The sequence below is a fragment of the Streptomyces sp. NPDC087422 genome (assembly GCF_044744145.1).
GTDB lineage: Bacteria > Actinomycetota > Actinomycetes > Streptomycetales > Streptomycetaceae > Actinacidiphila.
Genome location: NZ_JBIUXT010000007.1, coordinates 392924 through 442076, shown reverse-complemented (window position 1 = coordinate 442076; position 49153 = coordinate 392924). Strand labels below are relative to the sequence as shown.

The window sequence follows — 49153 nt, the reverse complement described above, 5'->3', positions numbered from 1 at the left end:
GCCCCCCCCCCCGGCCGGGGCCCCGCCCCCCCCAAACCCCGGGCCGGGTTGGGCCGGGGGGGGACCGGGGGGGGGGCCGGGCGGGGGGGCGGCGCCCGCACCCCACTCGGTTGTTCTCTCACGGGCGGTGGTGCGGGAACGGGTGTGCCCGTCAGTGCTCGCGCGCTGTCAGCGAACGCGCCGTCAGCGTCGGGCGAGCAGGCGCACGCCGTCGCCGGTCGGCTTGTACGGCAGACCGTAGTGCTGGAAGATCGCCTCCTCGTCCTCGACGGGCAGGACGTCGTCCGTGCCGATCGAGGGGGCCGACTTCACCAATGCCTTGTCGTACGGGACCTTCACCCATCCGGGGCCCACGATCACGTCCGTGACGGGCGTGAAGGTGAGCCGGTGCCTGGTGGGCAGGCCGATCTGGACCGTGACCATCAGCGGCTCGTCCGTGCCGGTGTCCACATACACCGCTTCGAGGGAGCCGATCTTGTGTCCCTCTGCGTCGACCACGTCGTGGTCGCGCCATTCGCGGAGATCAGCGGGCTTGATCATGACGAGTCCTCCTGGTGACGTGCTGTACCCGTTCACTTTCCTTGTGCCCCGGTCCACGCGCCACACGCACGTGGCAGTCGGGTCAATCCGTGCTCACCTCCGAGCGGTCGCCGCCCCACAACGTGTGGAAAGAGCCCTCGCGGTCGGTGCGCCGGTAGGTGTGCGCGCCGAAGAAGTCGCGCTGACCCTGCGTGAGCGCAGCGGGCAGCCGCTCGGCGCGCAGCGCGTCGTAGTACGCCAGCGCCGCGGAGAAACCGGGCGTGGGCACGCCGTGGCCCACCGCGGTCGCCACGACCGACCGCCAGTCGTCCTGCGCCGCGCCGATCTCCTCGGCGAACTGCTTGTCGGACAGCAGGCTCGGCAGGTCGGGACGGCTGTCGTACGCCTCCTTGATCCGGTCGAGGAAGGCGGCCCTGATGATGCAGCCGCCGCGCCAGATCGACGCGACCGCGCCCAAGTCGATGTCCCAGTCGTAGGTCTGGCTGCCCGCCTGGATCTGGTGGAATCCCTGGGTGTACGACACGATCTTGGACGCGTACAGCGCCTGCTCCACGCGGTCGGCGAAGGCGGCGGCCTCGGCCTCGCCGAGTACCACACCCGAGGGGCCCGGCAGGTCGCGGGAGGCGGCCCGCAGCTCGCCGTGGCCCGACAGGGAGCGGGCGAAGACCGCCTCGGCGATGCCGGAGACGGGAACGCCCAGGTCGAGGGCGATCTGTACGGTCCAGCGGCCGGTGCCCTTCTGCTCCGCCTGGTCGGCGACGACGTCCACGAAGGGCTTGCCGGTGGCCGCGTCGGTGTGCGCGAGCACCTGCGCGGTGATCTCGATCAGGTACGAGTCCAGGCGCCCGGTGTTCCAGGTCTTGAAGGTCTCGGCGATCTGCTCGGGCGAGTAACCGGCGACCTCGCGCAGCAGGTGGTACGCCTCGGCGATGAGCTGCATGTCGGCGTACTCGATGCCGTTGTGCACCATCTTCACGAAGTGGCCGGCGCCGTCGGGGCCGATGTGCGTCGTGCAGGGCGTGCCGTCCTCGGCCTTGGCGGCGATCCGCTCCAGCAGCGGGCCGAGCGACTCGTAGGACTCGGCGGACCCGCCGGGCATGATCGACGGGCCGTTGAGCGCGCCCTCCTCGCCGCCGGAGATACCGGTGCCGACGAAGTGGATGCCCTGCTCGCGCAGTTCCTTCTCGCGGCGGCGGGTGTCGGCGAAGTGCGCGTTGCCGCCGTCGATGATCACGTCGCCCGACTCCAGCAGCGGCGCGAATTCCTGGATCACCGCGTCGGTGGCCTCACCGGCCTTGACCATGATGACCAGCCGCCGCGGCCGTTCCAGGGCCGCGACGAACTCCTGCGCGGACTGCGCGGCGATGAAGGTGCCCTCGTCGCCGAACTGCTCCACCAGGGCGTTCGTCTTGGCGGTGGTGCGGTTGTGCAAGGCCACGGTGAAGCCGTGGCGGGCGAAGTTCCGGGCGAGATTGCTGCCCATCACTGCCAGCCCGGTGACGCCGATGTCCGCCGATCCGCTCATGCGATGTCTCCACACTTGTTGGTGTGCGTCTGCGTACGTCTTCCTGCCGTGCAACGGTGGCCGGGGCCGTGCGCTTCCCGTGGCCCCACTGTCGAGCCTGCCTCTTCCGGCGGCCGGCAGCCACCCGTGCGGAGCGCTCCGGCCGGGCCGGGTCGCTCCGGCTGCCCGATGATGGCAGAAGCGGGCCGTACGGAGAGGAGCCGTCGTGGCGGACGCCGACACCGACGCGAACAGCAACGCGAGGACGGGCACGGGCTCGGGCGACGACAAGGAAGCGGGCCAGGGCGCCGACCGGGGTACGGGCCAGGAGCGGGACCGGCTGGCGAAGTACCGCGGCATGCGGCGCTTCGACCGCACCGACGAGCCCGAGGGCGGTACGGCGGCCCCCGGCGACGACCCGTCCTTCGTCGTGCAGATCCATGACGCGACCCGGATGCACTTCGACTTCCGGCTGGAGGTCGACGGGGTGCTGAAGTCCTGGGCGGTCCCGAGGGGGCCGTCCACCGACCCGCGCGACAAACGGCTCGCGGTGCCCACCGAGGACCACCCGCTGGAGTACCGGGAGTACGAGGGCGTGATCCCCGGCGGCCAGTACGGCGCGGGGCCCGTCATCGTCTGGGACCACGGCACCTACCACCCGCTGACGGACGGCGGTCCCGAGGCGTTCGCGCGGGCCCTGGAGCGCGGCCACGCCTCCTTCGAGCTGCGCGGTACGAAACTGCTCGGCGCGTACGCGCTGACCCGGATCCACCAGGCCGCCGACGGCGGTCAGGGGGACGCGGCGGACCCGGCGTGGCTGCTGGTCAAGAAGAAGGACGCGCACAGCACGCCGGGCCGCGGGACCACTCCGGATCCGCGCAGGGCCCGCTCGGTCCTGACCGGCCGCACCCTCGCGGCGGTCGAGCGCGAGGAGCCGCCGGAAGGGCCCGCCGGATCGGGGCCCGACGGAACAGGGCCCGCGTGAGGACGGCCGCCGCGCGGACTACGGCTGGGTGAGGCGTTCCATCAGGGCCAGCGCTTCGATGACCGTCTCGCGCTCCTGCGGCGTGTAGCGGTCCTGGAAGGCGCGGGCCAGCCACTCCTCGCGGGCCACGCGGTTGCCCTGGACCCGCTCGCGGCCCGCGGCGGTGAGCACGATCAACTGCCTGCGGCCGTCGCGGGGATCGGGGTGGCGCTCGATGAACCCGTGCTGTTCGAGCGCCCCGAGCGCGACGGCCATCGACTGCGGGCGGACCCCCTCCGCGGCGGCCAGCGCGCTGGCGGTGGACTCCTCGCCCTTGCCCAGCCTGCTGAGCACCGAGGTCTGGGAGGGGGTCAGGTCCTGTGTGTCGGCGATCTCCCGCAGCCTGCGCAGCAGACGGCTGACCGTCACCCGCAGGTCGTGGGCCGCTTGGACCGCGGTCCGCGAGATGTCCTCGGTGCTCTCTTCCATACCCCTACCGTAAAGAGACCGGTGGCCGGGCGCGGCACGGGAGTCCGTACCGCGGGCACGTCCCCGCTCTCAGGTCCGGACCGGGGGCGACCAGATGTACGGCGTCGTGGTCGTCACCGCGTGGAAGCCGAGGCGCCGCAGGATCGGCGCGCTGTCGTCCGAGGCGTCGACCTGGAGGTAGCGGATGCCCCGGGCGGCGGCGACATTGGCGCGGGCGGCGACCAGCGCGCGGTAGATGCCCCGGCCGCGCCACGCCTCCAGTGTCGAGCCGCCCCACAGCCCGGCGAAGTCGGTGCCGGTCCTGACCACCAGCCAGGCCGCCGAGACGACCTGGCCGTCGGCCTCCGCGACCAGGACGACGACCTCGGTAGGCGCGGCGGCGATCCGGCCGGCCAGGTCGTCGGCCAGCCACCCCCAGTCCTGGCCCCACACGGCCGACTCCATGGCGGCGATCCGCCGCAGGTCGGCGTCGGCGGTGACCTGACGCAGGACGACGCCGTCCGGCAGTACGGGGTCGGCCGTCATCTCCTCGGCCCGCCCGATCACGACGGTCTCCCGCTCCTCGGGCACGAAGCCGGCCGCGAGCAGCCGCTCGGGCAGGTCGGCGGGCCGGTCGTGCGCGCGCGTCTTCCACTCCACGGCCTCCCCGCGCACCGCGAAGAAGTCGCGCTGGCGGGCGATCAGCCGGTCGAGCTCCGCGCCCTCCACCCCGAGGTCGGGCGGTGTGCTCACGAAGCCGCGGTACTGCCCGCTGAGCCGCAGGACCGGTCCGTCCCACTCGCACCTGACCCCGGCGGGGAGGTTCGGCGGAGCGCCGCGCATCTGCTCGTCATAGGCCGCGAGCAGGCCGTCACTGTTCGTCATACGAGCCAACGCTACGAAGGCCCGCAAGTGGTTTTCGCGGACCCCGTACGGCGCCCGCGATGAGTTCGCGGTCCGCGGCCGGTCTACCGGGGCATGACCACTACCGGATACATACCGCCCCGGATCGTCGACCGCGCCGCTCGCCCGTACGCGGCCGTCCGGGCCCTTGTCACCATGGAATCGGTCGACACCATCGCCCACCGCATCCCCGAAGTCATCGGGCGGCTGTCCGCGCTCGGCGTGGAGCCCGCCGGGCCGCCCTTCCTCAAGTACAACGTCATCGACATGGCGAGGCAGCTCGAGGTCGAGGCGGGGGTGCCCGTCGCGGGGGCGGTGGTGCGCGACGGCGACCTGTTCTCCGGCGTGCTGCCCGCGGGCCGCTTCGTGACGTACACGCACCTCGGCAGCCCCGCCGGGCTCGTCGGCGCCACGGCGCTGCTGCTCGACTGGGCGTTGGCGGCGGGGCTGCGCTGGGACATGAGGCCGACGGCCGAGGGCGACCGGTGGGGCTGCCGGATGGAGAGCTACCGCACCGATCCGCGCTCGCAGCCCGACACCGCGAAGTGGGAGACGGACCTGGAGTTCCGGCTGGCCGACTGAGGCCGCGCGGGCCTATCGCGGCTCGCCCGGATAGGTGCCGAAGTACCAGTGGTTGCCCTCGATGTCGCGGGCCGCGAAGTCGCGGGAGCCGTAGTCCGTCTCGAACAGCTCGGCGGTGATCTCGGCGCCCGCGGCCTTGGCGCGCGCGTGCAGCGCGTCGGGGTCCGCGGTGACGACGTAGGCGCCGAAGGAGCCGGGGGGCCGCTTGGCCCAGGTGCCGTCCGGGTCCTCGCGGACCGAGCCGAGCATGATGCCGCCGCCCTCGGGCCAGGCCAGTTCGGCGTGCGCGACGGTGTCGCCCTCGCCGTAGACCGCGGTTTCCTCGAAGCCGAACGCGTCCACGAGGAAGCGGATCAGCCCGCGGGCGTCGCGGGCGCGCAGGGTGGGCCAGACCTGGGGCGGCGGTGCGGTCTTCGCTCGCGCGGAACCGCCGTCGCTCGCGCCCTGCGCCGGGGTGTCGCCAGTGCTCTCGGTCATGGGGATCGGACCTCCTCAGTGCTGCCGGTGTGCTGTCGCGTCCAGCCTCACTCGGACGGGTGCTGCCCGGATTGGATGTTTCGGCGCTCCTCGGCGAGCCACAGTGTCGGCGGGCAGCCCGCCAGGGCCCGGAATTCGCGGTCCATGTGCGCCTGGTCGAAGTAGCCGCGGTCGACGGCGATCCTGGCCAGCCGCCCCTCGGCGGCGCCGTAGGAGGCCAGGCCGCGGCGGGTGCGGTCGAAGCGGATCACCCGTGCGGCGGCCTTCGGGCTCAGTCCCACCTCGGCCGCGAAGCGGTCTCGCAGCCGCCGGTCGCTCCAGCCGACCTCGGCCGCCAGCCGCGCCACGCCGATCGTGCCGCCGGTGGCCGCGAGCAGCCGCCACGCGTGCCGTACCTCCGGATGGAGCCGTACGCCCGCGCGCGGGTCGGCGCGTGCCCGGTCCAGCAGCCAGGCGTCGACGACGGCGAAGCGGCCCGCCCAGTCCGGGGCGGCCCGCAGCCGGTCCAGGACGTCGGCGACCGACGGTCCGAGCACGTCCTGCGCGGCGAGATCCGCTCCGGCCAGCGCGCCCGCGGGCAGCCCGAGCAGGACGCGGGCGCCCAGCGGGTCGAGGGCGATCTGCACGCCGGACTGGCGGCCGGGCACGCTGATCAGCGCGGGGGTGGTGTGCAGGCCGCCGACGAGCGCCGAGAAGTCGCCGGGCGGTTCCGCCGGGTCGGGGTGGGCGGCGACGGTGAGCGGTTCGTCGAGCGTGAGGATCAGCGTCAGGTACGGGGACGGCAGCCCCCGGTGCCTGGTCGGTGGCACGCCGCGCTGCCGGTAGCCGGAGTACCAGCCGACCAGGCCGCGCAGGGCGGGCGCGGGCCTGCCGCGTACCGCCTCGTCCACGACGCCCGTGCCGGTGACCGGCTCCGTACCCGTACCCGTGCTCACGCTCTCCGTCCTCCCGGCGGACGCGGCGGCCCGCCGTATGCGACGGCCCGATGTGTACGGCGACCGTAACGTCCGGCGACCGCCGCCGTCAGCCGCCCGCGACCATGCCCCTGGTGTGCTCCAGGATCTCCTCGCGCGTCAGATACGTGTCGGTGTACTCGAAGTCGCGCAGGGTGCCGGCGCTGCGGGACTGGAAGTTGGTGCGGACGAAGTCGTCGCCCGCCACCGCGTTGAGCAGCCAGTTGGTCATGACGCGGGTCTTGGCGACGTTGGTGCGCAGCGCCGACCAGTGGTAGCCGCGGGCGACCGCCTGGGCGGGCAGGCCGCGCAGTTCGATGCCGAGCGGCTTGGAGACCGCGTCCTTGCCGCCGAGGTCGACCACCAGGCCGAGGTCCTTGTGCGCGTACGGCGTGAGCGGCCGGTGGCGCAGGGTGGCCAGGATGTTGTCGGCCATCGTGCGGCCCTGCCGCATGGCGTGCTGCGCGGTGGGCGGGCAGATCGCGCCGTCCTCGCCCTTCGTGACGTCGGGCAGCGCGCCCGCGTCGCCCAGCGCGAAGACGCCGTCGAGCCCCGGCACGGTCATCTCGGGGGTGACCGCGAGCCTGCCGCGTACCGTCTCGGCGTCGAGCGTGGCGACCAGCGGGCTCGCGGCGACGCCCGCGGTCCAGATCAGGGTGCGGCAGGGCAGCACCCTGCCGTCGGTGAAGGTGACCTCCTCGGGGCCCGCCTTCGCGATCGACACCCCGAGCGAGACCTCGATGCCGCGCTTGCCGAGGATCTCCAGCGCGCTCCTGCCCAGCTTGTCGCCCAGTTCCGGCATCAGCTTCGGGGCGATGTCGATCAGGTGCCACTTGATCAGCTTCGGGTCGAGGCGCGGGTAGCGCTTGGCCGCGTTGCTGGTCAGCCGCTGGAGGCAGGCGGCGGTCTCGGTGCCCGCGTAGCCGCCGCCGACCACCACGAACTGGAGCCGGGAGGCCCGCTCGGCCTCGTCCTGGCTGGCGTCGGCGAGGTCGAGCTGCGCTATGACGTGGTCGCGGATGTACGCGGCCTCGGCGAGCGTCTTCATGCCGCGCGCGTTGTCCAGCAGTCCGGGGATGTCGAAGGTGCGGGTGACGCTGCCGGGCGCCAGCACGATGTAGTCGTACGGCTCGTTCAAAATCTCGCCCGTTATCTTGCGGATCACGCAGACCTTGGCCTTGGTGTCCACTCCCACGGCCCCGCCGGGGATGATCCGGGTGCGGTGCCTGCTGCTGCGGCGCAGCGACACCGCGATGGACTGCGGGGTCAGCACCCCGGAGGCCACTTGGGGGAGCAACGGCAGGTAGAGCTGGTACGAGAACGGTGTGACCAGTGAGACGTCCGCCTCGTCGGCGGCGAGCGACCGCTCCAGGCGGCGTACGCACGCCACTCCTGCGAAACCGGCGCCCACCACGAGAATCCTGGGTCGTGCCACGACATCCGTCCCTTCTCAGGTCTTCGCGTCCGTCTGCTCCCCTGCCCCGTGAACGCGGTCCGGCACACCTCCTGTCTTAGTACGGCGCGAGCGGGCCCGCCAGCCGGACGGCCGGTCACGGCGTACACCGCGCTGCACGGACGGCCGACTCGACGGAGCATGGTACGGACGACAAGCGGACAAAACGACGAAGCGACGGGACGGCGGATGAGTCGAAGGGGCCGTGGATGAACGATCGTGACGAGGGACCCCCGGCGGACGACCGGACGGCGGGGCGCGCCGCCGAGCAGGCCGCCGAACTGCGTCAGATCGATGCCCTGAACGAGACCGGCCCGCACGAGAGGACCCGCAGGCCCGCGCCGGGCGAGGACGGTGAGCGGGACGGCGCCGCCCGCGCGCCCACCGACGCGGGCAGGCACCGTGATGTGCGGATGCTGGAGGCGGGCCGCGCCCTGGCCGAGGCGACCTCCGTGGACGAGGTCTTCATGGCTCTGGCGTCGCTCACCTCGCCGGAGTTCCCGATGGACGGCACGGCCCTGTTCGGCGTCACCGAGCGGTCGCTGAACCTGATCGGGCGGTACGGGTACCGGACCAGCGGCAGCCGGACCGTCCGTATGACGATCACCACCGACTATCCGGCGGCGGAGGTGCTGCGCACCGGCCGCCCGGTGTATCTGCCCACGGTCGAGGAGTACCGCGACCGCTTTCCGACGACGTGGCGGCTCGCGGCCCGCAAGGGCAGCAGGTCGTGGGCGTTCCTGCCGCTGGTGAGCACGGGCCGGATCACCGGGGTGTGGCTGGTGGCGTTCCTGGACGACGTCGACTTCGACAGCGACACGCGCAGCACGCTGGTCACGCTCGCCCGGCTGATCTCCCGCGCCCTGGAGCGGACGCACACCGGCGAGGCGGAGCTGGCCCTGTCGCGCGGGCTGCGCAGCAGCATGGGGCGGGGCGCGTCGGTGTACCGCGGGATGACCGTGACCTCGCGGTACGTGCCGACCGGCGGCGGGCTGGTGGTGGGCGGTGACTGGTACGACATCATCGACCTGCCCTCGGGCCGTCTGGCGCTGGTCATCGGCGACGTGCAGGGCCACGACCTGCACGCGGCGAGCCTGATGGCCCAGCTGCGGACCGCCGTGCACGCGTACGCCGCCGAGGGGCACGGTCCGGACGCGGTGCTGTCGCGGACGTCGCGCTTCCTGACCTCGCTGGACGGGGACAGATTCGCGACCTGCATCTACATCGAGGCGGACCCGGCGGCGGGCACGCTGCACGTGGCGCGGGCCGGGCATCCGCACCCCGTGCTGCGCATGCCGGACGGCACCTGCATGATCAAGCACATCAGGGGCGGGCTGCCGCTCGGCCTGATGCCGGACGAGGACGACTACCCGGTCAACGTACTGGAGCTCCAGGCCGGGGAGATCATGATGCTCTGCACGGACGGGCTCATCGAGACCGGCGGGCACGACATGTACACCGGCTGGAACCGGGTGCGGGACGCGCTGTCGCCCGGCCCGACCTCCGACCTGGAGGGGATGGCCGACCGGCTGATCCAGAGCGTGGTCGGCCCGGTGACCGAGAACGGCGAGGAGCGGCTGAGCCCGCGCAACGAGGACGACATCGCGCTGCTCATGCTGCGCCGCGACACCGGCGTCCAGCGCCCTGTGCGACCCGTTCGGCGCATCCTGACCACGATCGAGCAGGACGAGGCCGAGGGCCTGGCCGAGGCGCGCTCCGAGCTGCGGGCGCTGCTGCACGACTGGGCGCAGCCCGACCAGGTGGACACCGCCGTGCTCCTCGCGTCGGAGCTGCTGGGCAACGTGCTGGTGCACACCGACCAGACGGCGGCCCTGATGGCCTCGATCTCGGGCGAGCCCGGCAACCGCACGCTGCGCGTCGAGGTCTCCGACAGCGGTGACGAACTGCCCCACCAGCGCACCCCGGGCGAGATGGCGTCCTCGGGCCGCGGCCTCGTCCTGCTCGACATCCTGTCCGAGCAGTGGAGCGTACGGCCGGAGTCGGAGGGCAAGACGGTGTGGTTCGAGCTGTCGGAGGACGCCGACGGGGTCGCGGGACAGGACGTCTGAGGGTCGGCTCAGCCGTTGCGGGCTTCGGGCGCGCGGACCCCTGCCGTATGGGCTGCGGCGGTCGTACGGGTGCGGTGGCGTACGGCGGCGACCGTGGGGGACGAGGTGAAGGCGGCCGTCACCTCCAGCAGCCAGGCCGCCTCGGCCTCCACCGTGCCGGGGACCGTGGGCGGGGTGTGGCCGGGGGGCGCGAACCGCTCAGCGGCGGTGCCTTCGCACAGGCGCCCGGCGCGTTTGTTCTCCAACGCCGCCGCGATCGTGGCCGCTTCGAGCACGGCCCGCCGGTCACGGCCGCGCTCGTCGGCCCAGTCGATCGCGTCGCCGCCGGTCACCTCGCTGCCGTCGTCTCCCCCGCGTCCGTCGGTCCAGGCCGTGACGCCGGACTCGAAGTACGGGCGCAGCGCGAGATGGCCGTCGCGGATCTCGATCACCCTGCGGTAGAGGGCGAATTCGGCCTGCCGCAGGCCCGGTCGGCGGTCGGCGGCCGACGGGTCGAGGGCGATCTCGGGCAGTTCGCTGTGCAGCGCCGACCACAGCGGCTCCAGCGCCCGGTGGCTGCGGTAGGCGCGCAGCCACCGCATGGGGGCGCCGAGAGCGCCGACCCACAGCGTGGTGGTGGCCCCTCCGGTGGCGAGCGCCGCGGTGACCGCGCCGAGCACGGAGGAGACCACGTCCTCGGCGACGCCTTGGCTGCCGGTGCGCAGGTCCGCGATGACGTCGTCCAGCGCCCACAGCGTCCACACCGCGCCGACCGCGGCGGCGAGCAGCATCAGCCGCAGTCCCGTACGCAGCAGCCCGGGGGCGGTCCGAGCGGCGTGGTCGGCGAGTTCCCTGGCCAGGACGGCCAGGCACCACGAACCGTAGAGGGCGAAGAGCGCGTTGTACGACGCCAGGGCCCACCGGTGGCCGGAGGAGACGGTCAGCGTGTCGCCCGCGATGGCGGGGTCGGCCACCAGGTAGAGCGCGGTGGAGACGGCCAGTACCGCACCGGCCGCCCACATCTGGAGGCGCACCGCACGCGGGGCCGCCGCCGCAGGGGACTTGAGCGCGTACGCCACCAGGACGAGGAAGGCGAAACCGACCATCTTCACGTCGTGGATGCCCAGGTTGACCAGGTTGTCGAAGGTCGTGTCGGAGGACAACGCCTTCGTGAGGGCGGGGGTGTTGAACAGCATGCCCGAGCCCAGGCACAGCGCGAAGCCGTAGACGTAGCGCTGCGCGGAATCGGACCACGGCCGGCGGGTGATGACCAGTCGGTGGACACCGAAGACCAGGAAGAACGCGGCGGAGACGAACGACAGGAGATCAGCCATCACGGCGGCCCGACGCGCGGTCCTCCGGTATGCCGAACAACCTGTCCAGACGCGTTCGTTGTGGATGCGGCGGCGGCACGGGGACGGTGTTCCCCAACGGACGGGCGGTACGGGTCAGGATCAGCGAAGCGACCAACTCGGCTTCCTGCTCCTGCGGTTCGGTGTACACACTGCGGCCGAGTACCCGCTGGACCAGGGACGACGATAAGTGCGGTAACAGGACCTGGGCGGCGGCCGACGCCGCGGGCGCGGTCTCGTGGTGGCCGCAGACCAGGTGGGCCGCCTCGTGCAGCAGGATGTGCTGCTGGTGCAGCGCGCTGGTGTCGGCGGCGTAGAGGATGCAGTCGCCGTGGTCGGTGGTCACCAGCAGGCCGCACGGTGTGTGGGGCCGGGAGGAGACGGGCACGAGTTCGATCGGACGGCCGCGGGCGACCGCGAGCATCCCGATGAAGACCGTCGCGTCGAACGGATTGGGCAGGTCGAGCCCGTCGACCGTCCGCTGACATCTGTGCCACAGAGCTCGGCTCCGGTCACGTCGCACACGTCTCACACGCTGTCCCCTTGTCCGCCGGGTGGAACCGCGAGATCTCACCGAAGAGTTCGCGCACTTCAAGCGCTGCGTGCACTTCAGGCGCTGTCAGGGTTCGCGGCTGGGAGAGCCACGCTCCCTGCGGGCGAGCACATCGATCATGTCGCTGATCGTGGCCGCGCCCTCAGGGGAGAGGTTGACCGCGCGCAGGGCCATGCTGCGGACGCCCGCGTCGCGCAGCGCGCCGAGCAGCTCAAGCTCCTTGGCGATGGCGGCGCCCTGCTCGTCGTCGAAGAAGTATCCGACCGGCACGTCGAAGAACTGTGCCAGGGCTTCGAGATGACGTTTGGTGGGATTGTCGCGACGGCCCGTGCGCAACTGCCACAGGTAGGTCGCGGAGAAGCTCTCGCCGGTGGCCTCGCGGCAGGCGCGGGCGACCTCTTCATGGCTGTACGGCTCACGGTTGGGCCGTCGCACGACCCGGAACAGCGCGTCGATCTTGTCGGCCAGCGTCGACGCGGAGGGGGCCCGCGACTCGTTCTCGCCCATCGCCCGCCTCCCCTTCGTCGGTGCAGCCAGTATGGGTTCGTCCCGTGTCCGGCTTCATCCTAGCTGGTACACACAGCCGCCGGAATGGTCCGCTTGCGTGCGCCCATACGGCGGCGGCGGTGTCCGTCGTGCCGGACACCGCCGCCGATTGGCCTACGAGGCAAGGGAGTTGTCGCCCGACCGGTGCGGTCGGGCGGGTCGGTCAGGCCGGGTTCAGCAGGCCGGGGCCCTGCGGCTCCTGCGCGATGCGCAGGGAACTGCCCCAGACGCAGTCCCATCCGCACACCACGCTGAGCGTGCTGCCGGCCACGCTGATCGGCTGGAGATTCGCCTTGCCCTGGTCCTTCTCGCTCCCCAGCGCCTGGAGCCTGAGCACCTCGTTCATGGGTGTTTCCTCGTCTCTCGTCCATGGGACTTCCGGTGGTCCGCCGCCGGACGGCGACGGGGGTCTTGGGTCAAACGGAGGCCGGTGACGGCTGCGCCGCGTCGTGGGACCGCCGTGCGGCGCGCAGCGCGGACGGCAGACTCAGGGCCACGCAGCCGAGGGCTGTCAGCCCCATGACCCACAGCGCGCCGCGTACCCCGACCAGGTCACCGAGCAGACCGCATCCCACCGCCCCGATCAGGCCCGCCCCCGCCAGGCACACCTGGAGCGCGGCCATCGCGCGGCCGAGGGTGTCCTCCGACATGTCGGCGACGAGCACGGAACTGACGGCCACATTGGCGACGGCGCCGAAGAAGACCGGCAGCCCGATGCCCATCGCGGCGCAGAAGGCGGCGAGGGGCAGCGGTCCCGCCGCCAGCGGCAGCAGCAGGCTGCACACCACCGCGCCGGTGAACGACATCAGCATCACCCGCCGGGGGTCGCGGCCCGGGGCGAGCAGCCGTGCGGCGACGGCGGAACCGCCCAGGCCCATCAGCCCCGAGAGCGCGAACAGGGAACCGTAGGCGGCGGTCGGCAGATGGATCACCCGCAGCAGGAACGGGCCGGTGAGGGCGGTCACGCCCGCCATCGTCGCGGCGGGCACCACGATGAACAGGCCCAGCGCGCGGTGGAAGGCGTCACCGGTGAAGACCCGCATGCCCGCCATGGCGCCGCGCATCATGGTGAGGACCGACGGTGCGGGCCCGCGCGGCACGATGTCGGGTGAGCGCATCGTCATCAGCGCGGTCGCGCTGAGCAGATAGCTCGCCACGTCGACCGACAGCGCGGCGGCGGCGCCCAGCACCGCGATGGCGGGACCGGCCAGCAGGCGTCCGACGAGCGCGGCGCCGTACTGTCCTGCCTGGAGTCTGGCGCGCGCACCGCCGATGCCTTCGGGGCCGACGAGTTGGCGCAGGTGCAGGAAGTAGACGGCCGCGGACAGGGTGGACGAGGCTCCCATGATCACGCAGAGCAGGCCGAGCCACAGCAGCGAGATGGCGCCGACGGCCAGGCCCAGCGCGACCACGCCGATGGCCGCGGCGCAGATCAGGTCCAGCAGGACGAGCGTGCGGCGAGGGTGGGCGATGCGGTCGGCGAGCGCGCCCGCGGGGAAGCCGAGCAGCAGGATCGGCGCGGTCGTGGCGGCGCTGATCAGGCCGATGGCGCCCGGCGAGGCGTGGAGGTGCACGACGGCCACGACGGGCAGCGCGATGGCGGTGAAGGTCGAGCCGAAGGCGGAGGCCGTCTGCCCGCACCAGTAGAGACTGACGTCACGTCCGACGGCGTTGCCCGGGTCCCCCGGGCCGGCGCTCTCGGGCGCCTGCGCCGGCTCGGCGATTTCCTGGTGGCTCATCAGTTCACCTCAACGGGCCGCGACGGAACGGGAGTACGCGCCGGCGAGTGCGTCCACGGTGAACAGCGGGTCGGGCGCGGGGGCGAGGAGTTGCGACAGGAACAGCAGCACCCCTGCCGAACCGCTCCACAGATCGGCGCTGAACCGCATGAGCTGGTCGCCGAGGAAACGGATACCGGTCTCGTGCGGCACCGCGAATTTGAACAGCCCGCACGCCGCACGGATCGCGTCGTCCCGGCCCCGGCCGTCACCGGTCAGCCGCCCGTACTCCGCGAGACCGAGGCCGAGGCCGGACAGTCCCTGCCACAGCCCTGACATCACGGTGTAGGTGGTGCGCGTCGAGGTCAGCAGCCGGGGCAGCGCGTCGGCGAGCCGCTCGTCGTCCACCGACCGCGTGTAGCGGGTGACGGTGTGCGCCATCGAGGCGGAACCGCAGTAGAGGTAGGGCAGGCTGCGGTTGTCGGTGGCCGAGATGGGAAAGGCGAGACCCGGCGAGTCCGGCTCGGTGGCACGGTCCAGCTCGGCGTGCAACAGCCGGACGCCGCGCGCGAGTTCGTCGTCCGCGCCGGTCACGGCGGCGAGCTGCTGGAGCAGCAGCGCGATCCCGGTGCGGCCGTGGACGAGGCCGGTGGCGTCGTTGGCGCCGAGGTACGGGGTGAGGTCGGCGTCGGCCGGCAGCGCCGCCGTCAGCTCCAGGGCCCGGTCGATGTGGTGCTCGTCGCGGGTGTGGCCGTACATCGCCAGGTGGGTGAGCGCGACCCCCGAGGTGCCGCCGTAGAGGGTCGCCGACGCTCCGGAGGCGATGATGGGGTGGCGGTCGGCGGCGGTGAGCAGATCCCTCGCCTCGTCCAGCATCCCCTGGTCGGCGAGCACCCATGCGATGCCCGCGGTGCCCGCGAACAGCCCCGGGGGCAGTTTCCCGACGCCGCCGAGCGCGTCGTGCCGCAGCCGCTCCAGCACGCCGTCCGGCAGCGCGCGGCCCGCCCGGGTCAGGGCGTGCACGACGCCCGCGGTGCCGAAGGCCAGGCACTGGGTGTTGCTCTGGTAGCCCTCGGCGATGGTGGGGAACACCCGGTCGGGGTGGGCCGGGTCGGCCATGGCCACCATGGCGTCGGCGGTACGGTCGCGCAGGTCGGCCAGGTGCCGCAGCGGGTCCGCGGCGACTTCCTCGGGCGTCGGGATGGGGGTGACGCCCTGCGCCGCGGGCCGCGGCCGGTGATACGCGACGGCCCGCTCCCACAGCGGCTCCGGCAGCGGCGCCCGCTCCAGCAGTTCGCGGCGCAGGTGCGCGAGGGTGTCGGGATTGCGCTGCGCCACCTGGTGGAAGGGCCCGATGAGCAGCAGGGCGAGGCCGGCCAGGCCGTACTTGTCGTGGATCAGCGGATCGTCGCCGACGAGTTCGGCGGGCGGGGTGTAGCCGGGCGTGCCCATCACCGGAGTGTCCTCGCTGTCCAGGCGCTGGGCGGCCTCGAAGTCGACCAGTCGGATGCCGTCGTCCTCGGTGACCATCACATTGCCGGGGCTGACGTCGACGAAGAGGTAGCCGGCCGTGTGCAGCCGGTGCAGCGTGCTCTCGATCGCCGCGAACAGCTTCTCGCACCGGCCGTAGTAGTCCCCGGCCGCTTCGGGTCCGCGGTCGACGCCGAGCATGACCTGGTTGGCGACCATCCAGCGCTGGAGCGTCGTGCCCTCGATGAACTCGGTGACGAGGAAGTCGTGCTCCCACTCGCGGAAGTAGGCGAGCGGCTCCGGGGCGAGGCCGGGCGCCGCGTCGTGCAGCGCGGTCAACGTCTGCCATTCGGAGCGGAGTTGGTCGGGTGCGGTGGTGTCGCCCATCGCCACGCCGGTGTGCGCGCGCGCCTCCTTGATGAAGACCTTGCGGCCGGTGGCCGTCTCCCGTCCCAGGTAGGCGCCGCCGGAGTTGGTGAACTGGAGCGCGTCTTCGAAGGCGAATCCGTGGAAGACGATCGGCCCGCCTCCGCCGGCGGCGGGCTCGTCCACGGAATCGGCGGCGGCATTGGCGCCCGCCTCCGCCCCGGCCTTCGCGACGGCTTTTTCGGCGGATACGGCAGCGGGCTCGGCCGAGGACTTCGGCGCCGGGCGCGTCTCGACGAAGGGGTCGGTCATGCCCGCCGGGAGGTAGAAGGAGAAGCCCCTGCGGTCCTCCTCCAACTCGCCGTCGGTGCCGCGGACGAGCAGGGTGTGGGTGCCGTCGGCGTTGACGCGCTCGCGCGGGGCGAAGGCCCCGTAGCGGTAGTGGACCGTGCGCGAGTCCCGGTACCGCCTGTCGGTGAGGATGAACGGGCCTTCCTCGTCGGCCAGTTCGGTGCGCAGCCGTTCCATGAGGTCACGGGCCGCGGCGACGCTGGTGGGATACGCGGCGATGAACTTCCCGCTCTGCTGCCTGGCGGCCTGCTTGTGGTGGGTCCACCAGTAGAAGAGCCTGCCGGCGAGGTGCTTGAAGGCGACGTCCTGCTCGAAGCAGACGGCCGCGACGGTGTCGAGGACGTACGGCAGGCGGTCGGGCCGCGCGGACACGTGCACCTTCCAGCCGTCCTCGACACCGCGGAGCTGCTTGCCCCGGTGCCACATGGTCCAGATCCCCGACGGGGTCTCGGTCCACCCGTCCGGTACCGGCCCGGGCCGGTAGATCTCACCGCGGTCACGGGTGGTCTCCAGCGGCGCGTAGAACTCTCTGTCCGCCACGACGAACGGGAAGGGGATCATGGGCCTCTCCGATGTGGGACGCGAGGGGGCGGCGGCTCAGCAGCAGACGACGACGCTGGTCGCGCTCATCGACGCGACGGGGCTGCTGATCACCGACGTCGTGGGGTCCATCTCCTGGAGGCTCAGGGGGGATTCGGCGTGCGCCTCCACCTCGAATTCGCCCTCGCCGGCGTCCGCGCCTTCGGGCGCGTTCTCCTCGGCGGCGGATTCGGCGGAATCACTCATGGTCGTCTCCTGTCGGTTCTCAGGTGTCGGAAGGGCCGCCCCGGAGGACAACGCGAGCGGGAAAGACGTGTGGGTGGCGCGTCCACGAGGACGCGCCACCCACCCAGCTCGGTCAGGCGCAGGCGGCCAGGCTGACCGTGCTGCCCGGGGCCTGGAGGCCGCCCAGCACACCCTCGCCCTGGTCGGGCTTGCTCACGCCCATCTCCTGGAGGTCCAGGGGGGATTCGGCGTGCGCCTCGACCTCGTTCTCGGGGGTCTCCGCGATGTCCTCGTTGGTGGGCTCGACGGAATCAGCCATGATCGTCTCCTCTTCTGGGCGGGGTACGAGCAGGTGGTGGGAACACCTCAGAAGCTAGGACCGGCCGTTTCGGAACCGGTGAAGCCGCGGTATAAGCGCGGTATCGTCCCAGGTGATGCGGGGTTGGTCCGAACTCTCACCAGCAGTCCCCGCATTGCCGGTTCGCCACAGGCACATCATCTGATATAAGTCGTCTGCCTGATGTCATTCATCTCAGCTCACGATCCCATCTCCGGATCAACGGGCGGGAAAGGTGAAACCGGATATGGCCGAACCAGCGCACGTCAGTCTGCGGCTCTCCGTCCTCGGCCCGCTGTCCGTCGGCACGGCCGAAGGCCCCTTCCCGCTCGGCCCGCTCAAACAGCGGCTGCTCCTGGCCATGCTGCTGTGCCGCCCCAACACCCCGGTCTCGCTGGCCTTGTTGACGGACACCTTGTGGGACGGCAATCCGCCGCGCACCGCGCGCAAGAACATCCAGGTGTACGTCTCCGCGCTGCGCAAGCTCCTCGATCGCGCGGGAGCGGGCGACCGGCTCGAGCACCACCCGGGCGGCTACCTGCTGCGGGTGCGCGACGACGAGTTGGACTCGCTGCGCTTCCAGGGCCTGGCCAGATCAGCCCGCGAGGCCGCCGGGCAGGGCGCGTTCGGCCCGGCGTCCCGGATGCTGCGCGAGGCGATGGGACTGCGGCAGGGGCCGCCGCTGCACGACCTGAGATTCTCCCCCACCGTCAGATCCGAGGCGGAGCGGCTCGACAGCCGCTACCTCCAGGTCTACGAGGACTGGGCCGAGGCCGAGTTGCGGCTGGGCCGGGCCACCGAAGTCGCCGACACTGTCGCCGATCTGGTGGAGCGTCACCCCGAGCGCGAACGGCTCAGGGCCGTCCAGATGAACGCGCTGTTCGACCAGGGGCGGCAGACGGAGGCCCTGGCGGCGTACGAGGGGCTGCGCCGGCTGCTCGCCGTCGAATACGGGCTCCAGCCGAGCCCCGCACTGGAGACGCTGTACCGCTCGATGCTCGACGGCGGCCCGCAGGAGCCCGGCGGCCCCTTCGCTCCGTCCGGCGCGCGGGCCGCGGCGCGGCGCTCCTGCGGAGTCCTCGGCGCCCTGCTCCCCCAGGACCTGGCCGACTTCACCGGCCGCGAACGCCAACTGCGCTTTCTGCTCAAGCTGTTGGGCAGTGACCGGCATCTGGCGGTCGTCACCGGGCCGGTCGGCACCGGTAAGACCGCGCTGGCGGTGCACACCGCGCACCGGCTCGCCGCGGAGTTCCCCGACGGCCGCGTACTGATCCGGATGCGCGACGCGGCCGGGCGTCCGCGTTCGGCCGCCTCGGTGGTCGCCGAGCTGGCCCGGATGGCGGACCTCCCCGGGCAGCGGGCGGCGGCCGTCGACGACGGGTCGGAGGACGCCGAGGAGGCCGCCGCCGCGTGGCGCGACTGGCTCGGGCCGCGCCGGATCCTGCTGGTGCTGGACGACGCGGCCGACGAGGCGTCCGTACGGCCGCTGGTGCCGGACTCCGGCGGCAGCGCCGTACTGGTGACCTCCCGCACGCAGTTGGCCGGACTGGTCTCCGCCGACCGGCTGGAACTGGCGCCCTTCGACCTCGGCGAGAGCCTCGAACTGCTCGGCCGGATCGTGGGCCACGAGCGGCTGCGGGCCTGTCCGGAGGCGGCCCGGCGCATCGTCACCGCGACCGGCATGCTGCCGCTCGCGGTCCGGGTCAGCGGTCTGAAGCTCGCGGTACGACGCCATCTGCCGCTCGGCGAGTACGCGGCACGGCTTGCCGACGGCAGGACCGTACTGGACGAACTGGTCGCGGGCGACACGGATGTACGGCCGCGGCTGGCGAGCGGGTGGCGGGACCTGTCGGCGGCGGACCGGACCACGCTGTGCCTGCTGGGACACCTGCCGGAGGGACCCTTCACGCTGCGGCAGGCCGCGGCGGCGCTCACCTGCGGCCAGGACGACGCGCTGCGCCGGCTGGAGTCCCTGCTCGACGCGGGCGCGCTGCTCGCCCCGGACAGCGAGGTCACCGCGCACGCCGCGCGGTACGAACTCCCGCGCCTGACAAGAGTCTACGCGCGTGAACAATCCCTCCTGGGGATGCGGCCACTCCCCCGGGCCACCGCCTGAGGGGCCTTCGGCGCAGGGCACACGCGACGGAACACGCCACCAGGCGCGCCGGTGAGCTGCGGATTTACCGTTTCCCAACCGTCCATGACCCCGACCTCGAACCGGCCCCGCCGAGACTTCGGTGGACGAGGAAGGGAGCACGCGATGGAACTCGCCGAACTCATGACGCTGCGCCCCGAACCCGGCGCGGGACTGCTCCTGACCGTCACCGGCCGCTGCCCCCTGCACTGCGCGCACTGCTCGACCGCCGCCACGATGGCCGCGGACGAGCCGGACGCGGACCGGCTGCGCGCCTTCGTCTCCACCTTCACCCCGGCCGAGCACCCTGCGGTGCTGATGATGACCGGCGGCGAGCCCTTGCTGCGGCCCGAGTTGGTCACCGACCTCGCCGCCACGGCGCGCGCGGCGGGCACCAGGACGGCGCTGCTGACCGGCGCCTTCTTCGTCGGCCGGGCGGACCACGGCGCGGGACACCTCACCTCCGGCGCCGGCCCGCTGCCCGCTCCCGTGCCCGATTCCGTGCCTGTTCCCGAGCGGATCTGGCGGGCCGTCACCTCCGTCGACCACTTCTCGGTGAGCCTTGACGCCTTCCATGAGCGCGAGGTCGACCGCAGGTCCGTATTCGGCCTGATCCGGCGGGTGTTGGACGCCGGAGTGGCCACCAGTTTCCACCTGGTCGGCGCCGGCCCCGACGACCCCTACCTCGCGGACGTCACCGCCGACATCCGCCGTACCTTCGGCGACCGCGTCCCGATGCTCGTCAACTCTTTGCGCCGGGTGGGACGCGCCGCGTCCTGGGCCGCCGCGAACACGGCGCTGCCCGGTGCCGCGCTGCCCGGTACCGCGGCGCCCGACCCCGAGCGGGCGCTGCCGTGCTCGATGGCCGCGTGGCCGGTGGTGGCCGCCGACGGCACGGTGGTCGCCTGCTGCAATCAGCGGGTCGTCGACCGCAGGCCCGCCCCGCGTCACCTGACGCTCGGTCACATCGCCACCGACGACTGGCAGTCGGTCGCCGTACGGGCGCGTACCTCTCCGGTCCTGCGGATGATCAGGACGGTCGGCCCGGCCCACCTCCTGCACCGGTACGGCGGCGCGGAGCAGGCGGCCGCGCGCCCCGACTACTGCGCGGGCTGCCGGGCACTCGGTGACCACCCGGAGGCGCTGGCCGCGGCGAGTGCGGCGGCCAGCGGGCCCGTGGGGGCGCTGCTCGACCGGTACGCGGCCCGCGGCCAGGTCGAGGCGGGCGCGGCCACGCTGGTGCGGCGGCACGGCTGCGCGCCCTACGCGGACCTGGTCGACCTGCCCGGAGCGCGGCGATGACCACGGTCGGTACGGCGGGCGCGGGCGCCGCGCTGCGGGTCCGGCTGCTGCTGACGGCCCCCGCCGTGCGGGCGACGACCGCGGCCGTGTGGCGACCGCCCGGACTCGCCGCGCGCTACGCCACGTATCTGACGGTGATGCACGGAGTCGTCCGCGCCTCGGTGCCGCTGATGGAACGGGCGGTGGCGCGGCTGGCGGAATTCGGCCCGCGCGACCCGTTGTGCGAGCCGCTCACGGACTATCTGCGGGAGCACATCGAGGAGGAGCGCGGCCACGACGACTGGCTGCTCGGTGACATCACCGCGCTGGGCGGGGAACCAGCGGCGGTCCTCGCCGAGCAGCCCATACCCGGCATCGCGCGCCTGGCGGGCGCGCAGTACTACTGGATCGAGCACCACCATCCGGTAGCGCTGCTCGGCTACATCGCGGTGCTGGAGAGCAACGCGCCCGCGCCCTGGCTGGCGGACCGGATCGCCGCCGCGGGTGTGCCGGAGGCGGCGCTGCGCACGGTACGCGGCCACGCCGAACTGGACACCGGGCACACCGCCGCGCTCTTCGCGCTGCTCGACGCGCTGCCGTTGGACCAGGCCCAGGTACGCGCGGTCGTGATGAGCGCGCTGCACACCGTGGACGGACTTGTGGAGCTTTTCGCGCGCATCGGCCGGACAGCGGAGCCGGAACACCTCAGGGAAGGGACGTACACCTCATGAGTGACACGGCGGCGCGGGGCGGGGAGAGCGCGGAGCGGGCAGGCGACGGAGCCGACGACGCGCTGGTGGTGCTGGAGTCGCACGGCTTCGGCGTCGGCGAACTCACCGACGAACAGCGCGAGGTGCTGCGCGGGCTGAGCAGTCAGGAGCTGTCGATGATGCTCGACATCAAGGCCCGGCTGGACGAGGTGGGTCCCGAGGTGCAGGCCCACAGCGAGATCGCCGGCGGGGCGCTCTTCTGACATCTCCCCGCGACCGGGGTCCGCACGATCGGGAAGAGACCGGGGTCCACACCATCGGGAAGACACGGGGAAGGGACGGGGAGACGAGATGACCACGCGCTGCGCCTCGTGCGACGGCGACCTGCCGCAGGACGCGCGCTTCTGCCCGTCCTGCGGCACACCGGCCGACTCCCCCGCACCCGTGACGGCGGTCGAGGAGCGCAAGGTCGTCTCCGTCGTCTTCTGCGACCTCGTCGGGTCGACGGCGCTGTCCGGTGTGCTCGACCCGGAGACGCTGCGCACGGTGGTGCTGCGCTATTTCGACCTGATGCGCGAGTGCCTGGAGCAGTTCGGCGGCACGGTCGAGAAGTTCATCGGCGACGCGGTGATGGCCGTCTTCGGCGTGCCGGTGACGCACGAGGACGACGCGGCGCGGGCGCTGGCCGCGGGCCTGGCGATGCTCGACGCCATACAGCGGCTCAACGAAACGGAGTTGGAGCCGACGCTCGGCATTCGGATCGGTGTCCGGATCGGCATCAACACCGGCCCGGTGGTGACGGCCTCGGATGTGTCGTCCCGTCAGGCGCTGGTGTCGGGCGAGACGGTGAACGTCGCGGCCCGGCTGGAGCAGAACGCCGGTGAGGGCGAGGTCCTGATCGGTCCCGAGAGCCGCAGGGCCGCGGGGGCGACAGCGGTCACCGAGCGCGTCGGCCCTTTGCGGTTGAAGGGCAAGGAGGACGCGGTCACCGCCTATCGGCTGCTGGACGTGGTCGAGGAGGAGCCGGAGCTGACCCGCCGCTTCGATGTGCCCTTCGTCGGCCGGGACCGTGAACTGGACGCTCTGTGGGCGACGTTCCGCGCCGTCGCGGACCGCGCCGGGCGCGGCCCGAATCTGGTGACGGTCCTCGGTGAGGCCGGGATGGGCAAGACCCGGCTGATCCACGAGTGGCGCAAACGGTCGGGCCGCGCCTTCCGCTACGGCTCGGGCCGCTGCCGCACGTACGGTGAACGCGGCAGCCTGGCGCCGCTGGCCGACGCCGTGAGCCAACTCCTGGACGCCTTCCCGGAGATCGCCCAGTCCCCGGCGCGCGCGGGAGAGCCCTCCCCCGAGCGCCAGGAGATCGACGCGGCGCTGGCCGTACTGTCGGCCGGGCTGCTGGAGGACGGCACACCGAATCCGTCGACCGACGACACCTGCGCGGCGCTGACCGGTCTGCTGGCCGCGCTCGCGCGCAGGCGGCCGGTCGTGCTGGTGCTGGACGACCTCCAGTGGGCGAGCGACCCGCTGCTGACGATGGTCAGCGCGCTCAGCGCCGAACTCACCGCGTCCGCTGTGCTGTTCGTCTGCGCGGCCCGCCCCGATCTGCTCGACCGCGGCGCCGGCTGGGGCGAGGACGGCCCGCGCTCGCTCTCCTTGACGCTGCCCGGTCTGACGGCGACGGAGGCCGAGGCGGTGGCCGAAGCGCTGACCGAGGTCGGGGCGCACTGGGACAGCGGGGCGCCGTCCCATGAGGGGGGTACGGGCGTGCCGCCGCAGGTGCTGGAGTCCGCGGGCGGCAATCCGTTCTATCTGGAACAGCTCATCGCCGCTCTCGCGCAGCCCGAGTCCGGCTACCGCCCCGACGGCGGAGGCGATGTGCCGACCACCTTGCAGGCGCTGCTCGGCGCCCGGATCGGGGCGCTCGGCCGGGCGGAGCGCGCGGCGCTGGACATCGCGGCCGTGGTGGGACGGGAGTTCAGCGCCGACGAGGTGGCCGAGCTGGTGGGCGGGGACCGGGAAGGCGCGCCCGGCGGCGCGCTGCACGACGCGGACCCGCCCTCGGCGGAGACCGGGTCCGGCGGCCCGGCGCTGGACGGCGCGGTCGGCGCGGCGCTCGGCATGCTCAGCAGTCACCGCCTGCTGCGGCCCGCGGACCGGCAGGGGCCTTCCCCCTACCGGCTGCGCTTCAGCAGCGGTCTCGTGCACGAGGTCACGTATCAGTCGATGGCCAAGCGGACGAGGGCGGAGCGGCACGAGCGGGCCGCGGCGGCGCTGTCCGCGCGGCTGGCGGGCGGCGGCACGGCGGCGGGGAGCGCGGGGGAAGGCGCCGCCCCGTACGGCGGTGTCCTGTTCGGCGGTGGCGCTCCCGGTACGCGCGGCGCCGAGGATGCCGCCGCCGTGGCGGGTCACCTGGAGCGCGCCTACCGCTACCGCGCCGAATTGGGCACGCTCGGTCCGCAGACGGACGAACTGCGCCTGCGGGCCGCCGCGTTGCTGATCGAGGGCGGTTCCAGGGCGCTCGCGCGCTCGGATCTGGCATGGGCGGGCGGGCTGCTGGAGCGGGCGGTGGAGCTGACCGTCGAGGGCGAGCCGGAGTGGGCCGCGGCGGCCCGGCGGTTCGGTGACGTGCTGCTGGCGACCGGGCGGACGGACGAGGGCCGGGCGCTGCTGCTGCGCGTGCTCGCCGCCGCGGACGCCACGCCGGGGGACGCGGTGCGGCCGGTGGAGGCCGCGCACGCCGACCTCGCCCTGGCCGCGGTGTCGGCGGCCCCCGACGGGAGCAGCGCGGGGAGCGTCGCCCAGCGGACGCTACCGGTCTTCGAGAGCGCGGGCGACGACCTCGGGCAGGCACGGGCGTGCATCCGGCTGGCGCAGGAGCGGCAGTTGCACGGCAGGCACGGCGAGGCCGATGTCCTGCTCTCCCGCGCCCTGGACCACGCGCGCCGCTCGGGCGCCGAGCCCGAACGGGCCCTGGCGCTGGGCGCGATCGGCGTCTCGCTGTGGCGCGGGCCCGAGCCGGTCCCCTCGGCGGTCTCGCGCAGTCGCCGCCTGCTGGCGGAGCACGGCGACCGTCGGCCCACCGTGCGGCTGACCCTCAACTGCCCGCTGGCCGTGCTGTTCGCGCTCCAGGAGCGCTGGGACGACGCGCACGCCTGTCTCGCCGGGGCGGAGCGGCTGGCCGGTGAACTCGGTTACGCCGAGGGCCGGGTGGTGCTGCCGCTGTTCGCCGCGGCGGTGGCGACGCTGGCGGGCGACGGGAGCCGGGCGCTCGGTCTGCTGGACGAAGCGGACGGCGCCGCACGGGAGTTGCAGGCCGAGGCCCTGCGGGACGCGGTGGCCAGGGACGCGGCGCGGCTGCTGGTGGACGCGGGCCGTCACGACGAGGCCGCGGCCAGGCTGGCCACCGCGCCGGACCCCGGACACATGGCACTCGCCGCCTCGGACGCCGCCGACCTCGACGGGCTGCTGGCCAGGATCGCCGCGGCGCGCGGCACGGCAGAGGAGGCCGCACCGCTGGCGGAGCGGGCGGTGCGGACCGCGTCCGGCACCGACTCGCCCGTCGTCCTGGCGGTGGCCTGGCTCGACCGGGCCGACGTGCTGCGCCTGGCGGGCCGTACCGAGGAGTCCGCGAGCGCCGCCGCGCAGGCCGCCCGGCACTTCGGCGCCAAAGGTCATGTGCCGGGGGCGCGCCGCGCCGTGCGATGGCGGGAGGGTCCGCCGTGAGGCGCCAGGACCAGGGGCACCGGAGCCGCGGGCGCCGACCGGCGCCCGTCCGCTCCCGCTCCGGCCTCTCGGGCCACCACCGCATCGGAAGGCGACAACGCCAGAACGCGAAAGGCTGCTGATGAAAACCGCCGAACACGGCGCCGGCCCCGGACTCACCTGGACGCTGCGCGGCAAGCGCCCCGAGGACGTGCTGATCACCGCCGACGGCGAGCTGCCCGCGCTCGACCGGAGCTGGGACGACGCGCGCGGCGCCGGGGTGCGGGTGTGCGTGGTGGACTCGGGTGTCGAGGACGGCCATCCGCTGATCGGCCCGGTCGACGGCGCGTGGACGGTGCGCAAGGACGAGACGGGCACCAGCGTGGTCGAGACGACGGCGACCGACACCTGCGGGCACGGCACGGCCTGCGCGGGCATCATCCGCAGGACCGCGCCGGATTGCGAGCTGTACAGCGTGCAGGTGCTCGGCAAGGGGTTCGGCGGGACCGGCGACGTCCTGCTCGCGGGACTGCGCTGGGCGATCCGGCAGGGCTTCGACGTGATCAATCTCAGCCTGTCCACGACGAGGCCGCAGTTCGCCGAGGAGTTGCGGGTCCTCGCCGACGAGGCGTACTTCCGGGGGACGGCGATCGTCGCCTCCGCGCACAACACTCCGGTGGAGAGCTACCCGTGGCGCTTCGCCTCGGTGATCTCGGTGGGCAGCCACCAGGAGGACGATCCCGATCTGCACCTGTACAACCCGAGCCCGCCGGTCGAGTTCTTCGCGCCGGGCCAGAACGTCCAGGTGGCCTGGCTCGGCGGGGCGACGATCAGGACGACGGGCAACAGCTTCGCCACGCCGTACATCGCCGGGCTCTGCGCCCGCATTCTGTCCCGGCACCGCCGGATGACGACCTTCCAGCTCAAGAACGCGCTCTACCTTTCCGCGGCCAACGTCCAACTGGGCATCAGGGGTGCTTCGTGACACAGAGCAACACAGCGACGGATCCTCTGTCGCAGGAGTTGATGCAGTCGGTGGTCGACACGGCACGGGCCATCTTCGGCGCCCAGGCCAGTTCGGTGTTCCTGCTGGACGAGTCGAGCCACGAGCTGGTCTTCCAGGCCGTCTCGGGCCAGGGCGAGAGCTTCCTGGTGGGGCGGCGTTTCCCGGCCGAGAGCGGGATCGCGGGATGGGTGGTCTCCTCGGGTGAGCCGATGGTGGTGGACGACCTGTCGCACAGCGCGTCCTTCGACCGGGACTTCGCGGAGTCCACGGAGTACGTGCCCGATTCGCTGATGGCCGCGCCGCTGACGCACGGTGACCGGGTGCTGGGGGTGCTGGAAGTCCTCGATCCCGTGCCGCAGTCCAGGTCGAGCCTGGACGAACTGGATCTGCTGGCGCTCTTCGCCCGGCACGCGGCGGCGGCGCTGCGGGTGGTCGTGGACCGCGCGCGGCCCGCCGACAGCGGCTCGCTCGGCGGTGACGGGCGCGCGGCGGCGCTGCGGATGGCCGAGGATCTGCGGCGGCTGCTGGAGACCTCCGCCTGAGCCGGGGAGCTCTCCGCTCAGCCCGTGGGCGCCGCCCCGGACCCGCACCGACCTGCGACGCGCCGGAAGGGAGGGGCGGGAGATCTCAGGGTGTTCACAGGTGCGAGTCGTCCCCTGAACAGGTGACAATGAGTAGGGTGTGTTCCTCCGGCCCCGGATCATCTGCCTAGCCTGAGCCGGGGAGAGGGAGGTGGCCGTGACACGACGAATATCCTTCGGCCGCCGCCTCCCGACGCCCCACCCCGACCTCTCGCCGCAGGTGTCGGTCGCCGGGCGGACACCGCCGGTGCTCACCGCGCTGCCGTACGTGTTCATGGCCGTGGTCGCCGTGGTGGACGTGAGCGTCGGGACCAGTGTCGGCCTGCTGCCGCTGGTCTCGCTCGGCCCCGCCTTCTCCGGTCTGGTCGGCGGCTGGCGGCGGACCGCCCTGGTCGGGGCCCTGGCCGTCGCGCTCGTGTGCGCCCTGGGCGTCTACGACGGCCTGTTCGAGGAGCGGCGCGGTTTCAGCGCCCTCGCCTCAGTGATCGGCGTGACGGTCGCCGGAGTGATCGCCGCCGTGATGCGCCAGCGCCGCGAGACCGAATTCGCCAACGTACGGTCGATCGCGGAGGTCGCCCAGCGCGTCCTGCTGCGCCCCGTACCGCGCAGCGCGGGCCATCTGCGCACGGCCGTGTCGTACACCTCCGCCGTCGCCGAGGCGCGCATAGGCGGCGATCTGTACGAGGTCGTCGCGTCGCCGGTCGGCGTGCGGGTGATCATCGGCGATGTGCAGGGCAAGGGCCTCGAAGCGGTGGAGACCGCCGCCGTGGTGCTCGGCGCCTTCCGTGAGGCCGCGCACGACGAACGGGACCTGACGGGCGTCGGCGAGCGGGTGCAGCGGGCCGCCGACCGGGCGCTGAGCGGCGAGAAATTCGTCACCGCGATCATCGCCGAGATCAGCGAGGAGCGCGGAGCGACCCTCCTCAACTTCGGCCATCCCGCGCCGATGGTGCTGCGCCAGGACGGCGGCGCGTGCTTCCCCGAGCCGCCGCAGTACGCGATGCCGCTGGGGCTCGGCGTGCACGGCGGTGACGCTCCCGAGCCGTTCGCCGTCCCCTTCGGACCCGGCGACCAGATGCTGCTCTACACCGACGGTGTCACCGAGGCCCGCGACCACACCGGCGCCTTCTATCCGCTGGGGCAGCGCGCGCACTTCCTCAAGGACCCGGATCCGGAAGCGGCGTTGGAGGCGCTGCGGACCGATCTGGTGCAGCACACGGAGGGGCCGCTGCACGACGACGCGGCGATGCTGCTGCTGCGCTTCCGCGACCCCGGCCCGGCGTTCGCCGCCTTCGACGGCGCCTGAAGGCCCGGACGGCACCGGCGCGGGTAAAGGGTTCGCAATGTGCGGATGCCTCGCCGTGCGGTCCGTGACGGGTTGTCCGCAATGAGCGACCGGCCCCACCCGAACACCCCTGCGAACACCGGTGTCGCGTCATAGAGTGTCGAGCCGTACACGCGGGCGGAGGCACGCACCGTTTGCCGATCGCGGTTGGAGGAGATCCCGGTGACGCTGCGCGCGTCCAGAGGCGGACCGGTCCCGCCGGACCACCCGGCCGTGTCCGCGGCGCACCTCCAGCGCGACGAGGCGGCGGCGCTCACGCTCTACCGGACCCTGCGCGACATGGGCGAGGGACGGATCGCGGAGGTCGCGGAGGCGGCCGGTCTGGACGCCGCGGAATCCGCGGGCGGCTGGCGGCGGCTGGACGAGCTGGGCCTGATCCGGATCGTGGGCGCGGTCGTCGAACCGGTCGACCCGGACGCGGCCATGGCGCACGCGATGGACACCTACAACGAGAACACCGCCAGGCAACTGCGGGACGCGCACTCGTTGCGCCGGGTCACCGAGTCCCTGATGACCGTCTTCCGCCCGGCCGTGGCCCGTGACTCGGCCGATGTCGCGGTGGAACGGCTCGGCGACCGCAAGCGCAGGACACGTACGGTGCGGGACCTCAACGCCGCCGTCCTGGACGCCTGCGACTCGATGCACCCCGGTCCGATGCCCCCGGCCGAGGCGCTGGAGGCGTCGCTCGACGAGGACGCGAAGCTGACCTCGCGCGGTATCCGGGTCCGGGTGATCTACCCCGAGTCGCTGCTGCGCTCCCCCAAGTACACGTGGTATCTGCACCGGTTGCTCGACATCGGCGTCGAGGTGCGGCTCCTGGAGCACTCCCCCTTCGACATCCTGCTCTTCGACCGGCACACCGCGTGCGTGCCCGGCGACCCCGAACGGCCGGGCGAGTCCATGCTGTTGATCCGCGGCTCCGCCCTCCTGAAGGGCTACACCGCGCTGTACGAGGATTACTGGCTGCGCGCCTCCCCCGTCGTCCTCGCCGCGCCGCCCGCGCCCGCCGAGGGCCCGGAGGTCAACGACCAGGAGCGCACGGTCATCCGGCTGATGGCGAGCGGGCTGAGCGACGACCAGATCGCCCGGAAGATGGGCGTGCACCGCCGCACGGTCCAGCGCGCGGTCGCCAAACTGATGGACCGCCTCAATGCCTCAAGCCGCTTCGAGGCGGGTCTCAAACTCGCCCGCGACCCGGCCCTGATGAAGGTCTACCCGCTGAACTGACCGGCCCGGGTCACCCGTTGACGGCCGTGACGTACCAGCGGGGGCGCCACCAGGCCCAGGTGGTGCCCCCGCCGACTGCCTTCGGCGGCCTCCACACCAGGTGGAGTGCCGCCTCCGGCAGCCCCGGCCCGCGGACATTCGGGGGATCCACGGGCCGGAAGTCGTGTCGCCGCGGCGGTCCGGCCGTCGCCTGCGGCGGGTGGCGCGCACGCGGGACCTCCGCGTGATGGTGATCGGCCTGCCGACAACTCCCTCGCTACGCCTGAACGTTCACGAGCCCTCCCGGAGCCGACGGCATGCCGTTCCCCCCGAGGCCGCGCACCGGCCGAAGTCACCTTCGGCGCCGTACCCGACCACACCTCGATCTTTGCCCACCCGACAACCGCTGGCTACGAACCCCCGAGTACGTAATGCCCGGTGAACGGCTTCGCGCAGGCCACCTGAGGTGTCCAAAAGGAGACAGCGACCCAACTGGACAATGGTGGCGGCGGCGTAGCGAGCGCGCTTGCCGACTGCCACTGGTCGGTACGTCGTCGCAGGTCAACGACGTTGCCACGGACGGCGACCGACCACTGACGCAGGGCGGGATTCGACCGCTGAGGACGGGTTTGCGCAGGTGGTGGGGGCCGGTCAAGTCGGTTGACACCCCATGCGTCCAGCGAACACGATCGACTGGTAAGCGCATTCTGCGGCTGGGCACGCCACTGGTCAGTCCGGGCGCGGGCCGAGCATCCGGGGGGAACGGTCATGACGCGCGGCTCGAACAGCACCACCCCGCTCATCCGCGGGTTTCTGCGGCAGGCCCGCAAGGATTACGCGGGGCCGCCGGAGCCGGGCAGCGGGCACACGGGACACCGCCCCGCCGGGCTGAGCCAGCAGGCGGTGGCGCACCGGATGGACATCTCGCCGCGGCTGTACCAGGACTGGGAGGGCGGCGGCCGGCCGGTGCCGGTCCACCGGCTGGACAGCCTCGCGAGCACCCTCGGCCTCGACCCGTACCAGCGCGACGAGTTGTGGTTCATCGTGACCGGCGGCTTCGCGCCGACCGGCCCGGCCCAGCCGGACCCCGAGGCGATGAGCGGCTGGCGGCTGTACCTGCGCGCGCTCCAGGTGCCCGCGCTCGTTCTCGACAGCACGTGGCGGATCCACGAGGACAACGCGGCCTGGCGCGGCCTGTTCGAGCCCGAGGGCCAGCGGCCGCCGGCGAATCTGCTGCGCTTCATCCTCTTCTCGCCCTACGCGCGCCGCCTGTGCGGGGATTGGCAGGCGAGTTGGGCGGTGCCGTACCTGCGGCAGCTCAGGCTGGAGGCGGGGATCAGCGAAGAGCCGGAGCTGCGGCGTATCGTCGCGGAGCTGCAACTCGATCCGGAGCTGGGCGTGTTGTGGCAGACGGTCGGCCGGGGCGGACGGATGGCGCTGCACAACGACGGTCAGGTCCGGCTGCTGATCCCGCCGGGCGGCCGTGCCCCGTACCGCGTACGCACCCTGGTCTCCTCCCCCGCCCACAACCCCCGCGTGCGGATGGTGACCTTGCTGCCGACACCCGTCGAGGCGACCGTGATCGCCCACGAACCGCTGGTGTCGCTGCCGCCGACCGCCGCGTGACATCGGTGAGGAGAGCGGCGCGAGCGGCGGGAACGGCGGGAACGGTGGCATCGGCGGGAGCACGGCCGCGGGCCCGGAGCGCATCTTCCGTACCCGCGGCCGAACGCCTCGCGACGCCTTACGGCTGTCGCGGTCCTCGCGGCTGACGCGGTGGTCGCGCTGTTGACGCCGTGAGCGCCGTGAGCGGCTTGCGCGCTGTTCGCGCTGTTCGCCGCGTCAGCGGATCGTGACCTTGACGACGTTGGAGATCCCGCCACCGCCGACGATGCGCAGGTTGTTGAGGCCCTTGATGCCCAGCTTGACCCGCAGGTTGTACGTGGCGTCGTGGTTGGTGTTCATCGACGCGGGCAGCGAGACCCAGCGCTTGCCCTGCATCTGCTGGAGCGTCACCCGCGTGCCGACCTTGATGTTCTTGGTCGCGCCGTAGATCCGGAACTGCTGCCATGCGTTGATCGCGCTGACCGTCGCCTTGGCGGTGATGGCGGGTCGGGCGACGGCGGGCGCCATGGCGACGCTGTCCGCCGCGACGGCCTGGGCCACGGGGGCGGTCAACAGCGTGAGGGCGGTGAGACCGGTGGCACAGGCTCGCGAGAAGCGAAGCATGAAGGCTCCTACGGGGTGAAATCTGACATTTCGTCACATCGTAGGAGCCTGTCGCCACTTCACCGGAGAGTGACGCGCCGGGGCGGGCACGGGATTCCGGTCAGGAACCGCCGGGCTCCGGACCCGCGTCCGCAGCCGTGCCGGTGCCAGTGCCAGTACGTGCGTCCGTGCCCGCCCCCGGACCCGCGCCCGCATCCAGACGGTCTCCTCACCGCGCTTCAGAGCGTGTCCTCACCGCGCTCCAGCAGCGTGGCCGCGGAGCCGACGATGCGCGGGTCGGGCGTACCGACCACCTCGTCGTCCCTGTCCGCGTAGTCGAATCGGGCGAGGACGCTGCGCATGGCCTCGACGCGCGCCCGCTTCTTGTCGTTGCTCTTGACCACCGTCCATGGCGCGTAGGCGGTGTCCGTCTCACGGAACATCGCCACCTTGGCGGCGGTGTAGTCGTCCCAGCGGTCGAGTGAGGCGAGGTCCATCGGGCTGAGCTTCCACTGCCGCACCGGGTCGACCTGCCGGATGGTGAACCGGGTGCGCTGCTCGTCGCGCGAGACCGAGAACCAGAACTTCACCAGGTGGATGCCGTCGTCCACCAGCATCCGTTCGAAGGCCGGGGCCTGCCGCATGAAGCGGTGGTACTCGTCGTCCGAGCAGAAACCCATGACCCGCTCGACGCCCGCCCGGTTGTACCAGGAGCGGTCGAACATCACGATCTCGCCCGCGGTCGGCAGGTGGGCGACGTACCGCTGGAAGTACCACTGCCCGCTCTCGCGCTCGGTCGGCTTCTCCAGGGCTATCACCCGTGCGCCGCGCGGGTTCAGGTGCTCGATGAACCGTTTGATGGTGCCGCCCTTGCCCGCGGCGTCCCGGCCCTCGAAGACGATGACCAGCCGCTGGCCGGTCTCCTTCACCCAGCTCTGGAGTTTCAGCAGTTCGATCTGCTGGAGCCGCTTGTGCAGTTCGTACTCGGGCCGCTCCATCCGCGTGTCGTACGGGTAGTTCTCCCGCCAGGTGTCGACGACGCTGCCGTCCGCCCTGACCAGGACCGGGTCGTCCTGGTCGGTGTAGTCGACATGCATGCCCGCAAGGAGTGCGGAGCCGTCGGTGCCTGCGCTCATCGCTCGCCCGCCCTTCGCCGGTGGAACCGTCAGTGGACCCGGTGGTCCTCAGCCACCGCGGGTGGCCTCAGTGGAACTGCGGAATGATCAGATACAGCCCGTAGAGCACCGCGCACGCGCACGCCAGGAAACACGCCCCGGCGCCCGCGAACTGTCCCGTGCCGCTGCCGCCCGACGCCCGTACGGTGTCGCGGGCGGAGAGCGCGAGCACCCCGACCGCGAAGACCACGACCACGCCGACGGTGACGCCGAAGCTCACCGCGGCCACCTCGCCCAGCGCGTTCCAGTCCACACTCATACTGCTGTTCCCCTTTTCCCCGATGATGCCGGTGATTCCGGTGGTGTCGCCGCTCAGACGCCCGCGCCGGCGGGCGCGGCGGGACGGACGGAGGTGGTGTGGCCGTGGTTCACATTGTCGGCGTGGACCGGGTTGCGGCGCGAGAGGACGACGATGCCGCCCGCCACCGCGACGGCGATCAGCGCGATCACCACGACGCCCGGCGTACCGCCGTGCACGACGACGCTCGCGGCCACCGCGCCGACCGCCGCGGCCGAGGGCAGCGTCACCAGCCAGGCGAGCGCCATCCGGCCCGCGGTGCCCCAGCGGACCTCGGCGAGCCTGCGTCCCATGCCCGCGCCGAGGATGCCGCCGGAGCAGACCTGCGTGGTGGACAGGGCGAAGCCCAGATTCGCGGAGGACAGGATGACCGCGGTGGACGCCGACTCCGCGGCGAAGCCCTGCGGCGACTCGATGTCGACCAGGCCCTTGCCCATGGTGCGGATGATCCGCCAGCCGCCCAGGTACGTGCCGAGCGCGATGGCCAGGCCGGCGGCGAGGATCACCCAGACGGGCGGACCGGCGTCGTGGCCGAGCGCTCCGCAGGAGATCAGCGCGAGGGTGATGACGCCCATCGTCTTCTGCGCGTCGTTGGTGCCGTGCGCCAGCGAGACCAGCGAGGCGGAGGCGATCTGGCCGATCCTGAAGCCCTTGGAGACGGTGTCCTTACGGGCCCGGCCGGTGAGCCGGTAGGCGAGGTACGTCGCGGCGAGCGCCGCGAGCCCGGCCACGACAGGCGAGGCCACGGCGGGGATGAGGATCTTCTCGACGACCTTGCCGAAGTGGACGCCGTGCCGGCCCGCACCGACCCACACGGCGCCGATCAGGCCGCCGAAGAGCGCGTGCGAGGAACTGGACGGCAGTCCGAGCAGCCAGGTCATGAGATTCCACAGGATGGCGCCCACCAGGCCCGCGAAGATCATGCCGGGAGTCACCAGCGCGTCGTCGACGATGCCGCCGGAGATCGTCTTCGCGACTTCCGTCGACAGGAAGGCGCCCGCCAGGTTCAGCGCGCCGCTGAGCAGGACGGCGACCTTCGGCCGCAGCGCTCCCGTGGCGATGGACGTGGCCATCGCGTTGGCGGTGTCGTGGAAACCGTTGGTGAAGTCGAAGGCCAGGGCCGTGACGATGACCAGTGCCACAAGGAATGTGATGTGGTCCATGTGCCCAGGGAAGCAGCCCCCGGCGTACGCACGGGGAAGGGCGGGTGAAGGACCGGAGTGAAGGAGTGGGCGGACCCGCGCCGGGCGGTGCTTGACTGGTCCCGCGCGGGGCGGTAGGGAGATCCCGTCACCGCGCGGACGGTGCGAATGGGGGGAACCATGAAGCCGCTCGAAGCGGGTGATCCCACTTCCGTGGGCGAAGGCAGATACCGGTTGGCCGGCCGGCTCGGCCAAGGCGGTATGGGTGTGGTGTACTTCGGCCGGTCGCGGTCCGGCCGGGCGGTGGCGGTCAAGGTCGTACGCCCCGAGTTGAGCACCGAGCCGGGATTCCGGCGCCGCTTCGCCGACGAGGTGGCGGCGGCGCGCCGGGTCGGCGGCTTCCACACCGCGCCCGTGGTGGACGCCGATCCGCACGGCGAACCGGCCTGGCTGGTCACGGCGTTCGTGCCGGGGCCCACGCTGGCGGACGTGCTCGCCGATGTCGGCGCGCTGCCGACGGACACCCTCACGGTGCTGGCGGCCGGGCTGGCGGAGGCGCTGGAGGCGATCCACCGGGCGGGGGTGATCCACCGCGACTTCAAGCCCGCGAACATCATCGTGGCCGAGGACGGCCCGCGCGTCATCGACTTCGGCATCGCCCGCGCCCTCGACGGCACGGCGCTGACCCAGACCGGGCTCCAGATCGGCACCCCCGGCTTTCTCGCGCCCGAGCAGCTGACCGGCGGTCAGGTCACCGCGGCGGTCGACATGTTCGCGCTGGGCGTGGTGCTCAGCCAGGCGGCGGGAGGCGCGCCTTTCGGTGACGGTCCGTCAGCGGCCCGGCACTACCGGGTCGTTCACGAGTCGCCGGACCTCAGGGCGGTACCTGACGAACTTCGCGCGCTGGTGGCCGCGTGTCTGTCGAAGGAGGCCGCCGCGCGGCCCAGCCCTTCGGAGTTCCTGAGCAGGCTGACGGTACGTCACCCGGAGGACGGCGACTGGCTGCCCGCCGAGGCGACGGCGCTGCTGACGCAGGTGGTGCCGCAGGCCGTACCGCCCGAGGTCTCGACGCCCCCGCTCCCGCCCCCGCCCCACGCCGCCGGGCCCGCCGCCGCGTCCGCGCCGACCGCCTCCTACGCGGGGCCCCCGGCGGGGAGTTCGCCGTCGCCGCTCGCGTCCCCGTACGGTCCGGGGCAGGGATACGGCGGCCCGCCGACACCCGCGCCCACCCCGACGCCCGGTTTCGGTCCGCCGTCGGGGCCGCCGCGCGACCGGCGCAAGGGGACCGCGGCCGTGGGTCTTGTCGTGGTGGCCGCCGCCGTCGCGGGGGCGCTGGTCTGGCATCCGTGGACGTCCGGCTCCGCGAAGGACGACAACGCGGGCGCTCCCTCGGGCGGGCACACCACGACCGCCTCGTCGGCGCCGCCGACCCCGGCGCCGTTCCCCGATGTGCCGCTGCTGGTCCGGGTGGACACCGCCCCCGGCTGGCCCGCCACCTGCCACTCCTACATCGCGCTGCGCGACAGCACGACCGACCGCCTCAAGCGGCTCGCGTCAGGCAGCCCGTGCGACTTCCTCCCCAAGTGGTCGCCCGACCGCAAGACCGTCGCCTTCACCCGCAGGACCGCCCAGGACACCTCGGTGTGGACGGTCGGCGCCGACGGCACCGGCGCCAAGCGAATCGCCGAGACCTCGGGCGGCCGGGTCTCCTGGTCTCCCGACGGCGGCAAACTGGCCGTGCTGCGCAAGACCGGCGGCGTCCAGCAGCTCTACGTCGTGGACGTCGCGGACGGCTCCGCCCAGCAGATGACCACCGGCAGCACCCGTATCGAGGACCCTTCCTGGTCACCGGACGGCACCCGTATCGCGATCTGCGTCGAGAAGGGGACGGGCAACTGGCAGATCAACATGGTCGATCCGACGACGGCGGGAGCCGCCCCGCAGCGGATCACCGACTTGCCCCGGCCCGCCCTCGACCCGGTCTGGTCCCCCGACGGCAAGGTCTTCGCCTACACCTCGGGCGACTACGGCAAGGGCACGCAGGGCGACATCCGCCTCGTCGGCACCGACGGCACCGGCGACCGGCCGCTGGCCGCCACCCCGGCCCACGAGATGGACCCCGACTGGTCTCCCGACGGCACGTGGGTGGCCTTCGTCCGCGGCCCGCTCGCCACTCCCGAGATCTGGGCGGTCCGCGCCGACGGCACCGGCGAACGGCGGCTCAGCACCGACGCGGCCACGGAAGGGCACCCCGCCTGGGCGGTCAAGGGCGGCGGCTGAGCCCGGGGTCGGGCGACCGGTCCGACCGATACGGCGACGAGCACGGTCGCCACCGCCGTACGCGACGCCCCGGCGGTGCCCTGATTCGGCATCCCCCTGCCCCGGCATGTCCACCGCGCGGCGGACCTCGCCGCGCGCCGCCACAAGCAGCGCGAAAAGCGTGAGAGTTGACTCTCATACATTGTGAGAGGACACTCTCACGCTATGGAACCGGGTAACCGTTTGGGAGACATCGAGATCACCGACCCCAAGGCGATGCGCGCGCTCGCGCATCCGGTGCGGTTGGCGATCCTGGAGCACCTGCAACGCAACGGGCCCGCGACGGCCACCGTGCTCGCACCCCGCGTCGGGGCAACCCCTTCGGTGACGAGCTGGCATCTGCGGCATCTCGCGGGCTTCGGGCTCGTCCGGGACGCGGACCCCGATCCCGACGCCGGGGGCGACGGGCGACGGGACCGGCGTGAGCGGCGGTGGCAGGCGGTCGCGCGCGGCTTCCGCTTCGAGGTGCCGGAGGACGACGGGGACGAGGAGGGCCGCTCGGCGGCGCGGCTGCTCTCGCGTGAGATGTTCCTGCGCTCCGCCGATCTGCCGGCCCGCTGGGCGGCCACCGTGGAGCCCGGCCTCGATCCCGCGTGGCGGCGGCTCTCGGGGCTCGCCAACACGCGCGTCGTGGTGACGCCCGAGGAGGCCGCCGCCATCGAGGACGGGATCGAGCGCGTGCTCGCGCCCTATGTGACGCGGGACGCGGCGGACCGCCCGGCCGCCGCCCGCTCCGTACGCCTGCTGCGCTACACGCTCCCTGAAGGTGAACCTCAAGGTGAGGGTGAAGTTCCGGCTGAGGTTGAGGCACAGGGCCGCGCACCGGGCCCGGACTCGGGCGCGGACTCGGACTCGGACTCGGACTCGTATACGGATACCGGTACGCGTACGGCCGCGCGTAAGTGCGACGACGGCGGCGGCACCCGGTGACCGCCGCAGCGACGCGGCCGCCCCCGATATCCGTGGCACGCGACCGCCGCTTCGTCCGCTTCTGGGCCGGCCAGAGCGTCTCGCAGTTCGGCGACCGGATCAGCGAACTGGCCCTGCCGCTGATCGCGGTGAGCGCGCTGCACGCCTCCGCCAACCAGGTGGCGTGGCTGACCGCGCTGATCTGGACACCGAATCTGCTGGCGATCGTCCTGGGCGCGTGGGTCGACCACCAGGCCCGCAAGCGCGGACTGATGGTGGCCGCGGATCTGATCCGCGCCGGGGTGCTGCTGTCGCTGCCCGTCGCGTACCTGGCGGGAGCGGTGACGCTCGGTCAGCTCTACGCGGTGGCGCTGCTGATCGGCGCCGCCGAGGTGCTGTTCAACACCTCCTATCCCCCGTTCTTCGCGCACCTCGTGCCGCGCTCGTCGTATGTGGACGCGAACAGCAAGCTCAGCGCGAGCCGGTCCGCGTCGTATGTCGCGGGTCCTGCCGTGGGCGGCGCGCTCGTGCAGGCGCTCACCGCGCCGGTGGCCGTCGTGGTCGACGCGCTGTCCTTCCTCGCCTCGGCCGTGCTGATCGGGCGGATCAGGATCGACGAGCCGCCGGTCGCCGCGGGCGGGCGGGACGCGCCGCTGCTGCGGCGGGCGAAGGAGGGGCTGGCGTTCGTCGTACGGCACCCGGTGCTGCGGGCCGGGCTCGGCACCTCGACCACCGTCAACTTCTTCACCTTCGTCTCCGGCAGCGGTCTGATGGTGCTCTTCGCCACCAGGAGCCTCGGTCTGTCGGCGGGCTTCATCGGCCTGGCCTTCGGCATCGGTTCCACGGGCGCGCTGCTCGGCGCGGTCCTGGCGCCGCGGATCTCGCGGTGGATCGGGATGGGGCGCAGCATCGCGATCGGCGCGGTGCTCTTCCCCGCGCCGATCGCGCTGGTGGCGGTCGCCGACGGGCCGCCGTGGGTCGGCGCCGTGGCGCTGACCGGCACCGAGTTCCTTTCCGGCCTCGGTGTCATGCTCTTCGACGTCAACCTCAACTCCCTTCAGGCGTCCGTGATCCCCGACGGGATGCGCAGCCGGGTCTCCGGCGCGTACGCCACGGTCAACTACGGCATCCGTCCGCTCGGCGCGGTCGTCGGCGGCGTGCTCGCGACCTTCCTCGGGCTGCGTACGACCCTGCTGGTCGCGGCGGTCGGCGGGGCGCTGTCCGTGCTGTGGCTGCTGCCGTCGCCGGTGCCCGGCATCCGTTCGATCGACCAGGACGAGCGCCCGGAGGACACCAGGAACGCCGAGAACACGGCAGGGACGGCAGACACGGCGGTCGGCGAGGAGGTGGCGGACACGGCAGCGGCCGACGGCGCGGTGGCCGCCGGCCGCCGGCGGGGCCGTCGAGACGAGCAGGATCAGGAGGTGGCGCCGTGACCGGGGGTCAGGGCGTGGCGCCGTACACCTGGACCTCGTAGAGCGAGTAGCCGTACGCCGTACCGCGCGCCGTGCCGTTGACGCGGACGTAGCGGCCGGTGCCGGTGAGGCCGGTCAGGTCCTCGGTGCCGCCCTTGCCCGCGGTGGTGGAGTAGACCGTGGTCCAGGCGGCGCCGTCCGGGGAGGTCTGGACGGTGTAGCTCTTGGCGTAGGCGGCCTCCCAGCTCAGCTTCACCCGGCTGATGTGCGCGCTCGTGCCCAGGTCGACCCGGATCCACTGCGGGTCGGAGCCTTCCTTGCTGGCCCAGCGGGTGGAGGTGAGGTCGCCGTCGACCGCCTTGCTCGCGGGGTAGGCGGTGGATTCGGTGGAGGAGGCGGTGGCGGACCTGCCCTGCGAGAGGAGGGTGTCACCGCCGCCCGGTGGCGGTCCCGTGCCGCCGGAGGGGGTGAAGTTCCACTGGCTCGCGGCGCCCGAGCAGCTTCCGGCGGTGAGCGTCGAGCCGCTCGCCCGGAAGCACTTCTGCCCGGTCTGGATGTCGGAGACGGTGAGATTCGGGTTGACCGACCACTGCTGGTTCGGGCCGCCGTCGCAGGCCCTGAGTGTGATCGACGAGCCGGACAGGGTCGCGCAGAGATTGTTGCTGATCAGGAAGGCGCCGTGGAAGGTGAACGCCTGCGCTGCGGAGCCGGTGCAGGCCGCCGTGTCCAGCTTGGTGCCGCTGGCCGAGCTGTTCCCCGGATTGTCCAGGCACTGCCCGGTGGAGACGTTCTTGTACTGGCCGACGGTGGTGGTCGGCCGGGCTCCGCCGTAACAGGCGCCGGTCTTGGTGTTGAAGACGGGCGTGGCGTCGTACGGCTCGTTGGACGGCGGGTCCACGACGACGGGTTCGAGCACCGGAGTGCTGTCGTCGTTGTAGTGGGTCAGCGCGTCCTCGCAGTCGATGGCGTCGAAGGCGTTGCCGCCCTGGCCGCCGAGCCAGAGGTCGAAGTGGTACAGATTCGGGCCGCCGTTGGGGCCGTGGCCGCTCCAGTCGGCGCCGCACTCCTCGCAGGAGTCCTCCATGACGAAGTACTTGCCGACCCTTGGCACCCAGATCCGCGTGCCCGCCGGTATCTCCTTGGTGGACGAGGCGAAGGTGATCGGGTCGGCGTAGGTCCCGGTGCCGCCGGCCGTGTCGTGCAGGCCGGGGTAGGAGATGTCGCCGCCGGGCGGGGTGTTGTCGTACCAGCCGTAGAAGGTGAGGAACGCCTGCCGGTCGGTGGCGGCCGCCGCCGCGGGGGACTTCGAGGCGGCCGAGGCGTACGGGGTCGCGCCGACGAGCGCGGCCATGACGGCCAGGACGAGGGCGCACAGGACGGCCGCGCCGCGCGGGGTACGCAGGCGGCTCATGCGGCCGGGCTCCAGTAGTCGCCCGCCATCACGATGTACACGAGCATCTTGATGGTCTCGCCGTAGTAGGCGTCCTCGAAGGGGTTGGAGGCGAGCTGCTTCCAGATCGCGTCGGTCCACGCCTGGTCGCCGGAGGCCATGGCGGCGGGACCGGCCGAGTCCCCGGCCTCCTCCGCCTCGGTGTCGCCCGAGACGTTGCCGTTGGCGCAGTTGAGCTTGATGTGCGGCTGGACCTTGGCCGGGTTGCCGCCGGACAGCGACTTCAGGCAGGCGGACTCCTTCTTCGCCGCGCCGTAGGCCACGGCGGCGGTCGAGGAGCCGTTGACCAGGGCGTCGGTGCCCAAGTGCCAGGGCACGCGCAGGGAGTTGTAGCCGACGATGTTGTCCGGCTGGTCCTCCTGGTAGTCGGCGGGGGCGGGCTTGGGGCTGGTGGTGTTGGCGTTGACGACGAAGTCGGAGAGCAGTCCGGCGGACGAGGAGTAGCCCGCGGTGAACTCGCTGATCACGGCCTCGGTGCGGGTGACGACCTTGTTCCAGTCGTGCGCGGTGTCGTAGGCGGCGAAGGCGCGCAGGTGGTCGAGCATCATGTCGGACGGCCGGGTGTCCGTGGTGGGGCCGTCGTCCTCGCACTTGAGGTGGCCGTCGGGCGCGACATCGTGGGCGTAGAAGGAGGCGAGCCACGCCTTGGCGTCCGCGGTGTAACCGCCCCACTGCTTGTCGGCGAGGATCAGGCCGTAGCCGATGTCGAGGTCGCCGTCGGTGGCCGAGTCCGGGGTGCCGCTGTCGGTGTACTTGCAGGTCTTGCCGTCGAGTTGCCACTGCATGAGACCGTCGGCGTCCTTGTGGTCCTTGACGAGCTGCCACAGGCCGTCGAACTCGGCCTTGGCGTCGCTGTCGTAACCGGCCATCAGGGGCACGATGTTCATGCCGTAGCCCTGGGCCTCGGAGACCGTGCCGTTGTGCGGGGCGTCGTCGTCGCCCTTGGTCGAGACGTAGTACTCGTTGGAGGCGCAGCCCTTGTTTAGGAAGGCGCTCTTCCAGGAGTCGTACGCCTTCTTCACCGCCGCGTCGCGGGTGGTCTGCGTCGCGGAGGGCAGCACGCCCACCTTGTACGTGGTGTGCGCGGGGAACGGGTGCGCCGGGGCGGTGGCGGCGTCGGCCGTTCCGCCGCCTGCGGTCGCCAGCAGGCCGAAGGACGCGCAGGCGGCGACCGTACAGGCCGCCAGCCTCCTCGTCCTCGTCTTCACGGGTCGTGGCATCTTCCAACTCCTCGTCGGTTGTGGGGTACGGCGCCGGGCACGGGAGCGCGCACCGGGCAGGAGAGGGTCGTCGCGATAGTTAGGAAAGGTTCCTAACCTGCTTGAGGAGTAAGAGTGTTGCTCCGGACGCGGCGCGTCAAGGGGTCGCGCGCGGACCTTGACCTGACCGGGATTCAGGTACGTGACGCCGTCGCGGACTTCGGCCCGGCCGACCGGCCCGGCACCGGCTCATGCGAGCAGGTCGGCGACCGCGGCGATCCCTTCCGTGACGGCGCGCTCGTTCACATTGCCGAATCCCAGGACGAGTTGGGCCGGAGACTGCGCGCCCGTCGAACGGAACGCGCTCATGCCGTAGAGGCCGACCGCGCGGCCACGGGCGGCGGCGATGACGGAGTGTTCGGTGACGCCGGGCCGCGCGGCGGCGTCGAGGTGCGCCACGGCGTGGAAACCGGCGGCCAGGCCGCTGAGCCGGATGGCGGGCGCGTGCGCGGCGAGCGCCGCCTTGAGTGCTTCGCACCGGGCCCCGTAGACCCCGCGCATCCGCCGCAGATGGCGGTCGAAGCGGCCCGATTCGATCAGCCGGGCCAGGGCCAGTTGGTCGAGGGTGGGTGAGCCGCGGTCGCTGAGATGCTTGTCGGCCACGATCGCGTCGACGAGCGCGGGCGGGCAGAGCAGCCAGCCGATCCGCAGCGCGGGCACCAGCGATTTGCTGACGGTGCCGATGGCGACGACCCGGTCGGCGGCCAGGCCCTGGAGCGCGCCGACCGGCTCGCGGTCGTAGCGGAACTCGGCGTCGTAGTCGTCCTCGACGACCACGGCGTCCCTGCGCACCGCCCACTCGATCAGCGCCAGGCGCCGCTCGGGCGCCAGCACCACGCCGGTCGGCCACTGGTGGGCGGGGGTCACGACGACCGCGCGGGCGCCGGTCGCTTCCAGCGCGGTCACGTCGACGCCGTGCTCGTCGACGGGTACGGGGACGGCGGTCAGGCCCGCCGCCGCGGCCGCCGGCCCGATCACGGCGTGGGAGCCGGGGTCCTCGTACGCCACGGTGCGGACGCCGGACCGGGCGAGCGCGCGCAGGGTCAGGGCGAGGCCCTGGGCGTACCCGGAGCAGATCACGGTCCGCTCCGGGTCGGCCGCGGCGGCCCGTACCCGGCGCAGGTATCCGGCCACCACCTCGCGCAGCAGCGCGTGGCCGCGCGGGTCGCCGTAGTCGAGGGCCGAGGCGGGCATGGCGCGGACCGCCTCGCGCATCGCCCACAGCCAGTCGGCGACGGGGAACGCGGCCAGGTCGGGGACGCCCGCCTGGAAGTCGGCGAGCAGGCGCGGTGCGGGCGGCCTCCTCGGCTGCGGCGCGGGCGGCGCGCAGGCCCCGGCGGCGACGCGGGTCGCGGAGCCGACCCGCGTGACCAGATAGCCCTCGGACTGGAGCTGGGCGTAGCAGTCCTGGACGAGGCCGCGCGAGACGCCGAGGGCCGAGGCCAGTTCTCGGGAGGAGGGCAGTCGCTCGCCGACCTGGAGCCGGCCGGATCTGATCGTGTCCCGCACCCCGCGTTCGAGCTGCGACCGCAGCGGTTCCGTACTGTCCCGGTCGATCACAAGCAACAGCTCCGGCGACAAACCGGACCACTCCAGCGGCATGAAAATGGAGCTTACCCGGGTACCGGCCGCACCCCTAGCGTCAATGCCATGACGACCACGACGCGCGCCTCCGACGCCGCCGACCCGGCCGCGCAACCAGATGCCGACGACCCCTCGGAGCCCGCCACCTGCCGTGAGCCGACCCCGGCCCCGGAACCCGCCTCGGCCTCGGACCGAGATCCGCGCCTGGACTCGGGTCCTGCCCAGGGGCCCGGCTCGGACCGGGAGGCGGGCCTGAACTCGGCTCCCGCCGAGAGGCCCGGCTCGGACCGGGAGGCGGGCCTGACCTCGGCTCCCGCCGAGAGGCCCGGCTCGGGCGAGGAGACGGCTCTCGCCACGGGCCAAGGACCGGAGCCCGGCTCCGGCAGAGAGGCGAATCCCGCTTCGGGCTCCGCCCAGGAGCCCGGCTCGCGCCAGGAGTCGGGGCCGGACTCGGGTCCCGCCCAGGGGGGCGGCTCGGGGCAGGCTCGGGACTGCTCGTCGGCCGCTCGCGGTCCGGCGGCGACCGGCTCGGGGGCAGGGGCCGAGTCGGGCGGCGTGCGGCCGACGCTGGTGACGCGGGAGTTGCTGTTGCGCTGCGCCACGATCGTCGGCGCGTCGGCGAGCTTCTTTCTGCTGTTGTCGGTGGTGCCGCTGTACGCGGAGCGGTCCGGCGCGAGTGGCGGGGCGGGGCTGGCGTCGGGGACGCTGATGCTGGCCACTGTCTGCGGCGAGCTGGCCACGCCTCGGCTCGTCGCCCGGTACGGGTACCGGCGGGCGCTGGCGGCCGGTCTCGTGCTGCTCGGCGCGCCCGCCCTGGTGCTGACCGCGTCGGACGGCATGGCGTGGATCGCGGCGGTCTGCTTCGTCCGGGGCGTGGGCTTCGCCCTGACCATCGTCGCGGGCGGCGCGCTGACCGCGACGCTCATCCCCGCCGAGCGGCGGGGCGAGGGCCTCGCGCTCGCGGGCGCCATGGAGGGGGTGCCCTCGTTCATCGCGCTGCCGCTCGGGGTGTGGTTCGCCGCGCATGTCGGATACACCGCCGTCTGCGTGGCCGGTGGGCTGCTGGCGCTCGCCGCCGTCGCGGTCGTTCCCGCCCTGCCGGGACACGCGCCGACCGGGGACGGGCACAAGGCGTCGGTGGGTGTGCTGGCCGGATTCCGTACCGGCGCGCTGGCCAGGCCCACCGCGGTCTTCGCGACCACCGCGCTCGGCGTGGGGATCATCGTGACCTTCCTGCCGCTCGCCGTGCCCTCCGGCGCGACCGGCCTTGTCGCCGCGGCCCTCTTCGTACAGCCCGCCGCGTCCACCGCGGCCAACTGGTTCGCCGGACGCAGCGGCGACCGGCACGGCTCGCAGCGCCTCGTGCTGCCCGCCCTGCTGCTGTCGGCTTCCGGGCTGCTGCTCACCGCTCTCACCGGCAGCGCGGTCGCGGTCCTCACCGGCGTCGCCCTCTTCGGCGTCGGCTTCGGCATGGCCCAGAACGCGACGCTGGCCCTGATGTACGCGCGCGTCCCGGAGTCCGGCTACGGCACGGTCAGCGCGCTGTGGAACTCCGCGTACGACGCCGGGATGGGTTTCGGCGCCCTCGGATACGGCGCGCTGGCCGCCGCCACGGGCTATCCGCTCGCCTTCACGCTCACCGCGGGCCTGATGCTCGTCGCGCTCGTACCGGCCCTGGGCGACCGGCGCCGCCCGTCCGTCGCCGCGCGGTGAGCCCCCGCAGTCGCGGTGCCGACCCCGCCCGGGCGGTCAGCCCTCGCCGCGGGCCGCGGCCTGGCGGCGGCGCTTGCCGAGGGCGGCCTGCGACAGGTCCTCGGCGTTCGAGGTGAGGTTCTTCCAGCCGTAGCCGCGCTCGGTCAGCCAGCCGCGGGCGGCGGCCTCGGCGCGCTCCGTGGCCTCCAGGATGTCCTCCTCCGCCTCGCCCGAGTCCAGGTAGCGGAAGGTGAAGAAGGGGCGGGCCGCGAGGTCGTAGGTCAGGGTGCCCTCGGCGGTGAAGGCGGCGTGCAGGATGTCGTGCTCCGCCGCCCGCGCGAGGAGTGCGGTCCGCTGGTCCGCGGTGAGCGCGTCGAAGGCGCCGCGGACGGTGATCCGGAAGGTGCGTGTACTCATCCCCGGATCGTAGGCAGCCGGTCGGCGATCGGCGTACCGGTTTTCCCGGCGAACCGTGGCGGCCGTGGTGATCGCGACGACCGCGGCGGCCGGGCAGACCGGGCGCCCGGCCGTCCGGTGCCACCTCTCCCCCGCGGCCGGCCGCTCGTCCCGCCTTGTGCTTGACAGGCACTCCCGATGCTGATTTTTTAGCTGTCATACGCCCGAACCGAATGGTCGGTCGGTGCATCCACAAGGTGGTGGGCAGCGGTGACTCAGGGCAGCGACGCCAGGCTCGACACGGGACCGGCACCGGGTCCGCCCCCGGACGCGGTGCGAGCGTCCGCGCGAGGGACCACGGACGGGGCCGAAAACGGGGCCGGGATCGCGGCGGCGCAGGCGATGTTCTCGGCCGACCGGGCGTCGAAGGGGCTCGGCATCGAGCTGCTGCACCTCGGTGAGGGCGTCGCCGTCGTGCGGATGGTCGTCACCGCCGCGATGGTCAACGGGCACGGCACCGCCCACGGCGGCTATCTCTTCCTGCTGGCCGACACCGCCTTCGCCTGTGCCTGCAACACCGACGGGGCGGCGACCGTCGCCGCGGCGGCGGACATCGACTTCGTCGCCCCGGCCCATGAGGGCGACGCGCTGCTGGCCACCGCCCGCGAGCGGGCGCGGTTCGGCCGCAGCGGGATCTACGACGTACAGGTGCGGCGCGGCGACGAGCTGATCGCCGAATTCCGCGGCCGGAGCCGTACGCTGCGCGGCGCCGACACGAAGGAGACCTCGTGAGCCACCTGGGCGGGACGACCCCGCGGGAGACCCCGGACGCGGCGGAGCGGATGACCCGCGCGGAGCTGACGGACCTTCAGCTCACGCGGCTCCAGGCGACGTTGCGCCACGCGTATGCCCATGTGGAGCTGTACCGGCGGAAGTTCGACGAGGCGGGTGTCGTACCCGCCGACTGCCGGACGCTGGAGGATCTGGCGCGCTTCCCCTTCACCACCAAGGCCGATCTGCGCGACACGTACCCCTTCGGGATGTTCGCCGTGCCGATGTCCGAGGTGCGCCGGGTGCACGCGTCGAGCGGCACCACCGGTCGTCCCACGGTGGTCGGTTACACCGAGGGCGATCTGTCGATGTGGGCCGACGTGGTGGCCCGTTCGATCCGCGCGGCGGGCGGCCGTCCCGGCGACAAGGTCCATGTCGCCTACGGATACGGCCTGTTCACCGGGGGCCTGGGCGCGCACTACGGCGCGGAGCGTGCGGGCTGTACGGTCATCCCCGCGTCCGGCGGCATGACGGCCCGTCAGGTGCAGATCATCCGGGACTTCGAGCCCGAGATCATCATGGTCACCCCGTCGTACATGCTCACGCTGCTCGACGAGTTCGAGCGGCAGGGCGTCGACCCGCGCGGCACCTCGCTGCGGGTGGGGATCTTCGGCGCGGAGCCGTGGACGGAGCAGATGCGCCGCGAGATCGAGGAGCGCTTCGCCATCGACGCCGTCGACATCTACGGTCTGTCGGAGGTGATCGGCCCCGGCGTGGCGCAGGAGTGCGTGGAGACCAAGGACGGTCTGCACATCTGGGAGGACCACTTCTATCCGGAGGTGGTCGACCCGCTGACCGACGACGTCATGCCGCAGGGCGAGAGCGGTGAGCTGGTCTTCACCTCGCTCACCAAGGAGGCGCTGCCGGTGATCCGGTACCGCACCCGCGACCTGACGCGGCTGCTGCCCGGTACCGCGCTGCCCGCCTTCCGCCGGATGGAGAAGGTCACCGGCCGCAGCGACGACATGATCATCCTGCGCGGGGTGAATGTCTTCCCGAGCCAGATCGAGGAGATCGTGCTGCGGACGCCCGGTGTCGCGCCGCACTTCAGGATCGAGCTGACCCGGCGCGGCAGGATGGACCACATGACCGTCTACGCCGAGGCCAGGGCCGAGGCCGGTACGGAGCTGCGGGACGCGGGCGCGGCGGCCATCGCGCAGGGCGTCAAGGACGGTGTGGGCGTGAGCGTCGAGGTGCGGGTCGTGGACCCGGAGACGCTGGAGCGCTCGGTCGGCAAGATCCAGCGGGTCAAGGACCTGCGGGCGAAAGAATGAGGGCGAAGGGCCGAGCGCGAAGGGCTGCGGACGAAGGACTGTGTACGAAGGGCTGAGGACGAACGGTTGAGGGTGCGGGCCCCAGCCCCAGCCCCGGCCCGCGCCGCACCCGTCAAAGCGGCGGGCGGACCTCCGTACGGGAGGTCCGCCCGTCTGTGCTGTGCGCACACGCCGTACGGCCGCCCCGGCGGAGCGGCCGTACGCGTCCTACTCGATGTCGATCGGGCCGTCGGACGACGTGCCCTTGCCGCCCTTCCCCTTGCCGTTGCGGCCGTCGCCCGGGTGCGTCAGACCGCGCAGCGCGGGCAGGTGGTCCGAGCTGTCCGAGTCCGAACCGGAGCCGCCCTCGCCGCCGTTGAGGTTGTTGCGGACCGAGTCGAGGATCGTCAGCCCCTGGCTGACCAGGCCCGCCGCGATCTCGCTGAGCCCGTCGGCGCCGTTGAGCACGTTGACATTGGCTCCGGCCAGACCGCCGGCCGCCTCCTTCACGATCAGCGGGAGCTGGTCGATCAGCATGCGGTCGAGCGCCACCCGGTCGTGCGAGGCCGCCGCGGCGGCCTGGATGCGCATGCGCTCGGCGTCGGCGACGGCGAGCACCCTGATCCGCTCGGCCTCCGCCTCAGCGGGCTTGACGATCTCCGCCACGAGCTGCTGCTGGCGCAACTCGGCCGCGCGCAGCGCCAGTTCGGTCTGCGCGGCGAGCACTTCCTGCTGCGCGTGCGCCTGGGCGAGCGGGCCCGCCTGCGCGGCCTCGGCCTGCGCGCGGTCGACCTGCGCCGAGTACTCGGCCTGAACGACGGCGGTCTGCCGGGCGTACTCCGCCTGGTTCCTGGCGGCGATCTGCTGCGCCTCCACCGACGCCTGCGTGGCCTGGGCCTGTGCGATCTGCGCCTGCCGCTGGATGGCGGCCTTGTGCGGCGCCGACATGGCGTCGATGTAGCCGGTCTCGCCGTCGTCGATGGACTGGATCTGCAACGAGTCGACGCTCAGGCCGATCTTCGCCATCTCCGTCTTGGAGGTCTCCAGCACCTCGGAGGCCAGTTTCTGCCGCTCGGTGACGATCTCCTCGACCGTCATCGAGCCGATGATCGACCGCAGGTGACCGGCGAAGATCCGGCCGGTCAGAATCGACATCTGGTCCTGGTCGGACAGGAAACGCTGTCCGGCGTTGACAATGCTCTCGTGGTCGTTGCCGACCTTGAACGCGATGACGGCCTTCACCGTCAGCGCGATGCCCTGCCGGGTCACACAGGTCTCGGCGACTTCCGCCTCGCACATCGCGAGCGTGATGAACCGGGTCTTGCGGAAGACCGGCAGAACGAACTTTCCGTGGCCGGTGACCACACGGAACGGCGCACCCCCCAGTCCACGCCGACCGCCCGAGATCAACATCGCCTCGTCCGGCGCGGGAACGCGGTAACCGAACATCCTTTGTCTCCTTCATGTGCGCCGGCTCAGTCGGCCAGCGCGTCCAACGGGTCGGCCCACTCGATGACGTCCACCTGGCGTGTGCCACGCGAGTCCACCACCAGCACGGTCGCCCCCTTAGGCAGGGGTTCCTCGGACCAGGCGAGGAAGGTCTCGCTGCCTCCTCTGACCCGCACGTAGACCTCACCGGGTCCGGCGAGGCCGCGCGTGCCGATGAGCAGCTCCCCCGTACAACCGATCACGGCTTCGTCCTGCGCCATTCCCGGCCGCCCCTCACTTCTCGTGTCCGTTCCGGTCCTGGAATCTCCGTCTCATTCATCCTCCCACCAGCGGCCTCTTCCGGTCCGTCACCGGTCCGTACCAAATACGGAACGCCGCACCGTACCGCTCATCCGTGGATGGCGATTGGACGCGCCACCGGGGTCCCGCTCGTGCCAGGGTGTGGGAAGACCGTT

44 protein-coding genes are annotated in these 49153 nt (G+C 72.7%); 19 read left to right on the top strand and 25 right to left on the bottom strand.

The window, feature by feature from the left end:
• Window positions 1-183: 183 nt before the first annotated feature.
• Together ACIO6U_RS24550 and gndA are read right to left on the bottom strand one after the other, a co-directional pair.
• Window positions 184-540, bottom strand: a complete 357-nt coding sequence (locus tag ACIO6U_RS24550) for a PRC-barrel domain-containing protein (RefSeq protein WP_355340750.1) — start codon at window positions 538-540, stop codon at window positions 184-186.
• Between the two features lie 82 nt (window positions 541-622).
• Complete coding sequence (gene gndA / locus ACIO6U_RS24545) at window positions 623-2065, bottom strand: NADP-dependent phosphogluconate dehydrogenase (protein ID WP_401722208.1); 1443 nt, start codon at window positions 2063-2065, stop codon at window positions 623-625.
• 319 nt (window positions 2066-2384) lie between these two features.
• Between gndA and ACIO6U_RS24540 the strand changes: the two genes are divergently transcribed.
• Window positions 2385-3029, top strand: a complete 645-nt coding sequence (locus ACIO6U_RS24540) for a DNA polymerase ligase N-terminal domain-containing protein (protein ID WP_401722278.1) — start codon at window positions 2385-2387, stop codon at window positions 3027-3029.
• Between the two features lie 18 nt (window positions 3030-3047).
• On the opposite strand, the gene ACIO6U_RS24535 is transcribed toward ACIO6U_RS24540, so the two are convergent.
• Both ACIO6U_RS24535 and ACIO6U_RS24530 read right to left on the bottom strand, forming a co-directional pair.
• Entirely contained in the window at window positions 3048-3497 is a 450-nt protein-coding gene (locus ACIO6U_RS24535; RefSeq protein WP_355340757.1) for a MarR family transcriptional regulator, read from the bottom strand.
• A gap of 69 nt (window positions 3498-3566) precedes the next feature.
• Complete coding sequence (locus ACIO6U_RS24530; RefSeq protein ID WP_401722205.1) at window positions 3567-4361, bottom strand: GNAT family N-acetyltransferase; 795 nt, start codon at window positions 4359-4361, stop codon at window positions 3567-3569.
• 93 nt (window positions 4362-4454) lie between these two features.
• Between ACIO6U_RS24530 and ACIO6U_RS24525 the strand changes: the two genes are divergently transcribed.
• Entirely contained in the window at window positions 4455-4961 is a 507-nt protein-coding gene (locus tag ACIO6U_RS24525; protein ID WP_401722202.1) for a GyrI-like domain-containing protein, read from the top strand.
• A gap of 12 nt (window positions 4962-4973) precedes the next feature.
• Here the strand turns inward: ACIO6U_RS24525 and ACIO6U_RS24520 are convergent, their stop codons facing one another.
• The 3 genes from ACIO6U_RS24520 to ACIO6U_RS24510 form a co-directional block, all read right to left on the bottom strand.
• A complete protein-coding gene (locus ACIO6U_RS24520; protein WP_401722199.1) occupies window positions 4974-5438 on the bottom strand; it encodes a VOC family protein in 465 nt (154 codons plus the stop codon).
• A gap of 47 nt (window positions 5439-5485) precedes the next feature.
• Window positions 5486-6373 (bottom strand): helix-turn-helix domain-containing protein, encoded by an 888-nt coding sequence (locus tag ACIO6U_RS24515; RefSeq protein ID WP_401722196.1) that lies wholly within the window; start codon window positions 6371-6373, stop codon window positions 5486-5488.
• An 88-nt stretch (window positions 6374-6461) separates the two neighbouring features.
• Window positions 6462-7826 (bottom strand): NAD(P)/FAD-dependent oxidoreductase, encoded by a 1365-nt coding sequence (locus ACIO6U_RS24510; protein ID WP_355340772.1) that lies wholly within the window; start codon window positions 7824-7826, stop codon window positions 6462-6464.
• Window positions 7827-8053: 227 nt separating this feature from the next.
• On the opposite strand from ACIO6U_RS24510, the gene ACIO6U_RS24505 reads away from it, so the two are divergent.
• Window positions 8054-9913 (top strand): SpoIIE family protein phosphatase, encoded by a 1860-nt coding sequence (locus ACIO6U_RS24505; RefSeq protein ID WP_355340775.1) that lies wholly within the window; start codon window positions 8054-8056, stop codon window positions 9911-9913.
• An 8-nt stretch (window positions 9914-9921) separates the two neighbouring features.
• Here ACIO6U_RS24505 and ACIO6U_RS24500 read toward each other — a convergent pair whose 3' ends face one another.
• The 8 genes from ACIO6U_RS24500 to ACIO6U_RS24465 form a co-directional block, all read right to left on the bottom strand.
• On the bottom strand, window positions 9922-11226 hold the full coding sequence (locus ACIO6U_RS24500; RefSeq protein ID WP_401722192.1) for an MAB_1171c family putative transporter: 1305 nt from the start codon (window positions 11224-11226) through the stop codon (window positions 9922-9924).
• The gene (locus ACIO6U_RS24495; protein ID WP_355340781.1) at window positions 11219-11776 is read right to left on the bottom strand and encodes a ParH-like protein; all 558 of its coding nucleotides are present in this window, start codon (window positions 11774-11776) and stop codon (window positions 11219-11221) included. Before ACIO6U_RS24495 ends, ACIO6U_RS24500 begins: the two co-directional genes overlap by 8 nt.
• 87 nt (window positions 11777-11863) lie before the next feature.
• Window positions 11864-12304 (bottom strand): XRE family transcriptional regulator, encoded by a 441-nt coding sequence (locus ACIO6U_RS24490; protein WP_355340784.1) that lies wholly within the window; start codon window positions 12302-12304, stop codon window positions 11864-11866.
• Window positions 12305-12506: 202 nt separating this feature from the next.
• A complete protein-coding gene (locus tag ACIO6U_RS24485) occupies window positions 12507-12689 on the bottom strand; it encodes a hypothetical protein (protein WP_355340787.1) in 183 nt (60 codons plus the stop codon).
• A 70-nt stretch (window positions 12690-12759) separates the two neighbouring features.
• Window positions 12760-14082, bottom strand: coding sequence for an MFS transporter (locus ACIO6U_RS24480; protein ID WP_355340790.1), 1323 nt, complete (start codon window positions 14080-14082; stop codon window positions 12760-12762).
• A gap of 9 nt (window positions 14083-14091) precedes the next feature.
• Window positions 14092-16809 carry a lanthionine synthetase LanC family protein gene (locus tag ACIO6U_RS24475; RefSeq protein WP_401722187.1) on the bottom strand — a complete coding sequence of 906 codons (2718 nt, stop codon included), beginning with the start codon at window positions 16807-16809 and terminating at the stop codon, window positions 14092-14094.
• A 36-nt stretch (window positions 16810-16845) separates the two neighbouring features.
• Window positions 16846-17034: a hypothetical protein gene (locus ACIO6U_RS24470; RefSeq protein ID WP_355340796.1), complete on the bottom strand. Its 189-nt coding sequence runs from the start codon at window positions 17032-17034 to the stop codon at window positions 16846-16848.
• 112 nt (window positions 17035-17146) lie between these two features.
• A complete protein-coding gene (locus tag ACIO6U_RS24465; RefSeq protein ID WP_188283862.1) occupies window positions 17147-17332 on the bottom strand; it encodes a hypothetical protein in 186 nt (61 codons plus the stop codon).
• Between the two features lie 265 nt (window positions 17333-17597).
• Between ACIO6U_RS24465 and ACIO6U_RS24460 the strand changes: the two genes are divergently transcribed.
• From ACIO6U_RS24460 to ACIO6U_RS24415, 10 genes are all read left to right on the top strand, one after another.
• Window positions 17598-19466 carry a BTAD domain-containing putative transcriptional regulator gene (locus ACIO6U_RS24460; protein ID WP_401722184.1) on the top strand — a complete coding sequence of 623 codons (1869 nt, stop codon included), beginning with the start codon at window positions 17598-17600 and terminating at the stop codon, window positions 19464-19466.
• Between the two features lie 144 nt (window positions 19467-19610).
• The gene (locus ACIO6U_RS24455) at window positions 19611-20786 is read left to right on the top strand and encodes a radical SAM protein (RefSeq protein WP_401722177.1); all 1176 of its coding nucleotides are present in this window, start codon (window positions 19611-19613) and stop codon (window positions 20784-20786) included.
• Entirely contained in the window at window positions 20783-21496 is a 714-nt protein-coding gene (locus ACIO6U_RS24450; RefSeq protein ID WP_401722175.1) for an iron-containing redox enzyme family protein, read from the top strand. Before ACIO6U_RS24455 ends, ACIO6U_RS24450 begins: the two co-directional genes overlap by 4 nt.
• Window positions 21493-21738, top strand: a complete 246-nt coding sequence (locus tag ACIO6U_RS24445) for an aroma-sacti cluster domain-containing protein (RefSeq protein WP_355340808.1) — start codon at window positions 21493-21495, stop codon at window positions 21736-21738. The genes ACIO6U_RS24450 and ACIO6U_RS24445 overlap by 4 nt, the downstream gene beginning before the upstream one ends.
• An 88-nt stretch (window positions 21739-21826) precedes the next feature.
• Entirely contained in the window at window positions 21827-25201 is a 3375-nt protein-coding gene (locus tag ACIO6U_RS24440; protein ID WP_401722172.1) for an AAA family ATPase, read from the top strand.
• 121 nt (window positions 25202-25322) lie between these two features.
• Window positions 25323-26165: a S8 family serine peptidase gene (locus ACIO6U_RS24435; RefSeq protein WP_355340814.1), complete on the top strand. Its 843-nt coding sequence runs from the start codon at window positions 25323-25325 to the stop codon at window positions 26163-26165.
• 41 nt (window positions 26166-26206) lie between these two features.
• On the top strand, window positions 26207-26728 hold the full coding sequence (locus tag ACIO6U_RS24430; protein WP_188285584.1) for a GAF domain-containing protein: 522 nt from the start codon (window positions 26207-26209) through the stop codon (window positions 26726-26728).
• 313 nt (window positions 26729-27041) lie between these two features.
• Window positions 27042-28073, top strand: coding sequence for a PP2C family protein-serine/threonine phosphatase (locus ACIO6U_RS24425; RefSeq protein ID WP_355341317.1), 1032 nt, complete (start codon window positions 27042-27044; stop codon window positions 28071-28073).
• A 201-nt stretch (window positions 28074-28274) separates the two neighbouring features.
• Window positions 28275-29339: a helix-turn-helix transcriptional regulator gene (locus tag ACIO6U_RS24420; RefSeq protein ID WP_355340817.1), complete on the top strand. Its 1065-nt coding sequence runs from the start codon at window positions 28275-28277 to the stop codon at window positions 29337-29339.
• A gap of 747 nt (window positions 29340-30086) precedes the next feature.
• A complete protein-coding gene (locus ACIO6U_RS24415) occupies window positions 30087-30944 on the top strand; it encodes a helix-turn-helix domain-containing protein (protein ID WP_401722168.1) in 858 nt (285 codons plus the stop codon).
• Window positions 30945-31160: 216 nt separating this feature from the next.
• Here ACIO6U_RS24415 and ACIO6U_RS24410 read toward each other — a convergent pair whose 3' ends face one another.
• The 4 genes from ACIO6U_RS24410 to ACIO6U_RS24395 form a co-directional block, all read right to left on the bottom strand.
• Window positions 31161-31547 (bottom strand): hypothetical protein, encoded by a 387-nt coding sequence (locus ACIO6U_RS24410; protein ID WP_355340823.1) that lies wholly within the window; start codon window positions 31545-31547, stop codon window positions 31161-31163.
• Window positions 31548-31765: 218 nt separating this feature from the next.
• Window positions 31766-32662: a polyphosphate kinase 2 gene (ppk2, locus tag ACIO6U_RS24405; protein WP_355340826.1), complete on the bottom strand. Its 897-nt coding sequence runs from the start codon at window positions 32660-32662 to the stop codon at window positions 31766-31768.
• Window positions 32663-32729: 67 nt separating this feature from the next.
• Window positions 32730-32960: a hypothetical protein gene (locus ACIO6U_RS24400; RefSeq protein ID WP_355340829.1), complete on the bottom strand. Its 231-nt coding sequence runs from the start codon at window positions 32958-32960 to the stop codon at window positions 32730-32732.
• A 53-nt stretch (window positions 32961-33013) separates the two neighbouring features.
• Window positions 33014-34162 carry an anion permease gene (locus tag ACIO6U_RS24395; RefSeq protein WP_401722164.1) on the bottom strand — a complete coding sequence of 383 codons (1149 nt, stop codon included), beginning with the start codon at window positions 34160-34162 and terminating at the stop codon, window positions 33014-33016.
• Window positions 34163-34354: 192 nt separating this feature from the next.
• Between ACIO6U_RS24395 and ACIO6U_RS24390 the strand changes: the two genes are divergently transcribed.
• The 3 genes from ACIO6U_RS24390 to ACIO6U_RS24380 all read left to right on the top strand — a co-directional run bounded on the left by ACIO6U_RS24390 (window position 34355) and on the right by ACIO6U_RS24380 (window position 38805).
• Entirely contained in the window at window positions 34355-36421 is a 2067-nt protein-coding gene (locus ACIO6U_RS24390; RefSeq protein ID WP_401722161.1) for a protein kinase, read from the top strand.
• A gap of 222 nt (window positions 36422-36643) precedes the next feature.
• A complete protein-coding gene (locus ACIO6U_RS24385; protein ID WP_401722158.1) occupies window positions 36644-37390 on the top strand; it encodes an ArsR/SmtB family transcription factor in 747 nt (248 codons plus the stop codon).
• 32 nt (window positions 37391-37422) lie between these two features.
• Complete coding sequence (locus tag ACIO6U_RS24380) at window positions 37423-38805, top strand: MFS transporter (protein ID WP_401722155.1); 1383 nt, start codon at window positions 37423-37425, stop codon at window positions 38803-38805.
• Window positions 38806-38812: 7 nt separating this feature from the next.
• Here the strand turns inward: ACIO6U_RS24380 and ACIO6U_RS24375 are convergent, their stop codons facing one another.
• The 3 genes from ACIO6U_RS24375 to ACIO6U_RS24365 form a co-directional block, all read right to left on the bottom strand.
• Window positions 38813-40195: a discoidin domain-containing protein gene (locus ACIO6U_RS24375; RefSeq protein ID WP_401722153.1), complete on the bottom strand. Its 1383-nt coding sequence runs from the start codon at window positions 40193-40195 to the stop codon at window positions 38813-38815.
• On the bottom strand, window positions 40192-41454 hold the full coding sequence (locus tag ACIO6U_RS24370; RefSeq protein WP_401722150.1) for a glycosyl hydrolase family 8: 1263 nt from the start codon (window positions 41452-41454) through the stop codon (window positions 40192-40194). Before ACIO6U_RS24370 ends, ACIO6U_RS24375 begins: the two co-directional genes overlap by 4 nt.
• 228 nt (window positions 41455-41682) lie before the next feature.
• Window positions 41683-43095 carry a PLP-dependent aminotransferase family protein gene (locus ACIO6U_RS24365; protein ID WP_401722147.1) on the bottom strand — a complete coding sequence of 471 codons (1413 nt, stop codon included), beginning with the start codon at window positions 43093-43095 and terminating at the stop codon, window positions 41683-41685.
• Between the two features lie 48 nt (window positions 43096-43143).
• Here ACIO6U_RS24365 and ACIO6U_RS24360 point away from each other — a divergent pair, with 48 nt between their 5' ends.
• Window positions 43144-44790, top strand: a complete 1647-nt coding sequence (locus tag ACIO6U_RS24360) for an MFS transporter (RefSeq protein WP_401722144.1) — start codon at window positions 43144-43146, stop codon at window positions 44788-44790.
• A 36-nt stretch (window positions 44791-44826) separates the two neighbouring features.
• Here the strand turns inward: ACIO6U_RS24360 and ACIO6U_RS24355 are convergent, their stop codons facing one another.
• Window positions 44827-45186, bottom strand: coding sequence for a DUF6204 family protein (locus ACIO6U_RS24355; protein WP_355340856.1), 360 nt, complete (start codon window positions 45184-45186; stop codon window positions 44827-44829).
• A gap of 381 nt (window positions 45187-45567) precedes the next feature.
• Between ACIO6U_RS24355 and paaI the strand changes: the two genes are divergently transcribed.
• Together paaI and paaK are read left to right on the top strand one after the other, a co-directional pair.
• Window positions 45568-45957, top strand: a complete 390-nt coding sequence (paaI, locus tag ACIO6U_RS24350) for a hydroxyphenylacetyl-CoA thioesterase PaaI (protein WP_401722275.1) — start codon at window positions 45568-45570, stop codon at window positions 45955-45957.
• Window positions 45958-46007: 50 nt separating this feature from the next.
• Window positions 46008-47270 carry a phenylacetate--CoA ligase PaaK gene (paaK, locus tag ACIO6U_RS24345; protein WP_401722273.1) on the top strand — a complete coding sequence of 421 codons (1263 nt, stop codon included), beginning with the start codon at window positions 46008-46010 and terminating at the stop codon, window positions 47268-47270.
• A 207-nt stretch (window positions 47271-47477) separates the two neighbouring features.
• Here paaK and ACIO6U_RS24340 read toward each other — a convergent pair whose 3' ends face one another.
• Complete coding sequence (locus ACIO6U_RS24340; RefSeq protein ID WP_355340860.1) at window positions 47478-48698, bottom strand: SPFH domain-containing protein; 1221 nt, start codon at window positions 48696-48698, stop codon at window positions 47478-47480.
• Between the two features lie 26 nt (window positions 48699-48724).
• The gene (locus tag ACIO6U_RS24335; RefSeq protein ID WP_188285579.1) at window positions 48725-48958 is read right to left on the bottom strand and encodes a hypothetical protein; all 234 of its coding nucleotides are present in this window, start codon (window positions 48956-48958) and stop codon (window positions 48725-48727) included.
• Window positions 48959-49153 lie beyond the last annotated feature (195 nt).

Coding starts and splice junctions, on each gene's coding strand:
- ACIO6U_RS24340 (WP_355340860.1), bottom strand. CDS start 48,698: ATGTTCGGTTACCGCGTTCCCGCGCCGGACGAGGCGATGTTGATCTCG.
- ACIO6U_RS24460 (WP_401722184.1), top strand. CDS start 17,598: ATGGCCGAACCAGCGCACGTCAGTCTGCGGCTCTCCGTCCTCGGCCCG.
- ACIO6U_RS24360 (WP_401722144.1), top strand. CDS start 43,144: ATGACGACCACGACGCGCGCCTCCGACGCCGCCGACCCGGCCGCGCAA.
- paaK (WP_401722273.1), top strand. CDS start 46,008: ATGACCCGCGCGGAGCTGACGGACCTTCAGCTCACGCGGCTCCAGGCG.
- ppk2 (WP_355340826.1), bottom strand. CDS start 32,662: ATGAGCGCAGGCACCGACGGCTCCGCACTCCTTGCGGGCATGCATGTC.
- ACIO6U_RS24470 (WP_355340796.1), bottom strand. CDS start 17,034: ATGAGTGATTCCGCCGAATCCGCCGCCGAGGAGAACGCGCCCGAAGGC.
- ACIO6U_RS24505 (WP_355340775.1), top strand. CDS start 8,054: ATGAACGATCGTGACGAGGGACCCCCGGCGGACGACCGGACGGCGGGG.
- ACIO6U_RS24400 (WP_355340829.1), bottom strand. CDS start 32,960: ATGAGTGTGGACTGGAACGCGCTGGGCGAGGTGGCCGCGGTGAGCTTC.
- ACIO6U_RS24500 (WP_401722192.1), bottom strand. CDS start 11,226: ATGGCTGATCTCCTGTCGTTCGTCTCCGCCGCGTTCTTCCTGGTCTTC.
- ACIO6U_RS24455 (WP_401722177.1), top strand. CDS start 19,611: ATGGAACTCGCCGAACTCATGACGCTGCGCCCCGAACCCGGCGCGGGA.
- ACIO6U_RS24550 (WP_355340750.1), bottom strand. CDS start 540: ATGATCAAGCCCGCTGATCTCCGCGAATGGCGCGACCACGACGTGGTC.
- ACIO6U_RS24430 (WP_188285584.1), top strand. CDS start 26,207: ATGCAGTCGGTGGTCGACACGGCACGGGCCATCTTCGGCGCCCAGGCC.
- ACIO6U_RS24375 (WP_401722153.1), bottom strand. CDS start 40,195: ATGAGCCGCCTGCGTACCCCGCGCGGCGCGGCCGTCCTGTGCGCCCTC.
- ACIO6U_RS24370 (WP_401722150.1), bottom strand. CDS start 41,454: ATGCCACGACCCGTGAAGACGAGGACGAGGAGGCTGGCGGCCTGTACG.
- ACIO6U_RS24415 (WP_401722168.1), top strand. CDS start 30,087: ATGACGCGCGGCTCGAACAGCACCACCCCGCTCATCCGCGGGTTTCTG.
- ACIO6U_RS24335 (WP_188285579.1), bottom strand. CDS start 48,958: ATGGCGCAGGACGAAGCCGTGATCGGTTGTACGGGGGAGCTGCTCATC.
- ACIO6U_RS24425 (WP_355341317.1), top strand. CDS start 27,042: ATGGCCGTGGTCGCCGTGGTGGACGTGAGCGTCGGGACCAGTGTCGGC.
- ACIO6U_RS24395 (WP_401722164.1), bottom strand. CDS start 34,162: ATGGACCACATCACATTCCTTGTGGCACTGGTCATCGTCACGGCCCTG.
- ACIO6U_RS24435 (WP_355340814.1), top strand. CDS start 25,323: ATGAAAACCGCCGAACACGGCGCCGGCCCCGGACTCACCTGGACGCTG.
- ACIO6U_RS24410 (WP_355340823.1), bottom strand. CDS start 31,547: ATGCTTCGCTTCTCGCGAGCCTGTGCCACCGGTCTCACCGCCCTCACG.
- ACIO6U_RS24520 (WP_401722199.1), bottom strand. CDS start 5,438: ATGACCGAGAGCACTGGCGACACCCCGGCGCAGGGCGCGAGCGACGGC.
- ACIO6U_RS24465 (WP_188283862.1), bottom strand. CDS start 17,332: ATGGCTGATTCCGTCGAGCCCACCAACGAGGACATCGCGGAGACCCCC.
- gndA (WP_401722208.1), bottom strand. CDS start 2,065: ATGAGCGGATCGGCGGACATCGGCGTCACCGGGCTGGCAGTGATGGGC.
- ACIO6U_RS24480 (WP_355340790.1), bottom strand. CDS start 14,082: ATGAGCCACCAGGAAATCGCCGAGCCGGCGCAGGCGCCCGAGAGCGCC.
- ACIO6U_RS24490 (WP_355340784.1), bottom strand. CDS start 12,304: ATGGGCGAGAACGAGTCGCGGGCCCCCTCCGCGTCGACGCTGGCCGAC.
- ACIO6U_RS24525 (WP_401722202.1), top strand. CDS start 4,455: ATGACCACTACCGGATACATACCGCCCCGGATCGTCGACCGCGCCGCT.
- ACIO6U_RS24440 (WP_401722172.1), top strand. CDS start 21,827: ATGACCACGCGCTGCGCCTCGTGCGACGGCGACCTGCCGCAGGACGCG.
- ACIO6U_RS24365 (WP_401722147.1), bottom strand. CDS start 43,095: ATGCCGCTGGAGTGGTCCGGTTTGTCGCCGGAGCTGTTGCTTGTGATC.
- ACIO6U_RS24355 (WP_355340856.1), bottom strand. CDS start 45,186: ATGAGTACACGCACCTTCCGGATCACCGTCCGCGGCGCCTTCGACGCG.
- ACIO6U_RS24530 (WP_401722205.1), bottom strand. CDS start 4,361: ATGACGAACAGTGACGGCCTGCTCGCGGCCTATGACGAGCAGATGCGC.
- ACIO6U_RS24485 (WP_355340787.1), bottom strand. CDS start 12,689: ATGAACGAGGTGCTCAGGCTCCAGGCGCTGGGGAGCGAGAAGGACCAG.
- paaI (WP_401722275.1), top strand. CDS start 45,568: ATGTTCTCGGCCGACCGGGCGTCGAAGGGGCTCGGCATCGAGCTGCTG.
- ACIO6U_RS24475 (WP_401722187.1), bottom strand. CDS start 16,809: ATGATCCCCTTCCCGTTCGTCGTGGCGGACAGAGAGTTCTACGCGCCG.
- ACIO6U_RS24445 (WP_355340808.1), top strand. CDS start 21,493: ATGAGTGACACGGCGGCGCGGGGCGGGGAGAGCGCGGAGCGGGCAGGC.
- ACIO6U_RS24535 (WP_355340757.1), bottom strand. CDS start 3,497: ATGGAAGAGAGCACCGAGGACATCTCGCGGACCGCGGTCCAAGCGGCC.
- ACIO6U_RS24450 (WP_401722175.1), top strand. CDS start 20,783: ATGACCACGGTCGGTACGGCGGGCGCGGGCGCCGCGCTGCGGGTCCGG.